This is a genomic window from Allochromatium humboldtianum (assembly GCF_013385175.1).
GTDB classification, from domain to species: Bacteria; Pseudomonadota; Gammaproteobacteria; order Chromatiales; family Chromatiaceae; genus Thermochromatium; species Thermochromatium humboldtianum.
On the sequence record NZ_JABZEO010000005.1, the window covers coordinates 56326 to 112638 of the forward strand.

At 65.6% G+C, this 56313-nt stretch carries 52 protein-coding genes and 1 pseudogene (1 of these 53 only partly in view); 22 read left to right on the top strand and 31 right to left on the bottom strand.

What is annotated here, in order from left to right; translation table 11 throughout:
- On the top strand, nt 1–637 hold the 3' portion of the coding sequence (locus HW932_RS08815; RefSeq protein WP_176976125.1) for a TusE/DsrC/DsvC family sulfur relay protein. The gene continues 5 nt to the left of window position 1, outside the view; 637 of the gene's 642 nt are visible here — the last part of the coding sequence; the start codon falls outside the window, past its left edge; it ends in the stop codon at nt 635–637.
- A gap of 17 nt (nt 638–654) precedes the next feature.
- Here HW932_RS08815 and HW932_RS08820 read toward each other — a convergent pair whose 3' ends face one another.
- From HW932_RS08820 to HW932_RS08850, 7 genes are all read right to left on the bottom strand, one after another.
- Nucleotides 655–2100, bottom strand: a complete 1446-nt coding sequence (locus HW932_RS08820) for a potassium transporter TrkG (protein WP_176976126.1) — start codon at nt 2098–2100, stop codon at nt 655–657.
- Between the two features lie 40 nt (nt 2101–2140).
- On the bottom strand, nt 2141–4006 hold the full coding sequence (locus tag HW932_RS08825) for a diguanylate cyclase (RefSeq protein WP_176976127.1): 1866 nt from the start codon (nt 4004–4006) through the stop codon (nt 2141–2143).
- Nucleotides 4007–4212: 206 nt separating this feature from the next.
- Nucleotides 4213–5589, bottom strand: coding sequence for a sensor histidine kinase (locus HW932_RS08830; protein ID WP_176976128.1), 1377 nt, complete (start codon nt 5587–5589; stop codon nt 4213–4215).
- Nucleotides 5590–5614: 25 nt separating this feature from the next.
- On the bottom strand, nt 5615–6292 hold the full coding sequence (locus HW932_RS08835; protein ID WP_176976129.1) for a response regulator transcription factor: 678 nt from the start codon (nt 6290–6292) through the stop codon (nt 5615–5617).
- The gene (locus HW932_RS08840; RefSeq protein ID WP_246296740.1) at nt 6292–6618 is read right to left on the bottom strand and encodes a PepSY domain-containing protein; all 327 of its coding nucleotides are present in this window, start codon (nt 6616–6618) and stop codon (nt 6292–6294) included. Before HW932_RS08840 ends, HW932_RS08835 begins: the two co-directional genes overlap by 1 nt.
- 23 nt (nt 6619–6641) lie before the next feature.
- Nucleotides 6642–7238, bottom strand: a complete 597-nt coding sequence (locus HW932_RS08845) for a diheme cytochrome c (protein WP_176976130.1) — start codon at nt 7236–7238, stop codon at nt 6642–6644.
- A gap of 16 nt (nt 7239–7254) precedes the next feature.
- Nucleotides 7255–7611 carry a DUF1924 domain-containing protein gene (locus HW932_RS08850; protein ID WP_176976131.1) on the bottom strand — a complete coding sequence of 119 codons (357 nt, stop codon included), beginning with the start codon at nt 7609–7611 and terminating at the stop codon, nt 7255–7257.
- Between the two features lie 217 nt (nt 7612–7828).
- Here HW932_RS08850 and HW932_RS08855 point away from each other — a divergent pair, with 217 nt between their 5' ends.
- The 3 genes from HW932_RS08855 to HW932_RS08865 are packed head-to-tail and all read left to right on the top strand — an operon-like array spanning nt 7829 to nt 9991.
- The gene (locus tag HW932_RS08855; RefSeq protein ID WP_176976132.1) at nt 7829–8455 is read left to right on the top strand and encodes a cytochrome b/b6 domain-containing protein; all 627 of its coding nucleotides are present in this window, start codon (nt 7829–7831) and stop codon (nt 8453–8455) included.
- Between the two features lie 37 nt (nt 8456–8492).
- Nucleotides 8493–9071, top strand: coding sequence for a diheme cytochrome c (locus tag HW932_RS08860; protein ID WP_176976133.1), 579 nt, complete (start codon nt 8493–8495; stop codon nt 9069–9071).
- A 2-nt stretch (nt 9072–9073) separates the two neighbouring features.
- Nucleotides 9074–9991 (top strand): cation diffusion facilitator family transporter, encoded by a 918-nt coding sequence (locus tag HW932_RS08865; RefSeq protein WP_176976134.1) that lies wholly within the window; start codon nt 9074–9076, stop codon nt 9989–9991.
- Nucleotides 9992–10009: 18 nt separating this feature from the next.
- Here HW932_RS08865 and HW932_RS08870 read toward each other — a convergent pair whose 3' ends face one another.
- The 10 genes from HW932_RS08870 to HW932_RS08915 form a co-directional block, all read right to left on the bottom strand.
- Complete coding sequence (locus tag HW932_RS08870) at nt 10010–11239, bottom strand: cytochrome-c peroxidase (protein ID WP_176976135.1); 1230 nt, start codon at nt 11237–11239, stop codon at nt 10010–10012.
- A 67-nt stretch (nt 11240–11306) separates the two neighbouring features.
- Nucleotides 11307–11708 (bottom strand): hypothetical protein, encoded by a 402-nt coding sequence (locus tag HW932_RS08875; protein WP_176976136.1) that lies wholly within the window; start codon nt 11706–11708, stop codon nt 11307–11309.
- 64 nt (nt 11709–11772) lie between these two features.
- Nucleotides 11773–12078: a DUF3240 family protein gene (locus HW932_RS08880; protein ID WP_176976137.1), complete on the bottom strand. Its 306-nt coding sequence runs from the start codon at nt 12076–12078 to the stop codon at nt 11773–11775.
- Nucleotides 12071–15217, bottom strand: coding sequence for an efflux RND transporter permease subunit (locus tag HW932_RS08885; protein WP_176976138.1), 3147 nt, complete (start codon nt 15215–15217; stop codon nt 12071–12073). The genes HW932_RS08880 and HW932_RS08885 overlap by 8 nt, the downstream gene beginning before the upstream one ends.
- On the bottom strand, nt 15217–16332 hold the full coding sequence (locus HW932_RS08890; protein WP_176976139.1) for an efflux RND transporter periplasmic adaptor subunit: 1116 nt from the start codon (nt 16330–16332) through the stop codon (nt 15217–15219). The genes HW932_RS08885 and HW932_RS08890 overlap by 1 nt, the downstream gene beginning before the upstream one ends.
- Nucleotides 16332–17576 (bottom strand): TolC family protein, encoded by a 1245-nt coding sequence (locus tag HW932_RS08895; protein WP_176976140.1) that lies wholly within the window; start codon nt 17574–17576, stop codon nt 16332–16334. The genes HW932_RS08890 and HW932_RS08895 overlap by 1 nt, the downstream gene beginning before the upstream one ends.
- 103 nt (nt 17577–17679) lie before the next feature.
- Complete coding sequence (locus HW932_RS08900) at nt 17680–19032, bottom strand: sensor histidine kinase (protein WP_176976141.1); 1353 nt, start codon at nt 19030–19032, stop codon at nt 17680–17682.
- Nucleotides 19029–19688 (bottom strand): response regulator transcription factor, encoded by a 660-nt coding sequence (locus HW932_RS08905; protein WP_176976142.1) that lies wholly within the window; start codon nt 19686–19688, stop codon nt 19029–19031. The genes HW932_RS08900 and HW932_RS08905 overlap by 4 nt, the downstream gene beginning before the upstream one ends.
- A gap of 16 nt (nt 19689–19704) precedes the next feature.
- The gene (locus HW932_RS08910) at nt 19705–20016 is read right to left on the bottom strand and encodes a PepSY domain-containing protein (protein ID WP_176976143.1); all 312 of its coding nucleotides are present in this window, start codon (nt 20014–20016) and stop codon (nt 19705–19707) included.
- Nucleotides 20017–20048: 32 nt separating this feature from the next.
- Nucleotides 20049–20357, bottom strand: a complete 309-nt coding sequence (locus tag HW932_RS08915; protein WP_176976144.1) for a PepSY domain-containing protein — start codon at nt 20355–20357, stop codon at nt 20049–20051.
- A gap of 168 nt (nt 20358–20525) precedes the next feature.
- On the opposite strand from HW932_RS08915, the gene HW932_RS08920 reads away from it, so the two are divergent.
- The gene (locus HW932_RS08920) at nt 20526–22061 is read left to right on the top strand and encodes a serine hydrolase domain-containing protein (protein WP_176976145.1); all 1536 of its coding nucleotides are present in this window, start codon (nt 20526–20528) and stop codon (nt 22059–22061) included.
- A 60-nt stretch (nt 22062–22121) separates the two neighbouring features.
- Here HW932_RS08920 and HW932_RS08925 read toward each other — a convergent pair whose 3' ends face one another.
- Nucleotides 22122–22709: an N-acetylmuramoyl-L-alanine amidase gene (locus HW932_RS08925; RefSeq protein WP_246296741.1), complete on the bottom strand. Its 588-nt coding sequence runs from the start codon at nt 22707–22709 to the stop codon at nt 22122–22124.
- 287 nt (nt 22710–22996) lie between these two features.
- Between HW932_RS08925 and HW932_RS08930 the strand changes: the two genes are divergently transcribed.
- Genes HW932_RS08930 through HW932_RS08940 form a run of 3 tightly spaced genes read left to right on the top strand, consistent with a single transcriptional unit; the run spans nt 22997 to nt 27275 of the window.
- Nucleotides 22997–23650, top strand: a complete 654-nt coding sequence (locus HW932_RS08930; RefSeq protein WP_176976146.1) for an ABC transporter ATP-binding protein — start codon at nt 22997–22999, stop codon at nt 23648–23650.
- On the top strand, nt 23647–26160 hold the full coding sequence (locus HW932_RS08935; RefSeq protein WP_176976147.1) for an FtsX-like permease family protein: 2514 nt from the start codon (nt 23647–23649) through the stop codon (nt 26158–26160). The genes HW932_RS08930 and HW932_RS08935 overlap by 4 nt, the downstream gene beginning before the upstream one ends.
- The gene (locus tag HW932_RS08940; protein WP_176976148.1) at nt 26160–27275 is read left to right on the top strand and encodes a lipocalin-like domain-containing protein; all 1116 of its coding nucleotides are present in this window, start codon (nt 26160–26162) and stop codon (nt 27273–27275) included. Before HW932_RS08935 ends, HW932_RS08940 begins: the two co-directional genes overlap by 1 nt.
- A 159-nt stretch (nt 27276–27434) precedes the next feature.
- Here the strand turns inward: HW932_RS08940 and recF are convergent, their stop codons facing one another.
- From recF to dnaA, 3 genes are all read right to left on the bottom strand, one after another.
- Nucleotides 27435–28526 (bottom strand): DNA replication/repair protein RecF, encoded by a 1092-nt coding sequence (gene recF / locus HW932_RS08945; protein WP_176976149.1) that lies wholly within the window; start codon nt 28524–28526, stop codon nt 27435–27437.
- A 128-nt stretch (nt 28527–28654) separates the two neighbouring features.
- Entirely contained in the window at nt 28655–29755 is a 1101-nt protein-coding gene (dnaN, locus tag HW932_RS08950) for a DNA polymerase III subunit beta (RefSeq protein ID WP_176976150.1), read from the bottom strand.
- 98 nt (nt 29756–29853) lie between these two features.
- Entirely contained in the window at nt 29854–31215 is a 1362-nt protein-coding gene (gene dnaA, locus HW932_RS08955) for a chromosomal replication initiator protein DnaA (RefSeq protein WP_176976151.1), read from the bottom strand.
- A 282-nt stretch (nt 31216–31497) separates the two neighbouring features.
- Between dnaA and rpmH the strand changes: the two genes are divergently transcribed.
- Genes rpmH through mnmE form a run of 5 tightly spaced genes read left to right on the top strand, consistent with a single transcriptional unit; the run spans nt 31498 to nt 35256 of the window.
- Nucleotides 31498–31632 carry a 50S ribosomal protein L34 gene (gene rpmH, locus HW932_RS08960; RefSeq protein ID WP_176976152.1) on the top strand — a complete coding sequence of 45 codons (135 nt, stop codon included), beginning with the start codon at nt 31498–31500 and terminating at the stop codon, nt 31630–31632.
- A 5-nt stretch (nt 31633–31637) separates the two neighbouring features.
- The gene (gene rnpA, locus HW932_RS08965) at nt 31638–32015 is read left to right on the top strand and encodes a ribonuclease P protein component (RefSeq protein ID WP_281358202.1); all 378 of its coding nucleotides are present in this window, start codon (nt 31638–31640) and stop codon (nt 32013–32015) included.
- On the top strand, nt 32000–32236 hold the full coding sequence (yidD, locus tag HW932_RS08970) for a membrane protein insertion efficiency factor YidD (RefSeq protein WP_012972287.1): 237 nt from the start codon (nt 32000–32002) through the stop codon (nt 32234–32236). The genes rnpA and yidD overlap by 16 nt, the downstream gene beginning before the upstream one ends.
- Entirely contained in the window at nt 32229–33893 is a 1665-nt protein-coding gene (gene yidC / locus HW932_RS08975) for a membrane protein insertase YidC (RefSeq protein ID WP_176976153.1), read from the top strand. The genes yidD and yidC overlap by 8 nt, the downstream gene beginning before the upstream one ends.
- Nucleotides 33894–33912: 19 nt before the next feature.
- Nucleotides 33913–35256, top strand: coding sequence for a tRNA uridine-5-carboxymethylaminomethyl(34) synthesis GTPase MnmE (gene mnmE, locus HW932_RS08980; protein ID WP_176976154.1), 1344 nt, complete (start codon nt 33913–33915; stop codon nt 35254–35256).
- Here mnmE and HW932_RS08985 read toward each other — a convergent pair.
- Entirely contained in the window at nt 35215–35922 is a 708-nt protein-coding gene (locus tag HW932_RS08985; protein ID WP_176976155.1) for a DUF2499 domain-containing protein, read from the bottom strand. The two genes, mnmE and HW932_RS08985, sit on opposite strands and share 42 nt — an antisense overlap.
- 159 nt (nt 35923–36081) lie before the next feature.
- Between HW932_RS08985 and HW932_RS08990 the strand changes: the two genes are divergently transcribed.
- Together HW932_RS08990 and HW932_RS08995 are read left to right on the top strand one after the other, a co-directional pair.
- Nucleotides 36082–38016 carry a GspE/PulE family protein gene (locus tag HW932_RS08990; protein ID WP_176976156.1) on the top strand — a complete coding sequence of 645 codons (1935 nt, stop codon included), beginning with the start codon at nt 36082–36084 and terminating at the stop codon, nt 38014–38016.
- A 61-nt stretch (nt 38017–38077) separates the two neighbouring features.
- On the top strand, nt 38078–38968 hold the full coding sequence (locus tag HW932_RS08995; RefSeq protein ID WP_176976157.1) for an HDOD domain-containing protein: 891 nt from the start codon (nt 38078–38080) through the stop codon (nt 38966–38968).
- 3 nt (nt 38969–38971) lie between these two features.
- Here the strand turns inward: HW932_RS08995 and feoB are convergent, their stop codons facing one another.
- Together feoB and HW932_RS09005 are read right to left on the bottom strand one after the other, a co-directional pair.
- On the bottom strand, nt 38972–41317 hold the full coding sequence (gene feoB, locus HW932_RS09000; RefSeq protein WP_176976158.1) for a Fe(2+) transporter permease subunit FeoB: 2346 nt from the start codon (nt 41315–41317) through the stop codon (nt 38972–38974).
- On the bottom strand, nt 41314–41604 hold the full coding sequence (locus HW932_RS09005; RefSeq protein ID WP_176976159.1) for a FeoA family protein: 291 nt from the start codon (nt 41602–41604) through the stop codon (nt 41314–41316). The genes feoB and HW932_RS09005 overlap by 4 nt, the downstream gene beginning before the upstream one ends.
- 188 nt (nt 41605–41792) lie before the next feature.
- Here HW932_RS09005 and HW932_RS09010 point away from each other — a divergent pair, with 188 nt between their 5' ends.
- Complete coding sequence (locus HW932_RS09010; RefSeq protein WP_176976160.1) at nt 41793–43106, top strand: APC family permease; 1314 nt, start codon at nt 41793–41795, stop codon at nt 43104–43106.
- On the opposite strand, the gene HW932_RS09015 is transcribed toward HW932_RS09010, so the two are convergent.
- The 3 genes from HW932_RS09015 to HW932_RS09025 all read right to left on the bottom strand — a co-directional run bounded on the left by HW932_RS09015 (nt 43099) and on the right by HW932_RS09025 (nt 47995).
- Nucleotides 43099–43737: an SPOR domain-containing protein gene (locus tag HW932_RS09015; RefSeq protein ID WP_176976161.1), complete on the bottom strand. Its 639-nt coding sequence runs from the start codon at nt 43735–43737 to the stop codon at nt 43099–43101. The genes HW932_RS09010 and HW932_RS09015 overlap by 8 nt on opposite strands.
- Before the next feature lies 1 nt (nt 43738).
- A complete protein-coding gene (gene argS, locus HW932_RS09020) occupies nt 43739–45520 on the bottom strand; it encodes an arginine--tRNA ligase (protein ID WP_176976162.1) in 1782 nt (593 codons plus the stop codon).
- A gap of 234 nt (nt 45521–45754) precedes the next feature.
- Entirely contained in the window at nt 45755–47995 is a 2241-nt protein-coding gene (locus HW932_RS09025; RefSeq protein WP_343047101.1) for a primosomal protein N', read from the bottom strand.
- Nucleotides 47996–48164: 169 nt separating this feature from the next.
- On the opposite strand from HW932_RS09025, the gene HW932_RS09030 reads away from it, so the two are divergent.
- The 6 genes from HW932_RS09030 to moaE all read left to right on the top strand — a co-directional run bounded on the left by HW932_RS09030 (nt 48165) and on the right by moaE (nt 54660).
- Complete coding sequence (locus HW932_RS09030; RefSeq protein ID WP_176976163.1) at nt 48165–48770, top strand: HNH endonuclease; 606 nt, start codon at nt 48165–48167, stop codon at nt 48768–48770.
- Nucleotides 48767–49642, top strand: coding sequence for a fructosamine kinase family protein (locus HW932_RS09035; protein ID WP_176976164.1), 876 nt, complete (start codon nt 48767–48769; stop codon nt 49640–49642). The genes HW932_RS09030 and HW932_RS09035 overlap by 4 nt, the downstream gene beginning before the upstream one ends.
- Nucleotides 49643–49773: 131 nt before the next feature.
- Nucleotides 49774–50277: a SixA phosphatase family protein gene (locus HW932_RS09040; protein ID WP_176976165.1), complete on the top strand. Its 504-nt coding sequence runs from the start codon at nt 49774–49776 to the stop codon at nt 50275–50277.
- 60 nt (nt 50278–50337) lie between these two features.
- The gene (locus tag HW932_RS09045) at nt 50338–50910 is read left to right on the top strand and encodes an NnrU family protein (RefSeq protein WP_176976166.1); all 573 of its coding nucleotides are present in this window, start codon (nt 50338–50340) and stop codon (nt 50908–50910) included.
- Nucleotides 50911–51078: 168 nt separating this feature from the next.
- Nucleotides 51079–54171: an ammonium transporter gene (amt, locus tag HW932_RS09050; protein WP_176976167.1), complete on the top strand. Its 3093-nt coding sequence runs from the start codon at nt 51079–51081 to the stop codon at nt 54169–54171.
- Between the two features lie 39 nt (nt 54172–54210).
- Nucleotides 54211–54660, top strand: a complete 450-nt coding sequence (gene moaE / locus HW932_RS09055) for a molybdopterin synthase catalytic subunit MoaE (protein ID WP_176976168.1) — start codon at nt 54211–54213, stop codon at nt 54658–54660.
- Nucleotides 54661–54688: 28 nt separating this feature from the next.
- Here the strand turns inward: moaE and HW932_RS09060 are convergent, their stop codons facing one another.
- The 4 genes and pseudogenes from HW932_RS09060 to HW932_RS09075 form a co-directional block, all read right to left on the bottom strand.
- Nucleotides 54689–54973: an ATP dependent RNA helicase gene (locus HW932_RS09060; RefSeq protein WP_176976169.1), complete on the bottom strand. Its 285-nt coding sequence runs from the start codon at nt 54971–54973 to the stop codon at nt 54689–54691.
- Nucleotides 54974–55046: 73 nt separating this feature from the next.
- Nucleotides 55047–55451 carry a hypothetical protein gene (locus HW932_RS09065; RefSeq protein ID WP_176976170.1) on the bottom strand — a complete coding sequence of 135 codons (405 nt, stop codon included), beginning with the start codon at nt 55449–55451 and terminating at the stop codon, nt 55047–55049.
- A gap of 19 nt (nt 55452–55470) precedes the next feature.
- Nucleotides 55471–55527 (bottom strand): annotated as a pseudogene (locus HW932_RS22175) (Na+/H+ antiporter subunit G); the annotation flags it as partial.
- Between the two features lie 126 nt (nt 55528–55653).
- Nucleotides 55654–56223, bottom strand: a complete 570-nt coding sequence (locus tag HW932_RS09075) for an SEL1-like repeat protein (RefSeq protein WP_176976171.1) — start codon at nt 56221–56223, stop codon at nt 55654–55656.
- Nucleotides 56224–56313: the final 90 nt, after the last annotated feature.

The window sequence follows — 56313 nt, forward strand, 5'->3', positions numbered from 1 at the left end:
CGAAATCACCGTCATCATGAAAGCCACCAACGAGCCGCTCAAGCGGACCCCGGTCACGCTCTGGCTCGATGCCGAGGACAGCCAGACCGCGCCGGTCCTGACCGATCGCGACGGCGTGGCGCGCTTCGATCTCCCGCCGGCCAGCGGCAAGGTGCTGGTCTCGGGCGTTGAGCGCTACCACGGGCGTCTGGATGGCCGGATTCCGATCGCGCTCTGGTCGATCACCCAATCCGAACATAGCTCACTGGGCATGCCCGGCGAGTTTCCGAGCGGCAGCAACGCCTATCCCAGCATGACCACCCAAACGATCGCGGTCGATGGGCGTGAGGTGCTGACCGACAGCGAGGGCTATCTGGTCGATCCCGCCGACTGGTCGGAGGATTTCGCGCGCGCCCTGGCCAGACACGAGGGGTTGACCCTGACCGAGCGGCACTGGGAGGTGATCCGTTTTCTGCGCGAACACTTCGCCCGGCACGGCGCCCAGGCGACGGTGCGCGACATGATCGCGCACTTCCGGCGTCTCTGGGGTGCCGAGGACGGCGGCAACCGGGGGCTGCACCGGCTGTTTCCGCGCGGCGGTCCGCAGAAGCAGGGCAACCGGCTGGCGGGGCTGCTGCGCACCAAAGGCGAGCATTGACCGCTACCAGCCTGAACTCACTGCCGCCAGAAGGCCGGCATGAACAGGATCAGCAGGGTGAAGATCTCCAGCCGCCCCGCCAGCATCCCGAAGACCCCCAGCCACTTGACCGCCGGGTCGACCGTGGCGAAGGTGACGGCCACCTCGCCCAATCCAGGCCCGCAGAGATTGACCGTGGTGAAGACCGCGCCGAACGCCGATTCCAGATCCAGCCCGGCGGCCATCATGGCCACAGTCAGCAGCAGACAGGTCGCGATATAGAGCACATAGAAGCCCCAGACCGACAGCAGCACGTCCTCCTTGATGACGCGACGGCCGATCTTGACCTCCAGCACCGCATGCGGATGGGCGAACTGGAACAACTGACGAACCCCCAGCTTGACCAGCAGCATCACGCGCAGCACCTTGAGTCCGCCCGCCGTCGAGCCGCCGCAGCCGCCGGTGAAGGACAGGATGACCAGCACCAGGGGAATGTGCAGTGGCCAGTCGCCGAAGGTCGCGGTGCCGAATCCGGTACTGGTCATGATGGAGACGACCTGGAAGACGCCATGCCGTAGTGCTGAACCGACATCGGCATAGGCCTGCGCCCAGTACAGACTGGCAGCGATGAAGAGCGAGCCGCCGAGGACGATCAGCCCGAAGGTGCGCGTCTCCGAATCATGCAGATAGGCTCGGACGTCCAGATCGCGCCAGGCGACGAAATGGATGGCGAAGTTCACGGCGCCGGCCAGCATGAAGACGATGGCGACCGCCTCGATCAGCGGGCTGTCGTAATGCCCCAGGCTGGCGTCATGGGTCGAGAAGCCGCCGGTGGCCACGGTCGCGAAGGCATGGCCGACGGCATCGAACACCGTCATCCCGGACAGCCAGAACGCCAGCGCACAGGCCGCCGTCAGACCGAAGTACAGCGACCAGAGCACGCGTGCCGTCTCGCCGATACGCGGTGTCGGTTTTTCGTGCTTGGCCACACCCGAGGCCTCGGCCCGGTAGAGCTGCATCCCGCCCACGCCCAGCAGCGGCAGGATGGCCACCGCCAGCACGATCACGCCCATGCCGCCGAGCCACTGGATCTGCTGACGGTGGTAGAGGATCGACTTGGGCAAGCGGTCGAGTCCGTCGATGACGGTCGCGCCCGTGGTGGTGAAGCCCGAGATCGACTCGAAGACCGCATCGGTCAGGCTCAGATGAAGCCCGAGAATGAAGGGCAGTGCGCCGAATACACCGAGCAGCGCCCAGAACAGCGCCACGATCAGAAAACCGTCGCGCACCGAGAGTTCGCTCTCACGATGGTAGTTCGGCAGCCACAGCAGCAGACCCGCACTCAGGGTTGTCAGGAGTGACTCCAGGAACACCAGACCCTGCCCATCCTGATAGATCAGCGCCACGACCAGCGACGGCAGAAAGCTCAGGCTGTAGAGCATCAACAGCAGACCGAACAGCCGGATGATGGCGCGCCAGTGCATGGTTCTACCGTGTTATCGAGTCGGCACCAAGGGAGCGTTTTTAGTAGCCGCCGTTCTCGTCCTGCCACATCGCTGGCGCGAAGCGCAACACGCGGTTTCGTCCCTCGTCCTTGGCCCGATACAGGGCCACATCGGCATATTTGAGCGTCTGCCAGAAGGTTTCACTATCCTCGGGAAACAGCGCTACGCCGACTGAGATCGTTTTCTTCAGCTCGCCGCCGGCGATGCGGAATTTGTATTGTTCGACGGCCGAGCGAATCTTTTCCGCCACCTTCAAGGCCGCTGCCCCATCGGTGTCGGGCAATAGGATCAGAAATTCCTCGCCGCCGAAGCGAATGACCAGATCGGACGCGCGGACATTTTGTTTCAACAGTTCGGCGATCGACTTGAGCACCGCATCCCCGGCATCATGACCGTGGGTATCGTTGACCATCTTGAAATAATCCAGGTCCAGCAACAGGATCGCCAGCCCGGTTTGATGACGCTTGGCCGTCGCGACCAGAGTCTCGACATATTCTTCCAGGAAGCGTCGATTGTGCAGCCCGGTCATGGCATCCTGCAGCGAGGATTCGCGCAGGGTCTCGGTCAGCCGCTTGGCCTCCAGGACCGGCGCCATTTCGCGGATGAACATCAGGATATAGGGCACTTGCAGCGCCAGACAGGCGGCTGTGGTCGCGGGTGTGACCAGTTGCACCACGGCTCCCACGACACCGGATTGAATGATCGGCACACAATAATGCCGCCGCACCTCTCCGCCCTTCGCATCCGGAACGAACGCGGTGCAGATGTGCTCCTGAGTCAGTCCATCGACCATATGCCCGGCGCGGCGGGCGCGGCAGCGTTCACCGCGCACCAGGATCTGCGGATCGCACCACAGACAGCCGTGGCCGTTCTCGCCATCGACGGCGATCACCTGCAAGTGACCATTGTCCAGGGTTTCGTAGAACGAGTATTCGAGCAAACCGAATCGCTCGGTCAACAGACGACCGAACCGGTCGTAGATCTCGGCCTTGGTTTCGTCTTCCTCGATGGTGATCTTGAAGGTCGCCGCGTCCGCCAGACTGTTGACCATGTCGATGGTGGCTTCGAGCTGATTGTCGATGCCGCTGGGCATGCGTCCCGTCAGTTGGGCGACGCGCTCGACGATGCTCGCCAGCCCCTGTTCCAGATAGCCCAGCAGCCGATTGACGTGGGCGGCGATGAGGCCGATGTCGTCCGTGGTGCGCTGCGTGACCCGCGCCTTGAACTGACCTTTGAGCGCCCGTTGCACCACCTCGCCAATCTCGGTGGCCGTGTCGCCGACCGGCAGCATCAACCGCCGTGCCCCGACGATCGCCAGCAGCGAAAACACCGCGACCGTGATGATGATGCTCACCACGCTGGTCATCGCATGTTTGCGCAACCCGGACAACAGCAGCTCGATGGTGACGGCGCCCAGGACGTCGCCCTCGTTCACCTGATGGCATTGCAGACAATTCGGGGTGCCGCGCGAGCTGGCGATATAGGGGATGGTTCCGCGAAACACCGGCTCGCCGATCTCATCGATGATGCTGAACCTCGGTTGGCCGTCGCGCAGAACCTGTGCCTCGATGCGGTCGGCGACCATCTCGCGTTGCAGTCCTTCGCCGAACTGTTTGCTCACCAGAGGCGAACGGATCACCCGCGCCATGCTCAGTCCCTGCACTTCCATCAGGCGTTCGAGAAACTGCTCGCGTTTACCGATGGTGCCGTTGATCATCGACTCGGTGAGATGCACGCGGACGATCTCGGCGGCGGTTTTGACATGGGCCGTCGATGATGTCAGCGCAAACGAGCGGAAGGCATAGAGTGAGATGATCACCAGCGCCACCAGGATGCTCGTCGCCAGGGCAACGAAGAGGAGCGTGACCTTACGATTGAGCGTCATCTGTTTCCGTACCTGGACGGCGGGGCGCTGCTTGCAGCGATTGACGGGTAGGACATTCAGGCGATCCGGAAGGGTCTGAGACAGGATGCCGGGCTTTTGAGGGTAGCGACTGTTGGATCGGCGGTCAACGCACGGGGCAATCGCGCGTCGACCGGCGCCCGTCACTCGGGCCGATTGATGGCGATGGGGGGAGCGACAGACCGGGTTCAGGCGATTTCCGTCCCCGGCAATCTGACCCATACCAGCAGACCGCCCGCCTCGGCGCAACCGAAGCCGAGCGTGCCGCCATAGGCTTCGACCACGTCGCGCACGATGGCCAGTCCCAATCCCGTGCCGGCCTGACGCTCGTCGAGTCGCAGGCCACGCTCGCCGAGCCTTGGCCAGTGTTCCGGGAGCACTCCGGGGCCATCGTCGGCGATGCGGATCTCGACCTGTCCCTCGACTTCCGGTGAGGTCGACACCTGGATCTCGACCCGGTCACGCGCCCACTTGGCCGCGTTCTCCAGCAGATTGCCGAGCAGTTCGAGCAGATCGTCCGCCATCAGCGCCACGGCGACCGGCTCGGGAGCCGTGATCCGCCAGTCGATCCGTTCGCCGGCGGGAGTGCGCTCCAGGGTGCGTAGCAGACGCTTGAGATTCTCGACGACCTCGGCACGCGCGGCATGCGGCGGATGGCCGGAACGCACGCGCGCGCGGATCAGCTCGCGCTCGACACGCCGACGCATGGTCAGGGCCAGTTGGTCCAAGTCCTCGGCCAGATCCGGATGACCGGCACGGCGCAGCCGCTCGGCGTCAGTCGCCAGCACGCTGAGCGGGGTCTTGAGTCCGTGGGCGAGATCGGCGGTCCAGGCACGCGCCCGCTCGACCGAGCGTTCACGGGCTTCAAGCAGGGCGTTGAGCTCGGCGACCAGCGGCCGGACCTCTTCGGCGCCCTGCGCGACCAGACGTGCAGCACGACCGGCGCGGATGGCGCCGACCTCGCGGCGCAACGCTTCCAGAGGCGCCAGTCCGGTCTGGATCTGGACCAGGGTGGCCAGGGTGAGCAGAAGCGCGATCAGCCCCAGATAAGGGCGCATGTCGGCGGTGAAGTTGGCGCGTGCGGCGAGCAGTTCGGCCCGATCCTGGGCCAGGATCAGGCGCAGTTCGACCGGCTCGGGGTCCGCCGAGACCCGGATGCGCCGCTCGCGCACCAGGAGCGATTGTCCGGCCGGTCCCGGCAGACGATGGGCATGGATCACGCCTGGAGCCAGATTGTCATCCGGCAGGATCAGCACCTCGTCCCAGAGCGAACGCGAACGCAGGGCGCCAGACTGACCGGGACGGTCGATCTGCCAATAGTGACCGCTCAGGGGTTGAGCGAACGCGGGAGACTGGGGTTCCTGGGTCAGACGGATCGAGCCGTCGGGCGAGATCTCGACGGCGGCAGCGAGCTGATTGAGCCGCACCTCCAGTTCGACGCCGAGATGACGCTCGACATGGCGCTCGAAGAGATTCGCTAGCCCGAGCCAGGCGATCAGCAGGGCCAGCGTGATCGAGATCAGCGCGCTGAGCCAGAGTCGCGCCCGGAGTGATCGGCGCCTCATGCGAGCTTGAATTCCGGGTTCGCGATCATGGGGTATGCGAGGCGTCATCCACCTCGATCAGATAGCCGAAACCACGCCGGGTCTGGATCAGTTCGGCCCCCAGCTTGCGCCGCACCCGCCCGACCAGCACTTCGACCGAGTTGGAGTCGCGCTCGAAGTCCTGGGCATAGAGCTGCTCGGTCAGCTCCTGTTGCGAGACGACGCGCCCGGCCTGCTGCATCAGATAGCTGACCAGACGGTATTCCTGGGGCGAGAGATGGATGGGCAGACCGTCGCGGCTCAGGGTCTGGCGTCGGGTGTCGAGCCGGAAGGGGCCATGGACGAGCACGGGCGCCGGTTGTCCGGCAGCGCGGCGGACCAGCGCCCGCACGCGCGCGAGCAGTTCCTCGAACCGGAAGGGCTTGGGCAGATAGTCGTCGGCGCCGGCCTCGATGCCCTCGACGCGCTCGGTCCAGTCGCCGCGCGCGCTCAGGATCAGCACCGGCAGCCGCTGACCGGCGGCGCGCCACTGGCGCAGCACCGACAGCCCATCGAGTCCCGGCAGACCGAGATCCAGGATGGCGGCGGCATAGGGTTCGGTGTCGCCCATGAACCAGGCCTCACGCCCCTCGCGCGCGCGTTCGACCAGGAAACCGGCAGCCGTCAGGCCGGCCGTCACCGTCTCGGCGACCTGGTCGTCGTCTTCTACCAACAGCAGGCGCATCAGTCGTCGTCCTCCAGTTCCAGGATGTGTCCATCACGGGCATCGACCTCGATTTCCAACCGGCGCCCGTCCGGAGTCAGGATCTTGATTTCGTAGATCCAGACCGGCTGGCCGGTGCGCTTCTCGCGTTCGAGTTCGAGCCCGATCACCTGCCCCGGTATCTGCTCGCCGATATGATGCAGGATCTCGGCGATCGGTCGGATCTCGTCACGCAGACGCGCCTCGCGCGCGCGCTCGTGATCCGCCTGAGGATCGGCATTCACCTGCCCGAACAGGCTCAGGAGGCCCATGAGGATGACGAAGCGCATCGCGGAGGTTGGCGTCATGGTTCTGTGCTTGGCGTCCGGACTCAGTCCTTCCAGGGACCATGACCCGGAATGTCGATCCAGCGTTCGTCGTAATTGCCTTCGGCGGCCTTGCGATGACAGGCGTTGCACTGGCTGAAACTGCCGACCTCCGGGTTGCCCGTCACCAGACGGGCCGGGATCTCGTCGTGCTCGCGCTTGAAGTCGACGCTTTCGGTGATGCGCGGCAGACTAGAGGCCGCGCCCGCGTTGCTAGCACCGCTTGGGACCATCTGCAACATCACATTGGCGGCGTTGGCTCCCAGGAAGGTGCTGATCTCGGTACGCAGTTCCTCCGACAGACTGGCATCGTCACCGTAATGATTGGCTAGCGCCTCCGGCGTCATGATCTGCGCCCAGGCCTGCGGCGGGAGCAGACCGGGCGGGTAGGCCATGTGGCAGGAGCCGCACTCCTGACTGTAGGTGGCGTTGACGGCTGGTGCCAGCGCCTGGCGCGACTCGAACAAGCTGCTTTTCTCGCGGCCGCGCTCGTCGTCGTCATCATCGTCGTCATCGTCGGCGAACGCCAGATGGGCCGTGCCCATGGCCAGAGCCCCAGTGAGCAGGAGTGTCAGGACGGATTTCAATGGAAACGGGTTCATGTGTCGATTCTCCGGCTCATTGAGTCTTGATGTAGGCGATGAAATCCGCCTTTTCATTGGCGGTGCACTCGCGTCCCAGGGTCCAGCGGCAGTTGCGGGTCAGCCATTTCTCGATCTTGGCGGAATCGGTGAGGCGCTGTGGATTCACCGAGGGCGCCATGGGTTCGATGACCTTGCCGGTGTTGGCCTGACGTCCCGGTTGGGTCAGGTCTCTGCCATGACAGGTCACGCAACTGCGTGGTGCGGATCCGTCCGCCTGCGGATATTCCTTGGTCCAACCCGCCGCACCGGCGGCTGGATCGGCCGCCCAGAGCGTGGCCGGCAGGATCAGGGTGCTTGCACTGAGCAGGACGGTGGCGAGGTGTCGTTTCATGGTCGGTTCTCCGTTCGTGATCGGTCAGCCTGGCGCCGGTCGGGGTTCCCGCCAGCTGGGTCAGGCTGTGCCGACAGCTTACGGAGGACTGCCTGACAAAAGGCTGACAGCAGTTGCCAGTCTTCAGTCAGGCGCCTTTGGTTAATCTGCCGGTCCAGGGCGGAGACACGCCCGAACCGACGAACCGATCATGACATCCTGTACGGAGAACCCAGCCATGCCGAACGACTATCCGACTGACACGACCACCCTGCCCCATCATTCCGAACCGAAGACATCCGAGCGGATTCGCGTCTGGGATCCTCTGGTGCGCGTGTTCCATTGGTCACTGGTGGCCGGATTCGCCACCGCCTTCATCGTCGAGGACGACCTGCTCGGCGTCCATGTCTGGGCCGGCTATCTGGTGCTCGCCCTCGTCGCCGTGCGTCTGGTGTGGGGTCTGATCGGCACGCGCCATGCGCGCTTCAGCGACTTCGTGCGCGGTCCGGGCGCGGTGCTGGCCTATCTGCGCGATGTCGTGAGTCTGCGCGCACCGCGTTATCTGGGGCACAATCCGGCCGGCGGAGCCATGATCCTGCTGCTCCTGATCAGTGTCGCCGCCACCGGGATCAGTGGTCTGGCGCTCTATGGCGCCGAGGAATTCGCCGGTCCGCTGGCTGATGTGATGCGTGGTCTGCCGGCGTTCTGGGGCGATGCCCTGGAAGAGACCCATGAGGTGTTCGCCAATCTCACGCTCGGTCTGATCCTGATCCATGTGGCCGGGGTGCTCGTCTCCAGCCTGCTGCATCACGAGAACCTGATCGGCGCCATGATCAGCGGCTACAAGCGGAAAGAGATCGAGTGAGCGTTTCGCGACACATTAGACCTGGAGAGCCGATACCATGCCTACCCGTCCTTTCATCGCCCGGTTTGTGCTGATGGGTCTGTTGCTCGTCGCGACCGGCGCTGCCCTGGCGGCCACGGACGACGAGCCTCGGGACTGGCGCCGTTGGCTGCGGATGTTTCCGAACATCGCTCCGGCCACTCAGCCGGCCTATCTCCAGGAGTGCGGTTCCTGCCATCTGGCCTATCCGCCCGGCGTCCTGCCGGCGGCGTCCTGGAGCCGGCTCCTGGCGCCCGAGTCACTCGCCGATCACTATGGGGATGACGCCTCGCTGCCGGATGCGCTGGTCGCCGAGTTGCGGGGTTATCTGATGGCCAACGCCGCCGACGGATCGGCGCGCATCCGCGAGCGGGCCTTCGCCGTGCCCGGTGCGGCGCGATCCGACACCGGCCTGCCGCGCATCACCGAGACACCCTATTTCATCCGCAAGCATCATCGGATTCCGGCACGTCTGGTCACGGATAACCCCGAGGTCGGCAGCTTCAGTCAGTGCAACCGTTGTCACATCGGCGCCGACCGTGGGATCTTCGATGAGCGTCAGATCGAGATCCCCGGCCTGGGACGCTGGAAGGATTGAGCATGTCCATCGAGTCACGCACACCGACAACGTCGGCTGAAACCGCCCGGCTGCTGCGACTGGCGACCTGGGCGTCGGTGAGCACCGCCGGCCTGCTGATCCTGGTCAAGGTCATTGCCTGGGGGATGACCGGGTCCATCACGGTCCTGGCCTCCCTGATGGACTCGGCGATGGATGCCATGGCCTCCCTGCTGACGCTGCTTGCCGTGCGCTGGTCGTTGCGGCCACCGGATGCCGAGCATCGTTTCGGGCATGGCAAGGCGCAGGCCCTGGCCGCGCTCGGGCAGTCGGCCTTCATCGCCGGCTCGGCGCTGTTTCTCGGCTTGCAGGCCGTCGACCGCTTCCTGCATCCACGCCCGCTGACCGAGATCGGTGTCGGTCTGGGCGTGATCACCTTCGCTATACTGGTCACGCTGGCGCTGCTCGCGCTCCAGCGCCATGTCATCCGGCGTACCGGATCGCCCGCGATCCGCGCCGATGCCCTGCACTATGCCACCGACCTGGCCACCAACTCGGCCACCCTGGTCGCGCTCGGGCTGGCCGGTCTCGGCTGGTCGTGGATCGATCCGCTCCTGGGGCTGGCCATCGGCCTCTATATCCTGTGGAGCGCCGCGCGGATCGGACGCGACGCCGTTGAGATGTTGATGGATCGCGAACTGCCCGATGAAGCACGCTGGCAGATCCTGGAACTGGCGCGCGCCATACCTGAGGTCTGCGGTGCACATGGACTGCGCACGCGCCAGTCCGGACAGTCGCTGATCATCCAGTTGCATCTCGAACTCGACGACGCGCTGCCACTGAGTCAGGCCCATCAGATCACGCGCGCGGTCGAGGAGCGGATCCGGGAGCGTTACCCGGACTCCGACATCCTCATCCATCAGGATCCGGTCAGTCTCGGCCGCGAGGCGATGGACTCCTGAGATTCCGCGCTGAGCGACTCAATCGACGGGCGGAATCCAGCCATCGTTGAGCGTGCGCATGAAGGCGACGATGGCCGCTTCCTCCTCGGCGCTCAGTCCCAGCTTACCGAGTTCATCGGTGTTGACGTTGGCCGCGATCTCAGGCTCGGGCCAGCAGTTTTGGCCCGGCTCGGGCGCATCGATCCGCTCGCACACCGGCTTGGTATCGCGGGTGTTGTAGAAGTGGACCACCTCTTCCAGACTCTTGTGGGCGCCGTTGTGCATGTAGCTCTTGGCGAAGCCTTCAGAGGGTCGAAGATCGGCATTGCGCAGACTGGGCACCTTGAACTTGCCCAGGTTCTCTTCGGCGCGATCGGCGAAGCGCGGCACCGTCTTGAGGAAACCGCCGAGTCCGGGATCGCGCCAGGCTGCGCCTTCGGGATTGCGCTCGCTCTGCCGGTACCACGGGTTGTCCGGGTTGCGCCCGACACCGAGATTGTCATAGGTGAAGTCGGTGAAGAGCGGCGGCTCGCCGTTGGGTCCGGGGGTGTGCGGATGACAGGCGGCACAGTTGCCCTTGTCCTCGCGTTCGAAAAGTTCCAGACCGAGCCGCTCCTGTTCGGTGAGCGGATAGCGTTGCGGATCCTTGAGGTAGTGGTCGTACTTGGAACTGAAGGCGTTCATCTCCGGCGATGATTCGAAGGCCAGCAACGCTTGGGCGATGGCATTGAAGCCATCGGTCGGATTGGCGCACACCGACTCGCCGAACCAGGCACGCAGCGCGCCGCCCGAGGGTCCGGCACAGACACGCCGCACGAGTTCGGCATCATCCGTCAGATTCTGCTCGACCGGATTGAGAAACGGCCCCTGTGCCTGCTCGGCCGTCGGATGACCGAGCAACCAGCCGGTGGCGCGGCCATCCCAGAAGTTACCGCCGACGAAGTGGTCTTCCTCGTCATCGAGATGCAGCGGCGGACTGAAGCTGGCGTAAGCCGCCATCAGTGGACGGCGGTTGCCGAAGCGTCCGGCGACCGCGCCCTCATGCACACCGCCGGCGGCATTGAGCGCGCTGTCCGGGCTGGTCCAGCCGGCGATCGGCGCATGACAGCTCGCGCAGGACTGTCCGGGCGGCTCGGAGAGCGTGGCATCGAAGAAGAGCGCCTTGCCGAGCGACACCAGATCCGCGTCGGCCTGGACGATCGGCGCGGCGGCCAGGAGTCCGGCCAGTGTCAATGAGTGAATCGGCTTCGTCCGGTTAGTCGTCGGCATACCATCCTCGTCGATCATCCGTTCACCAGTACCCCTGGCGTCAAAATGGCTTGCCGACCCGACTGACTCAAGGCCGGTCGAGCCGATGCTCGACGCGCACCCGGCTGCCGGGCGGCGGATCGATGGCGAGCTGTGCATGGAAATGCGCCGATTGAGCCTGACGATTGCGACGCATCAGGCTGGCGTCGGTTTCGGCCAGCGCGCGCCCGTCGGCGTCCAGAACCGTGATATGCACCTGCCCCGGGATGGCGCCGCGCGCCGGAATCCGTGGCCGGACCGTTCCGCGCACGGTCAGGGTGGATGCCGTTGCGTCCGGGTCGACCTGGACGAATCCGACCGTGAAGCGGTTCGACGATGAGCGCTCGACACTGAGCGACGCGCTCGGACTCGCCGCCTCCGGAGTCGTGCTCGTGAGCAGTAGGGCCAGGGCCAGCGGCCCGGACATGATCGCGTGGGGATTCAGACGCATGCTGTCTTACCTCGGTTCGTCGTCAGCGTGAGATCAGGGGCGAATCCGTGTCGAACGCGCCCCATCAGGTGTTGAGCCGCCCGGACTTCAAGGCCGGAACCAGCCAGTAATGCACATCGCCGCCCCGGAACTCCTCGGCCAGTTCCGCCAGCAGCGTCTCGGCGACCGACAGCGGCAGATGGAGCATGAACAGCACCCGCCGACTGCGCCCCGCGACCTGTTCGGCGAGACTCATTGAGGACTCCGAGGAACCGTGACCGGACACCGGCAGGCTGGTGAATCCGGGCACGTCCTCGCGTTCGAGCAGCCATTCGGTCAGCAGATCCTCGGCGCGTGGCGGGATGACCAGATAAAGCACGGTGTCAGACATGATCGATGGCTCCGGGCTGAGTGGCGGCCGCCCCTGGCTCTGCGGCGGGCGGCACGGCGGCGCGCTTCACGCGCCGCCGATCACCGAAGCGCCGATAGAGGATGGGCAACAGGATCAGGGTCAGCAGGGTGGCGCTGAGCAGGCCGCCGATGACCACGATGGCCAGCGGGCGCTGGATCTCGGAACCTGGGCCGGTGGCAAACAGCAGCGGTACGAGACCGAAGGCGGCGATGTTGGCCGTCATCAGCACCGGACGCAGACGCCGCTGTGCGCCCTCGACCACGACCACCTCCATCGGCCGCCCGAGCGCGCGCAGCTGATTGAAATAGGTCAGCATCACCACGCCGTTGAGCACGGCGATACCGAGCAGGGCGATGAAGCCGACCGAGGCCGGCACCGAGAGATATTCCCCGGTGAGCGCCAGCGCGAACACCCCGCCGATGAGCGCGAAGGGTACGTTCGAGAGCACCAGCAGCGCTTGACTGACCGAGCCGAAGGTCGAGAACAGCACCAGGAAGATCAGCCCCAGCGCGATCGGCACCACCAGCGCCAGACGCGCGGCGGCGCGCTGCTGGTTCTCGAACTCGCCGCCCCATTCGAGCCAGTAGCCGGACGGCAGCTCGACCTGCTCGCTCACGGCGCGCCGCGCCTCCTCGACGAAGCCGACCAGATCGCGCCCCCCGACGTTGGCGATGGCCACCGCCAGGTTGTTGCCGCGTTCGCGGGTCAGGGCGACCGGCCCCTCGATGCGCTCGAGTCGCGCGAGATTGGTCAGCGGAACCGAGCCGCCCTCGGGCGCGGCCATGCGCAGACCGGCGAAGCGCGCCGGTGACTGGCGCAGATCCTCGGGGCCGCGGATCACCACGGGTCGCCGCTTGCCTTCCAGATAGACGGTGCCGACCGTGATGCCCTCGACCTGGGCGCGCAGCGTCCCGGCGAGCGCGTCGGCATCGATGCCGAGCCGTCCGGTCTCCAGACGATCGACGACCAGATTCAGATATTGCGCACCCGCGTTGCGTGGGGTGTAGACGTCCTGGGCGCCGTCGATGCCCTGGAGCACGCCGACCACGGACTCGGCGAGCTGGTCGAGCCGCGCCGGGTCCGGGCCGAAGATCTTGACCGCCAGATCACCGCGCACGCCGGTGAGCATCTCCGAGACGCGCATCTCGATCGGCTGGGTGAAGGCGTATCCGACGCCGGGGAAACGTTCGAGCACCTGACGGATCGACTCGACCAGCGCCTCCTTGTCCGGCACGCGCCATTCGTCCATCGGCTTGAGGACGAGGAAGCTGTCGGTCTGATTGAGTCCCATGGGATCGAGGCCCAGCTCGTCCGAACCGGCGCGGGCGACGATGGACTCGACCTCCGGGACCTCTTCGAGGATGGCGCGCTGGACCCGTTGATCGATGGCGATCGACTCGGCCAGAGTGATCGAGGGCAGCTTTTCGAGCTGCACGATCAGGTTGCCCTCGTCGAGCGTCGGCATGAAGGCCTTGCCGATCAGGGTGTAGACATAGCCGGCGACTACCAGCATCAGGATGGCGGCGGCGATCACCCAGCGCGAATGACGCAGGGCCGCCGTCAGCACCGGGGCATAGAGACGCCCGAGCATCCGCGGCAGCCAGGGCTCGTGTTCGCCATGCCCGGCCTTGAGCAGATAGGAGGACAGCACCGGGATGACGGTGAGCGAGAGCAGCAACGCGCTGGCGAGCGCAAAGACGATGGTCAGGGCCACCGGCACGAACAGCTTGCCCTCCAGTCCCTGGAGCGTCAGCAGCGGCAGGAAGACGATGATGATGATCAGGATGCCCGAGGACACAGGCACCGCGACCTCGCGCGTGGCGCGATAGATCAGGTGCAGGCGCGGCAGACGCCGACCCGACCCGCCCCGGGCGAGCTGGGTGACGACGTTCTCGACCACCACCACGGCGGCATCGACCAGCATACCGATGGCGATCGCCAGTCCGCCGAGCGACATCAGATTGGCCGAGAGTCCGAACTGCTGCATCAGGATGAAGGTCGCCAGTGCCGCCAGCGGCAGGATCAGGGCCACGGTCAGGGCCGCGCGCGCATCGCCGAGAAAGAGCACCAGCAGCACGATGACCAGGACCGTGGCCTCGATCAGCGCCTTGGAGACGGTATGGACCGCGCGCTCGACCAGCATGCCGCGGTTGTAGAAGACATCGAGCCTGACGCCCTCGGGCAAACTGGGCGCCAGTTCATCGAGCTTGGCCTGGATGCCGTCGACCAGGGCGCGCGCATTGGCGCCGCGCAACGCCAGCACCAGCGCCTGGACCGTCTCGCCCTGACCATTGCGGGTCACGGCGCCATAGCGGGTCAGGGCCGAGAGCCGGACCTCGGCGACATCGGCCACGCGCACCGGCTGGCGGGTGTCGCCGCCGACCACGATCGCGCCCAGATCGTCGAGCGTCTGGATGGCGCCGGCACTGCGCACCAGCAAGACTTCTTCGCCTTCATCGAGCCGGCCGGCGCCGTCGTTACGGTTGTTGGCTGCGATAGCCTCGCGCAGCTGGTCCAGACTGAGGCCGCGCGCTGCGAGCCGCGCATTGTCCGGCACCACCTCGAAGGTGGTCACGAAACCGCCGAGCGCGTTGACGTCGGCCACGCCGGGCACCGAACGCAGGGCGGGACGGATGGTCCAGTCGAGCAGGTCGCGCCGCTCGGCGAGACTGAGCGAACCGCCCTCGATGCTGAACATGAACATCTCGCCCAGGGGCGTGGTCATGGGCGCGATCCCGCCTTCGACGCCCTCGGGCAGATTGCCCCAGACGCTGTTGAGCCGCTCGGCGACCTGCTGACGCGCCCAGACGATGTCGGTCCCCTCAGCGAAATCGATGGTGATGTCGGTGAGCGCGTACTTGGCGATCGAGCGCAGCATGGTCTGACGCGGCAGACCCAGCATCTCGACCTCGATCAGACTGGTGATGCGCGCGGCCACTTCCTCGGGCGTCATGCCCGGCGCCTTGACGATGATCTTGACCTGAGTGGTCGAGACGTCGGGAAAGGCGTCGATGGGCGTGAGCTGAACGGCGCGCCAGCCGCCGCCGATGAGCAGCGCCACGACCAGCAGCATCAGTAGCCGCTGGGTGAGCGCGAACTGGATCAGACGCGCGAGCATCACTCGCCTCCCAGCCAGGCGGCCTTGAGCGCCACCACGCCGGTGATGGCCACGCGATCCTCGGCGCTCAACGCGGCCGCACTCACCACAGCGTCCTGTTCCTCGCGGGCGAGCAGGGTCACGGGCAGCGCCTCGAAGCCGCCGGGACGGGCGACGAACACGTAGACCTCCGCACCCTGACGCACCAGGGCCGCCGCCGGCAGCCGCCAGCCTGCCGTCTCGGTCGCCGTTGCGGTCGCCAACTGCACCTCCACGAACTGCCCCGGACGCAGTTGGCCGGTCGGATCGTGGATCTCGGCGCGCACCACCACGCCCTGATCGCGCTCGTCGACCCACTGACCGATGGTGATGAGCCGTCCGGCGAGATCCGGCTGGGCGGTCGGCCACACCCGCGCACCGACCTGGAGACCGGTGACCTGGTCGGCGGGGACATGGATCTCCAGCCACAGCGGATCGAGATCGCCGAGACGATAGAGCGCGGTGGCGCTGTCGACCGACTGGCCGGTGCTCACCAACTGCTCCAGGACCACGCCGCCGATCGGAGCACGCACCGGCAGCACGCTGGTCAGACGCCGAGTCCGGGTCAGGGTCGCGATGTCATCGGCCGAGAGGCCGGCGAGTTCGAGCAACTGGCGTTTGTGATCGACCAGAGTGGCCTGTTCGCGGTATTTGGATTCGCTTTCGACCAATCGCCGCTCGGCGATGAGACCCTCACGCTGGAGCGAGCGGTCGCGGTTGCGTTCGCGCTCGGCGAGTTCGAGCCGGATCAGCGACTCCAGATAGGCGCTCTGAGCTTCGATCAAGGCGGGGCTGCGCAGCTCGGCCAGGATCTGACCGGCGCTGACCACCTCGCCCTCGGCGACCCGCAGACGTTCGAGCACACCGCTCCAGGGCGCGGCCACCACCCGCAGTTGCGGATTGGGGACGACCACGGCGGCGGGATACCGGCGCGAATGCTGTTCGGTGGCGGCCTGGGGCGCGGCCCAGTCGATCTTGAACGCGTGTTGCTGTTCGGCGCTCATGGGGATGGTGTCGCCCGCCCGGCCGCCGAGCGGAGCGAGCAGGAGCAAAAACGCCAGACCGGGCAACGCCCGTTTGGATCGAGTCGTCGGCATCACTGTGGAATGACTCCCAGGGCTTGATTGAGTCGGGCGCGGGCGCGGCCCTGTTCGAGACGTCGCAATTCCAGCGCGACATTGGCTTCGCGGGCACTGTCCTCGGCGCGCAGCAGGGTCGTGAGATCGGCCTCGCCGAGTTCGAAGGCGCGGCGCACCAGGGCGAATGCCTCGCGCGCGGCCTCCTGGCGCCGTTCGGCGATCGCGAGCGATTCGGCGGCGCCGCGCCGACCGAGATGCGCGGCGATGAGTTCGGCCTCGGCCTGACGCAGTAGACTCTGGCGTTCGCTGGCCTGCTCGGTATAAACCCGTTCGGCGGCGGCGATGCTTGGCGCGGACTGGCTGGCGAGTCCAAAGGGAATGGAGAGTTCGAGCTGGAGCGCGGTGTTTTGATCGGCGCCGCGTGCGTCCCGTGTGACTGTGGTACCCAGGCTCAGGACGGGATGGCCGGTGCGTTCGCTGCGCGCCTGGTCGCGCTGACGGCGCGCGACCCCGACGGCACTGTCGGCCTCGCGCATGAGCGGATGATCGGGCGGGAGCTGGTCGCTCAGGTCCGGTGGCACGGCCTCATCGCTGTCGTCGGGCAGAGTCGTCTGTCCCGTCAGATGGCGATAGCGCGCGAGCGCCTCGTCGGCCTCCATCCGCGCTGACTGGTGTTCGGCCTCGCGATCGAGCACGGCCTGATGGGCCACCAGGGCATCGACGCGCGCCAGATCGCCGGCCGCCAGACGCTTGTCGACCGTCGTCGCCAGGGCGCGTGCATTCGCCAGCGCCTGAGCCGCTTGATCGGCTCGCCCCTGGGTCAGACGCGCGTTCCAGACCGCCTCGCGCACCCGCCCGGCCATCTCCCAGCGCAGGAGTCCGGTGAGCGTTTCGGCTTGCTCGCCGAGCGCGGCGGCGACGGCCTGACGCGCTGTGCGCTGCCCCGGCATCCAGAGCGGCAGCTCGACCATCGCCTCCCACTCGTAGGCGCCATTGTTGGCGGTCGCCTGATCGCTCAGATGTTTCACGCGGAGTCCCGGATCGCTGGCCACCAGGCTTTCGGCCTGACGGCGCGTGGCCTCGCCTTCGTCGCGAAGCGCACCGACCCGCGCGCGCTGGCCTTCCAGATCGAGCGCCGAGTCGATCGCCTCGCCCAGCGTGCCGGCGTCCGCCGTGGTCGAGCCCAGGAGCAGGCAGAACAGGATCAGCCGCGCTCGGCGGCGATGATCGGTCTTTGGCGTGTGAGGGAGATGTGAGTCCATGGCGCCATGCTAGAGCGCCAAACTGAAACCAACCTGAATCCGAGCATCCCGCCTCGAGGCGGCGGACTCGCTCACCCGAGCCGGATCGCTCCAACCCGATCGATCAGCGTCCGTCGAGTCCGCGATCCTGGAGCGGCAGCCGGACATCCACGCGCAGCCCGCCGAGTTCACCCTCACGGTCGAAACCCAGGACACCCTGATAACCGGCGACGATCTCCTTGACGATCGCCAGTCCCAGACCATGCCCGCCGACTTGTTCATCGAGTCGCACCCCGCGCTCGGTGATGTCGGCGATGGCGTCCTCCGAGCAGCCCGGACCATCGTCCTCGACCAGCAGGACCAGTGTCCCGGCCTCGACATGGAGCCGGGCGCGCACGCGCTCGCGCGCCCATTTGCAGGCGTTGTCGAGCAGATTGCCGAGCAGCTCCAGCATATCCTCGCGATCGAGGGCGAGGGGCGCATCGATCACGCACTCCAGATCGATCCGCAGCGACCGCCCGGAATGGATGCGTTCGAGCAGGCGCTTGAGCACCGGCAGCTCGGCGGCCGGCTCGAAGAACTCACCCACGCCGCCCGCCCCGGCCAGACGCGCGCGCTTGAGCTGACGCTCGGCGATCCGGCGCAGATGCTCGACCTGATCGAGCAGCCCGGCGCGTGTCTCGGGCGTCAGATGTAACTTCGGATCACTCAGGTACTGGCGCAGAAGGACCAATGGTCCCTTGAGCGCATGAGACAGATTGCCCGCCGCTGTCCGCGAGCGTTCCAGACGCTGACCGAGCAGGATCAGCAGACGGTTGAGTTTGCGCACCAACGGCTGCATCTCGCGCGGCACGTCCTCGCTCAGGGTAACGATGCGCCCGCGTTCGAGCTGCTCGATGTCGCGGTAGATGGGCCGCAGGCCGGCGAAGGCGCGGCGCACGATGAGGCGCTGGATCAGCAGGATCACCATCAACCCCAGCACCGCCATGACGGCGAACAGACGCTCGAAGTGGCGCAGTTCGGCCGTCAGCAGTGTGATGTCCTCGGCGAAGGCCACGACCAGATCGTGCTCGCCGAAGCGGTAGCCTTCCGCCCAGGCCAGGAGCGGCTGTCCGGCCGGCCCCGGCAAGGTCCAGTGTCGTGTCTCGCCGGGATGCAGGGTCGGAACCTCGAGATCCGTATCCCATAGCGAGCGCGAACGCAGAGACTCGCCCGTCGCCGAAGCAATGACGAAGTAATGCCCCGAGTAGGGTTGCTCGTAGACGGGTGTGAGGCGCGGTGATTCCAGGCGCGGTCTTCCCTGTGCGTCGAATCGGAGCGCGCCGACCAGAGCCTCCGTGTCGTGCTCCAGACGCGCGAGCACGAAGGCGTTGGCGGTGTGATGCAGAGCGATGTGTCCGAGCCACCAGGCGCCGCCGATCAGCAGCGCCAGACTGAGCGCCAGTCCCAGGTGGAGTCGGCCTTCCAGCGACGTCATCGTTTCAGCAGATAGCCCTGGCCGCGCAGGGTCTGGATGTGGTCGCGGCCGATCTTCTCGCGCAGGCGCCGCACATAGACTTCGATCAGATTGTCGCCACGCTCGGCCTCCAGCTCGTAGACGTGCTCCAGGAGCTGCGTCTTCGACAGGATGCGCCCTGGGTTGAGCATCAGATAGCGCAACAGCCGGAACTCGGTTCCGGTCAGTTCGCGAATCTCGCCGTCGGGACGAGTGACCTGCTGTCGATCCTCGTCGAGCGACAGACCGCCGACGGCGAGCGCCGGGCGCAGATTGCCCGCCGCGCGGCGCGTCAGGGCGTTGAGACGCGCGATCAGCTCCTCGACATGGAAGGGCTTGCCCAGATAGTCGTCGGCGCCGGCTTTGAGTCCGTCGACACGCTCATGCCAGGCATCGCGCGCAGTCAGGATCAGGACCGGCACGGCCAGACCACGGGCGCGCCAGTGCCGCAGAATCTCCAGGCCAGGGCGCTTGGGCAAGCCGAGATCGAGCACGATGACGTCATAGGGTTCCATCTCGCCCAAGCGCTCGCCGATCACGCCGTCCTGGGCCTGATCGACCGCGAAGCCGGCGGCGTTCAGGGCCGGCAACAGGGCCGCGATCTGTGCGGGATCGTCTTCGACCAGTAACAAGCGCATCACCGATGTCTCCGGCTCAGTCGTCGTGTGAGGATTCGATCAGGGCGCCGCCGGCGGCATCGAGTTCGAGTTCATGGATTCGACCGGCCGGGTCGAGGATGCGAATCTCGTAGACATAGCGCCCGTCCTCCCGATCCAGTTCTGCTTCCAGCAACTGCCCCGGCTGAATCAGTGCGGCCCGTCGCATCACCTCGGACATGGACAGGATATGGCCCTCGTCGCACAGGCGTTTGACGCTGTCGTGATCCAGGTGATCGCCCAAGGCTCCGGTGTTGAAGACCATCGAGCCGATGAGAAAGAGGCGCGATAGATGAGCAACAGGCGTCATGGTGATGGTCCGGGCCTCGCTGACGAGCGGGTTTACTTTGCCTTCCGCTTGATCAGGCCGCCGGTTGCCGCGTCGAGATAGAGTTTGTGGACGGCTCCGTCGGCGGCCAGAATCTTGATCTCATACCGATAGGCGCCGTCTTCCCGTTCGAGTTCGATCTCCACGATCTCACCCGGCTGCTCGGCGCGGGCGCCGGCCATCACCTGTTCCATCGACAGGATGGCGCCGCTCTCGCGCCCTTGGCTGATCTCGTCGTGGTCGAGTCGCTCACTGGCCAGCGGACTCCCCATGGCCAACAGCAGTCCAAGCCCAGTGGCCGTCATCAGGTGTTGTCGTTTCATCGGTTGGCTCCTCCTTCGGCTGCCTCGCTCGGCATTGATGGTTCATGCCGATCAAGCCCGGTTCGCCCGCGGACGCATCCGCTCGGCGGCTCGACCAGCGCGGCCAGTTTGAGGGCGCAAACTGAACTCTGGCTGAACGCGGGACGTCCTCGCTCCCAGTCCGATAAGATGATCGAGGCCATTGCCCCCGAGCGCGGGTTCGGCATCGCGATCCGCATACTCGCGCCGGCCGCGCAACGCGAGGGTATTATGATTGCCAACGGCCGCTCGATCCCAGCGTCCCATCGGATTCGCCAAACAGTGCCGATCGAAGCCACGGAGTCCGGCGGCCCAAGTGCTCTCATCGGCTTGCCCTTGGTCCGCGACCATCGCCCGTCCTTTTGCCGTGAATCCCGCGGATCGATCATCCAGGGTGGCCGGCACCATGAACATCAAGGAGTATCCTCGATGCGAATCGCCATCCTGATTTTGGTTACAGCCGCGTCCGCGCTCTCGATCACAGGTTTTGCGCGGGCCGAATCCGCCTGTCACGCGACCCTGGATCCTCAGGACGACTCCGCTTCGGTCGAGCGGCAGCGCATCGACGCCGCCATGCCGAGCTTGTTGACGCGCTATCAGGTACCGGGTGCCGCTGTGGCCCTGGTTCGCGACGGCGCGCCCGACTTCAGCCGCGGCTATGGCTGGGCGATTCCGCCGCAGGAAAACGGAACGCCCGGAGTGGCGGTCGATGCCGCGAGCACCCTGCTCCAGGCCGCTTCGATTTCCAAGCCCGTCGCCGCCCTGACCGTGCTCAGTCTGGTGCACCAGGGGCGCGTCGCGCTCGATCGACCCATCATGCCCCAAGTGCGGGAAAGCGCCGGTGCCTGGCAGCTCCCCGCCTCCGACTTCGACAGCAACGCCGTGACCGTGGCGCGGGTATTGAGCCATACCGCCGGGCTGTCCGTGCCCGGCTACGGCGGCTTCCCGCCGGGAACCCCGGCGCAGTCGCTGCTCGACTCGCTCAAGGCCGCGGCGGACGCCGACGACACGCCCCTTGAGGTCGTGATGCCGCCCGGTCAGGCGTTTCGCTACTCAGGCGGCGGCTACAGTCTGCTGGAATTGCTGATCCACGACCAGGCCGGCGAGCCCTTCGCCGACGCCGCGGCCCACCGCATCTTCAATCCGCTCGGCATGACCCGGAGCCATTTTCCCGCCGCCCCCGCCTCATCCCCCCCCTTGGCCGCCAGCTTCGACGACCAGGGTCGCCCCGCCCCGGCGCGGCATTTCACCGCGCTGGCCGCCGCCGGGCTGCAAACCACAGCGGACGATCTCGCCCGACTGCTCGCGGTGCTGATGCCCGGTCCCTGCGGCGAAGAACCCGGTCGCGGCCTGCTGCCGCCGGAGCTGATTCAACGCCTGCTGACCCCGATGCCGCAATCGGACAATGATCTGGGCCTCGAGGGCTCGCGCTACGGTCTGGGAATGGCGCTGACCCTGCTCGACAGCGGTCGACAACTCGCCTATCACCCCGGCGACAACCTGCCCAACTGGCACAACCTCATCGCGGCCATCCCGGAACGCCGCGCCGGGCTCGTGGTGATGACAAATGCCGCCGGCGGACAGGCGCTACGCGACCATCTGCTGTGCATCTGGCTGGATGCGCTTGGCGAATCCCACCCGGCGCTGAATGCCAGCGACGATTGCGCAACGACAGAAGTCGAATGATGACAGGCGCTGTGAATGGGGTGAGTTCGATCCGCCGGTCGTACATCACAAGGGTACGGTCTATTCCTTCAGCGCCGCGCGGATGCGCTCCCAGGGAAAGGTCGCGCCGGGGTCGACCTTGCGTTTGAGACGTCGGCCGCCGCACACCAGTTCACTGTCATCCAGTTCGGCATGAGACTTCAGGGCGGCGCCGTCCAACTGATGACGCGCCAGCAGATCCCGCAAGAGCATGACCAATGCTTCGATCTGCGGTTCAGTGAACGGATCACGGCCGTCGCCGTCATTGACGAGTTCGATGCCGATGGAGTCGGCGTTGTGGCCTCGGACATGAAAGGCGACCCTGGTTTCCGGCACCATACGCACGACCTCCCCCGTCCGACCGATGATGTAGTGGATGCTGATCCGCTTCCGGTTGCGTTGGAAATGCCCCACGATCCCTTCCAGGCTGCCTCCGCGAAAACTCCGGGACGGATCGCAATCCGGACCGCCCGTGGCATGAATGACGATCTGGCGAACAGGTACCTGCCTGGGGTTCCCATGAATCGGCACGTCGCGCACGACCGGCTCAGCCAGGGGCAGTCCGGTCGAGAGCATGAGAATCAGCATGCCGGCCCAGTGCGCCGGCTTTGAGCAGCGATCAGCGATCATTGTGTCTCCGCAGCAGTTCAGCCGTCTCACAAAGAGCCTCCTGAAAGGGCGCTTCACTCAGTCTTGCATCCGTTTCTCAACCTTATTCGAACCAGGTTCCGAGTGCGGACGTTGGGGGTGGAACCGAACCGTCGGTCGAGGCGATGTTCCACGTGGAACATCGTTTACATCCGAGTGGGCGCCGTTCTCAAAGCGGGTAGGCTTGTGCTCGTCCTATCCCGGCACCACCCTGTAGCTTTCATGGCCCAGCGCCTTCCTCGCCAATCCACCCCGGTTCTCCAGTCTCCATGCTCGAAATCTCCGATCTTTACCGCCGGTTCAATGGCCGCTCAGTCCTCGAGGCCATCTCACTGCGTCTGGAGCCGAGCGAGTATGTCGCCATCACCGGCGAGTCCGGCGTCGGCAAGTCCACGCTGCTGAATCTGATCGCCGGTCTGGATCGGCCCGATCGCGGTCGTCTTGCGCTCGACGGCGAGGACTATGCGACGCTCGGCGAGGACGCCTTGACGCGACTGAGGCGCGACAAGCTCGGCTTCGTCTTCCAGGCGTTCCATATCCTGCCACATCTCACGCTGCGTCAGAACGTCACCTTGCCGCTCTGGCTCAAGGGTCAGGGCGGCCGGCGGGCGGAGCGTCAGGCCGAGAGCCTGCTTGATGCCGTGGGTTTGGGCGACCGTGCCGAGAGCTGGCCGCGCGAGCTGTCCGGGGGCGAGATGCAGCGCGTCGCCATCGCCCGGGCTCTGGTGCACCAGCCGCGCCTGGTCCTGGCCGACGAGCCAACGGGCAACCTGGATCCGACCAATGCGGCTCGCGTGCTGAAGTTGCTGGGCGAGCGTATTCGGGACTCAGGGGCGATGGGCATCCTGGTCACGCACTCGCCGGAGGCGGCCAAGAGCGCCGATCGCGTGTTGCAGCTCACGCCAGAGGGACTGCACGGATGAGGCTGGCTTGGGTTTTTCTCGGCTCACTGGGGCGGCGTCGCGCGGCGACACTCCTGTCCTTTGCCGCCATCGTGCTGGGGGTCGCGCTGGGGATGGCGGTGCAGGCGGTCAATCAGGCCGCACTCGCCGAGTTCGGTCGCGGTCTGCGCACCCTGGCCGGCGCCGCGGACCTCCAGGTCGTCGGTCCTCGTACCGGCTTCGACGAGGCGCTCTATGCACGGCTGGCTGCACGCCCCGAGGTCGCGCAGGCCAGTCCCGTGCTGGAGGTCCGGACCGAGCGCATCGGCACTACGGATACGCTCAACATCCTGGGTCTGGATCTGTTCGCGGTCGGTGCCGTCACGCCCGCGCTCCTGGCACGTCCGGTGGAGATCGACGATCGAGCCGAGCGCGAATCACGCCTCACATCGCTCGCCGAAGACAGCGTCTTTCTCAGTGCCGCTGCTCAGACCGCCCTGGCTGTCCAACCCGGCGACCGGCTGAGCGTCTATGCCGGCTCTCAGCCGCTGGAGTTACGGGTGGCCGGTGATCTGCCTGGAGCCGCCGAGGATCGCCGGCTCGCCGTCATGGACATCGCGGCGGTTCAGAATCATTTCGACCGGATCGGGCGATTGACGCGCATCGACTTGAAGTTGGTCGAGGGACTCGACGTCCAGGCGGCCCGCGCCGCGCTGGAGCCGCTACTGCCGGCGGGTGTGTGGCTGGAGGTTCCACAAGCGGCCGAGGGTCAGGCGTCGAATCTCTCGCGCGCCTACCGGGTCAATCTCACATTGCTGGCCGCCATGGCGTTGATCACCGGCGCCTTCCTGGTCTTCTCGGCGCAGGCGCTGTCGGTCGTGCGACGGCATACCGAGCTGGCGTTCCTGCGTGCGATCGGACTGGCGCGCCGCCAGCTCTTTGTCTGGTTGCTGGCGGAAGGGGCGCTCGTGGGACTTCTGGGCGCCGTGGTCGGTGTGGCGCTGGGGCATGGTCTCGCTTTCGGTCTGCTCGAACTCCTCGGCGGTGATCTGGGTGCCGGATTCTTCTCCGGCTTGTCTCCGAGCCTGAGGTTCGATCCCTGGGCCAGTGGGTTGTACGTGCTGCTCGGTGTCGGGGCCGGTGTGGCCGGGGCCTGGCTCCCGGCGCGCGACGCGGCCGACATTGCACCGGCTCAGGCGCTCAAGGCGAGCGACGATTCGGCCCTGTCGCAGCGGCGCGGGCACCCCAGACTCGGACTCGCCCTGATGCTCATGAGTCTGCCGCTCTGCGCCCTGCCGCCAATCATGGAGCTGCCGCTCGGCGGCTATCTGGCCATCTTCGGCCTGCTGGCTGGAAGCATCCTGTGGCTGCCGATGCTCGCCTCCGGATTCGCTCGGATCCTGCCGCTGTGGGGGCCGGTCCCTGTGCGGCTGGCGGCCGCCCGGCTACGCGCAGCTCCGGGGATGGGCGCGGTCGCCGCCACCGGCGTCCTTGCCAGCGTAGCCCTGGTGGTGGCCATGGCGATCATGGTCAACTCACTGCGCGACTCGGTCGATGTCTGGCTCGGCCAGATCCTGCCCGCCGATCTCTATCTGCGCGCCGGACGGGTTCAGAGCGGCGGTGTCCTGGACGAGGCGTTACAGGCGCGACTCGCGGACGTGCCCGGTGTGGCCCACGTCGAGTTCACCCGCCATGACAGCCTGCGACTGGTCCCCGGACAACCGCCGGTCGCCCTGCTGGCCCGGCCCGTGTCGTCTGATGGACGCGAACTCCCTCTGGTCGGCTCGGCCCACGCGGTGGCCGAGGGCGAGACGGCGATCTGGATCTCCGAGGCGCTGCACGACCTCCAGGGCTGGCGTCCGGGTGATCGTGTTCAGCTGCCGCTGGCCGGATCCGAGGTGTCCGTTCGGGTCACCGGGATCTGGCGTGACTATGCGCGCCAGACCGGCAGTCTCATGCTGGACCTCGCCGACTACCGGCGTCTGACAGGTGATCGCTCGGTGCAGGACGCCGCCATCTGGCTGACGCCCGGAGCCGATGCGTTCAGCGTGGCCGAAGCGCTCAAGTCGGCGGGCGGTTCGGGTGCATTGGAGGTCACGGCTCCAGGTGAGATTCGCGCCATCAGTCTGCGGATCTTCGACCGCACCTTCGCCGTGACCTATGTGCTGGAGGCCGCGGCCGTCATCATCGGTCTGGCGGGTGTGGCGGCCAGCTTCGCCGCGCTCGCGGCCGCGCGACGCCGGGAGTTCGGTCTGCTGCGCCACCTGGGACTGACACGCGGCCAGATCGGCGGCCTGCTCGCCCTCGAAGGCAGTCTGGCGGCCGGTATCGGGATACTCGGCGGATTGACGGTCGGCGGCGCCATCGCCTGGATTCTGATTGAGGTCGTGAATCGTCAGAGTTTTCACTGGAGCATGGACCTGAGCGTCCCCTGGCTGTCGCTCCTGGTGTTTGCCGGCACGCTCGCTGGTCTGGCCAGTCTGGCCGCCGTGCTCGCGGGCCGACAGGCGATGCGCCAGGATGCTGTGCTGGCCGTGCGTGAGGATTGGTGATGCATCGACGTACCTGTCTGCTGGCCCTCGCCGGCTTGCCTCTGCCCCGCATCCTGGCGGCGGTCGAACCGTCCGCAGGATCTAACGGCGCGGAGACCGATTCAAAGGTCGCCTTCGACGCCGTGCTCCCCGGTCGCGTCCTCCGCTTCCCGGACGACGAGGGTGCTCACCCGGGATTCCGTACCGAATGGTGGTATGTGACCGGTTGGCTCAAGGGGACGGAGGGCGATCCGTTCGGCTTTCAGATCACCTTCTTTCGCGTGCGCACCGGAATCGGTGAGGACAACCCGAGCGCCTTCGCTCCACGCCAGTTGCTGCTGGCCCATGCGGCCATCGCCGACCCTCGGTTGGGTCGCTTGCGTCACGATCAACGCGCCGCCCGCACGGGCTTCGAGCGTGCCGGATATGCCACGGATCGGGCTCATGTCCGGCTCGATGACTGGTCGTTCGAGCAGATGGATGACCACTATGTCACCCGCGTGAACGCGGAGGACTTCGCCTATGACCTCCGACTCGCCTTCACTGGGCCGCCCATGTTCAATGGCGACCAGGGCTTCAGCCGCAAGGCGCCCGACCCGTATCACGCCAGCTACTATTACAGCCGACCACAGTTGCAGGTCGACGGCCAGGTGACGCTCGACGGTCGCCGCCAAGCGGTGAGCGGGCGTGCCTGGATGGATCACGAATGGTCGAGCGCCTACAGTCCCGAAGGCGCCGATGGTTGGGATTGGGTCGGCCTGAACTTGGACGATGGCGGCGCTCTCATGGCTTTTCGGATGCGCCGTCCCGACGGTACGGCGCTTTGGGCCAGTGCCACCCGGCGCTTCTCCGATGGTCGTACCCAGTCGCTCGGCCCCGAGCAGGTCGAGTGGTTCCCGATTCGGCGCTGGCAATCGCCACGCACCGGGATCGAATACCCAATCGAATGGGATCTGCGTATCGGTGAGCGTCGCTACCGCCTCCAGCCGCTGATGGACGACCAGGAACTCGACAGCCGTCGCTCGACGGGAACCATCTATTGGGAAGGTGCGATGCGTCTGTTCGAGGACGAGCGCGAGATCGGGCGCGGCTATCTGGAAATGACTGGGTATGGAAACCGCATCCAGGTTGGTTGAGCGTTCTTGAGCCGATGTTTCACTCGGAATGTTCCACGTGGAACATCGTCAGTTCGCAAAGCTGGGCGTGTTTCCGTAGCCATGTCGTCTCAGCCGGATGTTCCACGTGGAACATCATCAGCTCGCCAAGCTGGGCGTGGAGCCCTAGCCATGGCCGTCTCAGCCTGAATGTTCCACGTGAAACATCGTCAGCGACTTCGTATCACCAAAGATCCCCGGATCGCCATCGGTCGCCACGCGCGTCGCGATGACCTGATTCCCCGTGGAACCAAAGGCGTTCCACAGCCGCTCGGCCATGGTGCGATCCAGTTCGGCTTCGAGATCATCGAGCAGCCAGATGACCGGCTCACGTCCATGAGCACGATGGACGCGCTCGGCGGCCAGTTGCAGCAACGCGACTACGATCTTGGCCTGTCCGCGCGAAAAGCCGCGTCTCCCCTCCCCCGGCTCGACACGAAAGTCGGCGCGTGACGGACCGGCCAGGGTATAGCCGCGCGCCGACTCCTGATCGGCCAGTGACGCCAGGGTCTCGCCTAGCTCCCGGCCATCCGGCCAGCCGCGTCGATAGCGCAGATCGGCACCATGCAAAAACGGATAGTCGTCACGCAGATCCAGAAAGCACGCACGCCATTCAGCGTGGAACGCGGCACGCCGGCGATCCATGGATTCGGCCAGTGCGATGAAACTGCGATCCCATAGCCCATGCTGACCGCCACCCGACCGAATGGCCGCATTGCGCTGCATCAGAACGCGCGTGAAATCTTTGTGGATCTGGGCGAAACGATGTTCCACGTGGAACACATTCCAGTCCAGGAAACGACGTCGCAGACTCGGCTCGCCGTCGAGCAGGATTTGGGGGTTCTCGCCGACTAGCTTGACCTGCAAAGGTGAGCGCCAATCCGCCCCGCTGGTCTCCAGCCACAGCGGCGGATGGATGTCACGTGAAGCCGTGGCGCCCTCCTTGACATAACGCAGGCGCACCACGTCATGGTCGGATGATTGATAGACACCCTCGATGCGGGTGTATGACTCGCCCTGGGTGGTGAGCGGCCCGGCCTTGGTTCCGCGAAAGGTTCGGCCACGCGCCAGCAGATAGATGGCTTCCAGAACACTGGTCTTGCCGGCGCCATTGGCCCCCGTCAGGAGCAGGGGCTGAGTATCGAAGGCGAGATCGAGTCGCCGGATGTTGCGCAGCGACTCGAGGCGAAGTGAACGCAGTCCCGGTCCCGGAACCACGTCCGAATGTTCCACGTGGAACATCGAGCGTGATCCGTGAAACGCCGGACCGGGAGACTCTGAAACGACGTCCGAGTGTTCCACGTGGAACATTCCTCCAGATCACGTGGATCAGGGCGTTCGAGTCAGCACACGAAGACGCCTCACAGTCGCATCGGCATGACGACGAAGGTCTCGCTCTCGCTCCCCACGCCACGCCAGATCGAGCTACCGTTGGCATCCTGGAAATGGATGATCACCGAACTTTCATCGACCACGCCGAGCACGTCCATCAGATAGGCGACGTTGAAACCGATGGAGATCGACTCGCCGTCATACTCCATCTCGATCTCTTCCTCGGCCTCCTCCTGCTCGGGGTTGTGCGCCAGCAGCTTGAGTGTGCCCGGATCGAAGCTCAAACGCACACCGCGATACTTTTCGTTCGACAGGATCGAGGTGCGCGAGAGCGCGCGCTTCAATGCGTCCTTCTCAACCGTGGCCGTGCGCCCGCTATGGCCCGGAATCACACGCTCGTACTCGGGATAGCGACCATCGACGAGCTTGGAGGTCAGGGTCATGGCCCCGACCACCACGCGCAGACTGCGCTCGCCCAGACGGATCGAGATCGGATCGTCCGAGCTGCCCAGCTGACGTTTCAGTTCCATGACCGTCTTGTTGGGCACGATCACCTGACGCTCGTTATCCAGGGTCAGATCGAGCGGGGTGACGAACTTGGCCAGTCGATGTCCATCCGTAGCCACAGCGATCAGGACGGTGGCGTGCAGTTCCAGCAGCAGACCATTCAGATAGTAACGAACGTCCTGTTGCGCCATGGCAAAGGCCGTCTTGTCGAGCAGCCGCTTGAGCTGGCTCTCCTGGATCTGGAAGTCGAAACCGCCCTCCTCCAGGTCCATGGTCGGAAAGTCCGCCGCCGGCAGCAGTCCGAGCGTGAAACGTCCGCGCCCCGAGGTGACGACACAGCGCTCATCCTTGACGCGCAGACGGATCTCGGCGCCTTCACTCAGATTGCGGCAGATGTCGACCAACTTGCGGGCTGGAATCGTGGTCTCGCCCTCCTGCTGGATCTCGGCCTCAAAGCTGGTCTTGACCTCGACTTCCAGGTCGGTGCCGGTGAGGGTGACGCGCCCTTCGCGGGCGACGACGAGCAGATTACCCAGAATCGGCAGGGTCTGACGGCGCTCGACGACGCCGACCACCTTATTGAGCGCGGGCAGGACGATTTCTCGGTTGGCAACGAATTCCATCGGTGGCTCCATGATCTTGCGGAAATGGATAGCGCTAGCTTGGCGTGCTGGCTATTGAGTATAGGGATAGTGTGTCGATTCAGTTGAATGGAGTCACTCTACAGCGTCAGCATTCTCAGTAGATTCCGGTAGTCTTCCTCGATCGTCGCATCGCTCTCACGCAGACTCTTGATCTTGCGCGTGGCGTGCAGGACCGTAGTGTGATCCCGTCCACCGAAGGCCTGGCCGATCTCAGGCAGACTGTGCTTGGTCAGTTCCTTGGCGAGCGCCATCGCCAGTTGGCGCGGGCGCGCCAGCGAGCGACTGCGCTTGGCCGAGAGCAGATCCGATGTCCGCAACTTGTAATAGTCGGCAACCGTGCGCTGGATGTTCTCCAGACTGACCTGTCTGTCCTGGGCCACGAGTACATCACGCAGCGCCTGCTTGGCGAACTCCAGCGTGATCGGTTTGCCGGTGAAGTGCGCATTGGCCACCAGTCGTCTGAGCGCCCCTTCGAGTTCGCGAATGTTCGAGCGAATACGCCGTCCGACGAAGAAGGCCACGTCCTCCGGCAGCTCCACCCCGAGTTGGGTCGCCTTGCAGTGCAGGATGGCCACGCTGGTCTCCAGATCCGGCGGATCGATGGCCACCGTCAGCCCCCAGCCGAAGCGCGAACGCAGACGCTCCTCCAGCCCAGTCACCTCCTTGGGAAAGCGGTCGCTGGAGAGCACGATCTGCTGGCGGGATTCAAGCAGCGCGTTGAAGGTATGGAAGAACTCTTCCTGCGAGCGCTCCTTGCCGGCGAAGAACTGCACATCGTCGATCAGAAGCGCGTTGACCGAGCGATAGGTCTTCTTGAACTCCTCGATGCGGTTGTGTTGCAGGGCCTTGATCATCTCGGCGACGAAGCGCTCGGAGTGCAGATAGACGACCCGGGCGCTCGGATTGGAGGCCAGGATGACGTTGCCGACCGCGTGCATCAGATGGGTCTTGCCCAGCCCGACGCCGCCATAGATGAACAGCGGGTTGTAGGTGCTGCCCGGATTGCGGGCGATCTGGATCGAGGCCGCGCGCGCGAGCTGGTTGGACTTGCCCTCGACAAAGGTATCGAAATTGAAGTCAGCGTTCAGGTTGGCCGCCGCGCGCCGCGTGGCGAGATCCGAGTCGATCGCGGTCGCCTTCGAGCCGGTACGGGCCCCCTTCCCTTTCGCCGGCCCGGACTCACGCGCGAACTCACCGACCTCGAAATGGATCTCCGAGACCTCGCCCTGACTGTGGCGCGCACAGAGTTCGAGCAGACGGTCGGCATAGTGCTTGCGCGTCCAGTCGAGCACGAATCGGTTCGGCGCCAGCAGCCTGAGCAAGGGACCATCCACGCGCGCTTGCAGGGGCAGGATCCAGGTATTGAACTCGGCGGACGTCAGTTCGGCCTTCAATTGATTGATACAGTGCTCCCACAGGGCCACGGCGTTTCCCGACATGCGTCGTCTCGGTTCGGATACGGCGGCGCGCGCGACGGCGCCACCCGGATGATTGCGAAGGACTGGAACTGGATGATGGAGCCGGCGAACAGAGCCGCCGGACGCGGCACGTTTCCTGAGCCAGCGTGCAAGTCTAGCGTCCTTGCGCGGACTTATCCACAGCCTGAACCGATCGGACGCGCGTTTCGATTGACTTTGGATGAAAAATTGCCTAAATTTCCAGCCCTTTTATAGCTGGGTCATCAGGCCCTGCCCCACCACCGAATTCCCGGAGTACCGTTCATGAAGCGCACCTTTCAGCCCAGCCGCCTGAAGCGGGCTCGTACCCATGGTTTCCGTGCCCGTAACGCCACGCGCAATGGCCGCAAGGTTCTGAGCGCGCGTCGTGCCAAGGGCCGTGCCCGCCTGATCCCCTGAGCACCCTGGAACGAACCGGCGACTCCGGAGAGGGATTCGGACGCGAACGACGCCTGACCCAGTCGAGTCAGTTCAAGCGCGTCTTCGCCGACGCGAATCGAGCCAGTCGTCAGAGTTTCGTCGTACTCTATCGTCCCAATGGCCTCGATCAGCCGCGTCTCGGTCTGGCCATCGCCAAAAAATGCGCCCGCCGTGCGGTCGATCGCAATCGACTCAAACGGATCGCGCGAGAGAGCTTTCGGCGATCCGGTCGGCGGCTTCCGGGAGTCGATATCGTGGTGCTCTGTGCCCAGGGTGCGCCCCGTGAGTCGAACCAGCGGCTGTTCGACGTCCTGGAGCGAGCCTGGGCGCACATCGAGAAATCATCATGCGTCGAATCCTGATCGGGCTGATTCGGGTCTACCAATACCTGATCAGTCCGCTGCTCGGTCCGCGTTGCCGCTTCTACCCCACCTGCTCCCACTATGCCGTGGAGGCCATCGAGGTCCACGGCGTCGCGCGCGGGAGCTATCTGGCCCTGCGCCGCGTGTTGCGTTGTCACCCCTGGCATCCAGGCGGTATCGATCCCGTCCCTGAAAAAAGGCAGACCACGATTCATGGATAACCAGCGCTTGTTCCTCTTCCTTGCACTGGCTGCGGTGCTGTTTCTGATCTACGAGTCTTGGATGCAGGACTATGGCCGTCCCGCCCAGCTCCCGGTCGCACAGGAGCAGATCCAGGGCGCTCCCGGCATTCCTGTGCCCTCCGCCAATGAGATCCCGACCGTTTCGACCACGCCCGGCGCGGTGCCGGACGGTGCGTCCCTGTCGGCGGCGCTCGACGAGACGCCGATCCGGGTCGAGACCGACGTGCTGCGTCTCGAGATCTCGCCGCGCGGCGCGACCATCGCCAGCGCCTGGCTGCTCGACTATGCCGTCGTCCCCGAGCGTCCGGACGACAAGTTCCAGCTCCTCAAGCCCGTGCCGCCGAACATGTTCGTCGTCCAGTCGGGACTGCTGGGCGAGAAACCGGATCTGCTGCCGACCCACGAGGCGATCTTCACCAGCGCGCAGAGCCAATATGAGCTGCAACCCGGCGCCGACCGGCTCGAAGTGGCGCTCGAATGGACCAATGACGCCGGCGTCCGGGTCAAGAAGATCTATACCTTCACGCGCGGAAGCTATCTGATCGAGTCGCGTCAGGTGGTCGAAAATCAGACCGACGCCCCCCTGATCGCGCGCGCCTACAACCAGCTCCAGCGCACCGAGCTGTACGATCCCAACGAGACCCGCTTCATCAGCACCTTCACGGGCGGTGTCTATTACAGCCCGGAGGAGAAGTACAAGAAGGTCTCGCTGGAGGACATCGCCAAGGGCAAGCTCGACCGCACCGTGACCGATGGCTGGATCGCCATGATGCAGCATTATTTCCTCGCGGCCTGGGTTCCGCCGCGCGCCGTGGCCGAGACCTTCTACACCAACGCGCTGAACAACTCGCGCTACATCATCGGCAAGTATTCGCAGCCGGTCAGCATCTCGCCCGGCACCGCGCATGTGTTCGAGAATCAGCTCTTCGTCGGTCCCAAGCTCCTGAGCACGCTGGAGGACATCGCCCCTGGTCTGGAACTGGCGGTCGACTATGGCTGGCTGACCGTCATCGCAAAGCCGATCTACTGGCTGTTGAGCTGGATCTATGCCGTGGTCGGCAACTGGGGCTGGTCGATCATCGTGCTGACCATTTTGATCAAGCTGGCCTTCTACAAGCTCTCGGAGACCAGCTATCGTTCGATGGCGCACATGCGCCAGATCACGCCCCGGCTCCAGGCGCTCAAGGATCGCTACGGCGACGACAAGCAGCGCCTGAATCAGGCGATGATGGAGCTGTACAAAACCGAGAAGATCAATCCGCTCGGCGGCTGTCTGCCGATCCTGGTGCAGATTCCGGTGTTCATCGCGCTCTACTGGGTGCTGCTGGAGAGCGTCGAGATGCGTCAGGCGCCCTTCGTGCTCTGGCTCGACAACCTCTCGGCGCCTGATCCCTACTTCATCCTGCCGCTGATCATGGGCGTGTCCATGTTCGTGCAGCAGAAGCTCAATCCCGCGCCGCCGGACCCGCTCCAGGCCAAGATCATGATGAGCCTGCCGTTCGTGTTCACCGTGTTCTTCGCCTTCTTCCCGTCGGGTCTGGTGCTCTACTGGACGGTCAACAACCTGCTCTCGATCGCGCAGCAGTGGAAGATCACGCGCGACCTGGAGGTGGAGACCGCCAAGCGTCGGCGCTGAGACGCGGCGCGTCGCTGAGATGACGACGACCGGCGAGACCATCGCCGCCATCGCCACGCCGCCCGGTATGGGCGGTGTGGGCATCGTGCGGGTCAGCGGGCCGCGCGCGCGTTCCATCGCTGAAGCCATCCTCGGGCGTGTTCCTGAACCTCGTCGCGCAGCCTTCGGCGTCTTTCGCGAGGTCGACGGCGCCTTCATCGACGAGGGGCTGGCGCTCTATTTCCAGGCGCCACGCTCTTTCACCGGCGAAGACGTGCTTGAACTCCAGGGGCACGGCGGACCCATCGTCATGGATCTGCTGCTGCGCCGCTGTCTGGAACTGGGCGCACGGCTGGCGCGTCCGGGCGAGTTCAGCGAACGCGCCTTCCTGAACGGCAAGCTTGATCTGATCCAGGCCGAGGCGGTCGCCGATCTGATCGAAAGCTCGACCGCGCTCGCCGTGCGGCTGGCCGGGCGCAGTCTGCAAGGGGTCTTTTCGCAACGGATCAACGAGTTGGTCGAGCGTCTGATCCAGGTGCGGCTGCATGTCGAGGCCACGCTCGACTTTCCGGACGAAGAGATCGATCTGGCCGACGAGCCGACCGTCGCGGCTGATCTAAGCGCGGTTCTGGAAGCCGTCGACCGGCTTCTGGCCGACGCCCATCAGGGCCAGATCATTCGCGAAGGCTTGGCAGTCGTCATCGCCGGCGCGCCCAATGTCGGCAAGTCGAGCCTGCTCAACGCGCTCTGCGGCTCGGACGCCGCCATCGTCACCGACATCCCCGGCACCACGCGCGATCTGCTCAAATTCGACATTCAGGTCGATGGACTGCCGATCCGGATCGTCGATACGGCCGGACTACGCCACACCCATGACCCGGTCGAACAGGAAGGGGTGCGTCGCGCCCAAGCGGCTCTGAAAGATGCCGATCTGGTGCTATGGGTGCAGGCCGTCGATCACGAGCCGGACAAGTCGATCCGAACCACCTTCCCCGCCGGCTGTCCAGTCACCCGGATCCGCAACAAGATCGATCTGCTCGGCGAACCGGCGCATCTCATCGAGCGGGGTGGCGAGGTCGAGATCGCGCTTTCGGTCGCGACCGGCGAAGGTCTTGATCTGCTCAAGGAGCACCTCAAATCGCGCGCCGGGCTGAGCGCGCATCCTGAAGGCGCCTTCATCGCGCGGCGTCGTCATCTCGATGCGTTGGAACGCGCGCGCGGTGCCTTGCAAACGGCTGCGACCAACCTGGAGCAGAGACTCGGCGCCGAACTGGTCGCCGAGGAACTGCATCTGGCCCAACACGCACTTGGCGAGATCACCGGCGAGTTCACGTCCGATGATCTACTGGGACGGATCTTTTCCAGTTTTTGTATCGGAAAATAACCCCGGTTTTCGCTGGGCTTCGATCCGACGATAGACGCCCAGCGCCACGAGCAGATTGGCGACCGATAGCAGGCTTTCGCTCAGCCCATGCAGGACATCGGCGTGCGACAGACTCGGCAGGCCCAGCCCGACCGTGGCGATCCGCGTCGTGAAAATGGTGACGGCGACGAAGACCAGCAGGAACCAGAAGCCGCCGATCGTCAGCGGTGAGAACGGCACGCGATCGGTGCGATAGACCCAGATCAGACTCAACAGGAACGCCAGATAGGCCACATTGGCCGTACCCAATACCGCCGTGCTGTGCTCGCCGAGCAGCGGCCAGTACGCCGACGCGACCCAGACCAACCCCACCGGCACGATCCCCCACACCCAGCGCCGCCAACGTCTCAGCGCCGGCGCCATCGCCAGGGTCGCCGTCAGCAACAGCAGACTCCCGCCCAGGTTCGTCAGCCGCGAGACCTCCAGCAGCCCGCGCATCGTGTCGCCGCTGAGGTGAAAACCCAGGATCAGCAGTCCCGACATCAGATGCGGCCCCATGCAGACGGCGAACACCTGAAGCCCAGGGCGCCGGATCAACCGCCCATACCGCCAGAACAGCCCCATCGCCACGGCCCATTCGGTGACGGTGAACAGATGGATCGCCCAGGTCGGCCAGGAGAGCAGCATGATGATGGGTCCGGAGGAGAGTGTCGCGCCCCTTTATAGCGCATGCGCAACGGATAGGCGATGCGGTCGTGACAGCCTGAGCGCTCCCGACGACATCCGTTCGCGGTATCATCGGCCATCTTGCCAAGGCCAGGTCCGGGAGGCCAGCCCGCACACCCGATGAACACCTCGACCGTCGCAGAGACGTCACCCGACGAGCTATCCCGCCAGCCCCGGGATGTCCGTCACCATATCGCCGACATTCTGCTCGACAGTGGAATCATCACCGCCGAGCAGCTGTCCTATGCGCGCCGCGTGCATGGCAAGCTCCGCAACGCCCACTCGCTGACCAAGGTGCTGCAGGAACTGGACTATCTGGACACCCGGCAGCTCAGTCAGGCACTGCGCGAACATCGTCAGGTCGTGCCGCTGGGCCATCTGCTGGTCGAACTGGGGTATATCCGGCCCCAGGAACTGCGCGCCGCCCTCTCGGCCCAGAAGGAAGCTGAATTCCAGGGCAAGCGGCTCGGCGAGATCCTGCTCGAAAAACGTCTGATCCAGGAATATCAGCTCATCGAGGTACTGGCCGATCAACTCGGGTTCCTCCACGAGGAACCCAGTTTTGCCAAGATCGAGCGTGATCTCCTGTTCCAGGTCAACCCCAGCTGGTGCAAACGCTTTCAAGCGGTGCCCATGCGTCGCGACGACGAAGGCGTCGTCGTCGCCTTTCGCAATCCGCTCGATGCCGCCGCCCGACAGGCCGCCGAAGGGGCCTTCGGCACGGTGGTCGCCGCGATCAGTACCAGGCGTGCCATCGAAGACGCCATCAGGAACTACGAGGAAGGCCGCCAGAATGCCCCCCAAGGCGCGGTGGAGGTCGACGAGGCCAGTGCGGCGAGCGTCATCGATGGCCTGATCGTCGATGCCCTGACGCTCGGCGCCAGCGACATCCATATCGAGCCGATGCGCCAGCAGATCCGTGTGCGCATGCGCCAGGACGGCATCCTCATGCTGCGCAAGGAATTCGACCTCGCCATGGCGCCGGCCGTCAGCAGCCGGCTCAAGGTGCTGTGCCAGGCCGACATCACCGAGAAGCGCCGCCACCAGGGTGGCGGCTTCCGCTTCGAGGATGTACAAAAGGGTCTGAAGACCGATGTCCGCGCCTCCTTCTATTCCACCATCTTCGGCGAGAAGATCGTGCTGCGCCTGCTCAGTCGCAAGGCCGAGCTACTCGACATCAAGGAGGTCGGACTCTCGCCGCGCGTGCTCGAACGCTTCGTCGAGGATGCCCTGGAACTGCCGAGCGGGGTCATCCTGATCACAGGCCCCACGGGGTCCGGCAAGACCACGACGCTCTACGGCTGCGTCAACTATCTCAACGACATGGAGCGCAGCATCATCACGGCCGAGGATCCGGTCGAGTACGTCATCGACGGCATCGCCCAGTGCAATCTCAACCCCAGGATCAACCTCACCTTCGAGGAGACGCTGCGCCACATGGTCCGCCAGGATCCGGACGTCATCGTCCTCGGCGAGATCCGCGACCAGCACTCGGCCGAATCGGCCATCCAGGCGGCCCTGACCGGTCACAAGGTTCTGACGACCTTCCATACGGAAGACAGCATCGGCGGTCTGCTGCGGCTGATGAACATGCAGATCGAGACCTTCCTGATCTCCTCGACCGTGGTGTCCGTGCTGGCCCAGCGTCTGTTGCGTCACGTCTGCGCGCAGTGCGCCGAACCCTATCGGCCGACCGCCCATGATCTGCACCGGCTCGGCTGCACCCAGGCCGATCTGGTCGGCGCCGCATTTCGCCAGGGACGTGGCTGCCCGGCCTGTCACTATACGGGGTATTCGGGACGGGTCGGCGTCTTCGAACTGCTGGTGTTGAACGAGATGGTCAAGGATGCGATCTTGAACAAGCGGACCTCCGCCGAGATCCGGCGGGTGAGCATCGAGAGTTCGGGCCTGATCACGCTCCTGGAGGACGGCCTGAGCAAGGCGGCCCTGGGGCAGACCAGTCTGCACGAGGTGCTGCGTCACCTGCCGCGCCTGAGCCGTCCGCGTCCGCTGCGCGACATCTGGCGTCTGGCCGGCGAGACACCGAAATCCTGAATCCGGCCCCGCGAGCGGTTCGCCCGGCCGGCCATCACCCACGACTTGCGAGACATCCGGCGTGCCTGCCCCATCCACCGACACCCCCAAGCCCAGCCAATCCAAGTCGATCAAGGAATTGATCGAAGAGCAGTTCGTCTCCGGCGGTCTCAAGTTGCCGGTCTTCAATCCGGTCGCGCTCGAATTGCGCCAGGCGTTGCAGGCCGAGAGCACGATGTCCATGAAGGACATCGCCGATCTGATCATGAAGGACCAGTCGCTCGCGAGCCACCTGCTGCGGCTGGCCAATTCCTCGTTCTACGGCGGCCTGAAACGGGTCGACACCGTCAGCGCGGCGCTCGTGCGCCTGGGGATGGAGCGCGTGGTCAATCTGGCGATGGTGACATCGCAACTGCTGGCCCATACCAGCAAGGTCGACTCGATCGCCCCCTACATGACGGCGCTCTGGAGTCGCTCCTTCGTCTGCGCCAACGGCGGACGCTGGCTGGCCCAGGAGACCGGTTACGACGATCGTGCCGAAGAGGCGTTCCTGGCCGGCCTGCTGCACGATATCGGCGAACTCTCGCTGCTCAAGATGCTCGAGAAGCTGAGCAAGGATCAGAGCCTCTCCCTGGCGCTCACCGACTCCCTGTTGAACGAGATCCTGGACAGCCTGCACACCGACATCGGCTATCGGCTGATGACCAAGTGGCAACTGCCGGAGGTCTATGCCCGGATCGCCCGTGATCACCATGCCGAACGCTTCGACGAGGGCGACCCGCTCCTGATCATCATCCGCCTGATGGATGTCCTCTGTCGCAAGCTCGGCGTGGGTCAGGCGGCCGATCCCGAGATCGAACTCGCGGCCATGCCCGAGGCCCAGATCCTGGGCCTCAAGGACATCAAGCTGGCCGAACTGGAGGTCTTGATGGAGGACGTGATGGCCGAGAGCAACGCGCTGCTGTCGGCCTAGACGTCAGGGCGCGCGCGCCGCCCACAGCCGCAGACCGATCAGCACCGCAGCGAAGAGTCCCAGCCCGCCGCCGATCCAGAGTCCGGCCGTGAGCGGGTCGCGCTCGAAGGTGGCGGTCTGATAGAAGACGGTCGCGGTCAGGAAGGCGATGCCCGTGGTCCAGAATCCGACGAAGGTCGCCCAGGCCGCGCCCGACTCGCGCACGATGGCCCCGATGGTGGCCACACAGGGGAAATAGAGCAGCACGAACAGCAGATAGGCAAACGCCCCGGCCTGACCGTCGAAGCGCTCGGCCATGGCGCCGAAGGTGCCGGTCTGGACACCCTGCTCGACGGCGGCCGTCTCGCGGTCGCTCGCCTCGCCGATGTCGAGCCCGAGCGGATCGAGCAGACGCTCGCCGAGATGTCCGAGATTATCGCCGATCGAGCTGGCCGCCGCGCCCAGCGCACTCCATAGATCGAAGGGTTCGGGTTCCTCGATCGGATGCGACTCGGCGGCCAGCCGACCATAGAGCGAATCGAGCGTGCCGACGATCACTTCCTTGGCCAGCACGCCCGAGAAGATACCGAGCACCGCCGGCCAGTTGTCCTCGCGAATCCCCATGGGCGCAAACAGCGGCGTGGCGGTACGGCTGACCTCGGCCAGGATCGAGTGCTCGCTGTCCTGGTTGCCCAGACTCCAGTCACTGCCGATGGTCGCCAGCAGATTGAGCGCCAGCACCATGAGCACGATGATCTTGCCCGCTTCGCGCAGAAAGAGTTTCACCCGGTCCCAGGTGCGCAGCATCACGCCCTTGACGGTCGGCAGATGATAGGGCGGCAGTTCCATCAGCAGCCCCGAGCTGTCGCCCTTGAGCAGCGTATGCTTCATCGCCAGACCCGAGAGAATGGCCACCGCGATCCCGGTCAGATAGAGCACGAACACCAGATTCTGTCCCGAGTGCGGAAAGAAAGCGGCAGCGAACAGCGCATAGACCGGCAGCCGCGCCCCGCAGGACATGAAGGGATTCATCAGAATCGTCAGCTTACGCTCGCGTTCACTCTCCAGGGTGCGCGTGGCCATCACCGCCGGCACATTGCAGCCGAAGCCGACGATCAGCGGCACGAACGCCTTGCCCGGCAGCCCGATCGAGCGCATGAAGCGGTCCATGACGAAGGCCGCGCGCGCCATGTAGCCCGAATCCTCCAGGATCGAGAGCACGATATAGAGACTGGCGATGACGGGGATGAAGGTGCCGACCACCTGGAGACCGCCGCCGATGCCCGTGGCCAGCACCAGGGTCAGCCAGTCGGGCGCGCCGACCCGGCCCAGCAACTCGCCGAGCCCGTCGACGAACAGCGCCTGCCCGACCTGATCGAAGAAGTCGATGAAGGCCCCGCCGATGTTCATGGTGAACATGAACATCAGATAGATCATCAGCAGAAACAGCGGGATGCCGAACACCCGGCTGAGCACCACCTGATCGATGCGATCCGAGACCGTGCGCTCGACACGCCGCTCCTCGCGCACCACACGCCGGGCGAGTGCATGGGCATGGCCGAAGCGGGTGTCGGCGATGTGCAGGTCGGCATCCTCGCCCGTGCGCTCGGCGATCTGCTGGCGCAGTGACTCGGCGAGCTTCAGCGTCTCGAGACCGACGGCGTGCTCGGCGATGGGGTCGGACTCCAGCAGCTTGAGCGCCAGCCAGCGGGCGTTGGCGTGTCCGGCGTCGGTGTCGCCGTCCCCCGCGCCTTCGAGCCGGGGCAGCAGCTCCAGCACCGCAGCCTCGACGCATTCACCATGCGTGAGCGCCATGCCGGCCGGCTCGCGTCCCTCGGCCACGGCCAGCAGCCGTGCCTGCAACTCGGTCAGACCCTCCTTGCTGACCGCCACCAGCGGCACCACCGGACAGCCGAGCGCCTCGGCCAGCGCCTCGGTATCGATCCGGATGCCGCGTTTGCGTGCGATGTCCATCATGTTGAGCGCGATCAGGACGGGCACGCCCATCTCCAGCAACTGCACGGTCAGATAGAGATGACGCTCCAGGTTGCCGGCGTCGAGCACGTTGACGATGAGATCGGCCTCGCGCCCGAGCAGATAGTCGCGCGTGACCATCTCGTCGAGCGAGCTGGCGTCGAGCGAATAGATGCCGGGCAGGTCGATCACACGCACCCGGCGTCCGTCCAGCTCCAGCGAGCCTTCCTTGCGCTCCACCGTCACGCCCGGCCAGTTGCCCGTGGTCTGACGGATGCCGGTCAGCGCATTGAAGAGCGCCGACTTGCCGCAGTTGGGATTGCCGGCCAGGGCGAGCGTCAGTGGCGGGCGCAGCTTGACGACGTTGGCGGCGGTGTCGCGATCGGTTCCGTTCATGCCGCCTCGTCTCCAGATTCGGCTTGCATCGCGAGTGCGGCCTGATCGCTCTCCGGCCTCACCCAGAGTTTCTCGGCGATCCCGGTGCCGATGGCGATCCGCAGCTCGCCGCTGGCCAGCACCAGCCCCTTGCCGCGCCGCTGGACGATGCACAGCGGACTGCCCTGGCGTAGCCCCAGCGCCAGCAGACGGCGCGTGAGCTGGCGTCCACCCCGGATCTCGGCGAGTCGCGCGGGGATAGCGTCTGGAAGATCGGTGAGACGAAGCGGATCTGAGTTCTGGGACATGGGTCGGTACGGCTCGGAGCGATCGGTCACGGCGTTGAATGAGAAACTGAAGCATAACCCGAAGCCAATGGATTGCGCAGACTTGGTGAACCGAGCACCGAGCGCGTTGGTGAAATCCTTTGCATCGTGCGTACCTTTACGGTTCAAATCGTCGCCCCCTGAATCCATCCATCGTCGACGCGCCTCCCATGTCAAACGATCCCAGCCAGCATGTCGGACTGCAAACCGCGATCCTGCTCGTGATCGCCACCATGATCGGCACCGGGGTGTTCACGACCACGGGCTTTCTGCTGCGTGATCTGGGGTCGCAGCCGGCGGTGCTGATGGCCTGGCTGCTCGGCGGGCTGGCGGCGGCCTGCGGCTCGCTGGCCTATGCCGAGCTGGTCGCGGCCCTGCCGCACAATGGCGGGGAATATCGGCTGCTCGGGCGCATCTATCATCCGGCGCTGGGCTTCATCGCCGGATTCGTGTCGCTGGTGGTGGGCTTTGCCGCGCCGATCGCCGCGAGCGCGATCGCGTTCGGCGAATATCTCAATCTGGCGCTCGGCTCCGATCGCCTTCCGCCGCTCGCCTCCGGACTGGTACTGGTGGTCGGCGCCTCGATCCTGCACTCGGTCCGGCTCTCGGCCGGCAGTCGCGTCCAGGATCTGTTCACATGGCTCAAGCTGCTGCTGATCCTGCTGTTCATCCTGGGCGGCCTGTTCGCCATCCTGCCCGAACGGCTCGCCGGGCAGGATGGCCCGCCCATGCTGGAGGCCGTGCTGTCGCCGGCCTTCGCCGTCGGCCTGATCTATATCTCCTATGCCTACACCGGCTGGAACGCGGCCGCCTATGTCGCCGGCGAGGTGCGCGATCCGGGGCGCCGGCTGCCGATCGCGCTGGTGGTGGGGGCGCTGACGGTCACGCTGCTCTATCTGGGCGTGAACGCGGTCTTCCTGGGCGCCGCACCGCCCGAGGAACTGGCGGCGGCCAACGAGCGGGTCGGCCATGTGGCCGCCAGCCATGTCTTCGGCGAGTCGGGTGGGCGTCTGCTGAGCGGGCTGATCGCCCTGGGTCTGGTCTCGACCGTGGGAGCCCTGGTCATGACCGGACCGCGTATCTATGAAGCCATGGGGCGCGACTATCGGGCCATGGCCTGGCTCGCGCGCCGTGTCGATGGGGGCGGACCGCTGCTCGCGATCTGGCTCCAGTCCGCGCTGGCGATCCTGATGCTGGTAACAGCGAGTTTCGAGGCCCTGATCAGCTATGCCGGCTTCACGCTCTCGGTGTTCGCGGGACTCACGGTCGCGGGCGTCTTCGTGCTGCGGGCGCGCGAGCCGGATCTGATCCGACCCTATCGGACCTGGGGCCATCCCTTCACGACCCTGGGTTTTCTGACGCTCATGGGCTGGATGGTGCTGCACGCCATCCAGGAGCGCCCGCTGGTGGTCGCCGTCGGCGCCGCGACCGTCGGAGTCGGCTGGCTGGCCTATCGTCTGGCGCGGCGCTCGAACCTCACTTGATCGGGATCGTCATGCCGTCCTGACCATGGCGCTTGAGCAGGGCACGCACCTGCTCGGCCTCCGAGCGGTTGGCATAGCCGCCGGTTCGCACCCGATAGGCCGTCTTGCCGTTCGGCAGGGTGGCGGTCTGGATGCTGGTCGACAGACCGAGTTGAGCGAGTCGCTCACTGAGCCGCTCGGCGTCCGCCGGACGGCTGAAGGAGGCGACCTGCACCACATAGGTTCCACTGGTCGGCTCAGCCGGCGGCGGGAGCTGGGACGGCGCCGATGGCTCGGGCGCCGGAGCCGGTTCGGACACGGCCTCGATGTCGACCTGCGGCGGTTGCGCCTGTGGCTGTGGTCGCGGCGCCGGTGGAGGTAAAGGTGGTCCCTTGCCGATTTCGACCTCGGTCTCGCTCAGGATCTTCTCGTAGGTGAAGGTCGGCTTGGGCACGGATTGACCGGCCAGCGTCGCACCAAGCGTGTCCTCAGGCGATTCACCCCTGGGCGCTAGGACGTTGGAGCCGACCACACCCAGCGCCACGCCGCCGACCATCCAGCCGATACAGGAACGGCTGGGCTTGCGCCGGATGGGTGGCGTCGAGGGCGGGGAGGGCGGCGCGGGCTTGCCGCGATAATAGTCCTTGGCCATCTCACATGGTCTCCGGCGCCGAAACGCCGATCAGCCCCAGCCCGTTGCGCAGCACCTGGCGCGTGGCCAGGATCAGCTTGATCCGGGCGTCGCGCAGATCGGCGTCATCGACCAGGAAGGGATGGGCGTTGTAGTAGGTGTGCAGATCATTGGCCAGCTCGCGCAGATAGTGCGTGATCTGGTGCGGCTCGGCCTTGAGCGCGGCCTGCTCGACGGTCTCTGGATAGCGGCCGAGGGTGCGCAGCAGCGCCTGCTCGTGGGCCTCGGTGAGGCGTTCCAGGTTGTGCGTGCCCGCGCTCGGCTCGACCGTCAGTCCGCGTTCGGCCGCCTGACGCAGCACGGCACAGATGCGCGCATGGGCGTACTGCACATAGTAGACCGGGTTGTCGGAGGACTCGGACTTGGCCAGATCCAGGTCGAAGTCCATGTGCTGCTCACAGCGGCGCATGACATAGAAGAAGCGCGCCGCGTCGCGTCCGACTTCCTGGCGCAGCTCGCGCAGGGTGACGAACTCGCCGGAGCGGGTCGACATCTGCGCCTTCTCGCCGCCGCGATAGAGGATGGCGAACTGCACCAGCAGCACGTCGAGCTTGTCGGCGTCGTCCCCGAGCGCCTGGAGCGCGGCCTTGACGCGCGGGATGTAGCCGTGATGGTCGGCGCCCCAGATGTCGATCACCCGGTCGAAGCCGCGTTCGAGCTTGTCCATGTGATAGGCGATGTCGGAGGCGAAATAGGTGCTCTGGCCGTTCTCGCGCACCACCACCCGATCCTTCTCGTCGCCGAAGGCGGTCGAGCGGAACCAGAGTGCGCCGTTCTGCTCGTAGACGTGACCGGACTCGCGCAACCGCTCGATGGCGCGATTGACCGCGCCGCTCTCGGTCAGTGAGCGCTCCGAGTACCACTCCTGATAGGTCACGCCGAACTGGGCCAGATCCTCGCGGATGTCGTCTAGGATGGTGTTCAGACCCAGCTCGAAGACATAGCGATAGCGGTTGTCGCCCAAGAGCCGCTTGGCCGCCGCGATCAGACCGTCGATGTGGGCCTCCTTGTCGCCCGGCTGATCCTGCGGCTCGCCCTCGACCGGGGCGTCGGCGGGAAGCCCCGCGAACACCTGCTCGGCCTCGACCCGGTAGGCATCGCCGTGCTCGCGGTGCAGTGTCGCGGCGATGTCCCACACATAGTCGCCCTTGTAGCCGTTGCTCGGGAACCGCAGTTGCTCGCCGCACAGCTCCAGATAGCGCAGCCAGACCGAGGTGCCCAGGATGTCCATCTGGCGTCCGGCGTCGTTGACGTAGTACTCGCGGTGCACGTCGAAGCCGACCGCTTCGAGCAGATCGGCGACCACGGCGCCATAGGCGGCTCCGCGGCCGTGTCCGACATGCAGGGGGCCGGTCGGATTGGCTGAGACGAACTCGACCTGCACCCGCTGACCGGCGCCGATATGGCTACGGCCATAGTCGGGACCGGCGTTGAGGATGCGCGGCACCAGGGTGCGATAGGCATCCTCGGCGAGGAAGAAGTTGATGAATCCGGGACCGGCGATCTCCACCCGCGCCACCAGCGGCGAGGCCGGCAGGGCGTCGACCAGTTGCTGGGCCAGATCACGCGGCTTGGCACGCGCGGGCTTGGCCAGCAGCATGGCCAGGTTGGAGGCGAAATCGCCGTGTGTGCTGTCCTTGGTGCGTTCGACCTGAATCTCGGGACGCTCGGTGAGTGTGAGCCGGCCCGCGGCGGTCAGGGTGTCGAGTGCGGCGGACAGGATGGCTTTGATGTCTGGCTTCATTGCGAATAAAGGCTCGACCGCTTCGCGCCGGGACGGGGACGCCTGAGGCCGGTTGTCGGCCACGAGCCGGTGCGTCGGGCAAAGCGATCTGCTGGAGTGAATGACATGATCGGCGGCTGGACCGGGGAAGCAACGGATGGGCTGATGCGAAGCGTCGCGGCGACGTCCAGCAACGATTCTCCCTTGGGTCCGATCCGAAGCGCTAAGCATACCTGAATCGGCGTCGCAAATGGTTTACAGCAGATCGCGCGGATCGACGTCGAGCGACCAGCGCAACCCCTTGCGTCTGGGCAGGGTGCGGACGTCGTTCACCCAGCGGGTGAGGAAGCGTTGCAGACGCGGACGCTCGGCACACTGGATCAGGAGTTGCGCGCGATGGCGTCCGGCGCGGCGTTCCATCGGCGCCGGGATCGGCCCCAGCAGCAGGATCGCGCCCGAGTCGTCATCGAGCCGTTCGCCGAGTTCGCGCACCTGACGCAGAAAGGCCAGCGCGTCCTCGGGATCGGGCGCTTCGGCCCGTGCGAGCGCCAGATGACTGTAGGGCGGCAGCTCGGCCTCGGCGCGCTCGCGCAGCGCCGCCTCCGCGAAGCCTGAATAGCCCTCGCGCAGCAGCGATTGCAGCAACGGATGCTCGGGATGACGAGTCTGGAGCACTACCCGTCCCGGACGCTCGGCGCGTCCGGCGCGTCCGGCCACCTGCACGATGAGCTGGGCGGTGCGCTCGGCGGCACGGAAATCACTGGCATAGAGCGACTGGTCGAGTTCCAGGATGCCGACCAGGGTCACGCCCGGAAAATCGTGTCCCTTGGCCAGCATCTGGGTGCCGAGCAGGATCTGGGTCTCGCCGCTGTGAACGGCGTCCAGCACGCGCCCGAGTTCGCCCCGGCGGCGCGTGCTGTCGCGATCGAGCCGGGCGATCCGCGTCTCGGGGAAGAGTTCGACCAGTTCCTCTTCCAGCCGCTCGGTGCCGCGTCCGAGCATCCGCAGCTCCAGGCTCCGGCACTTGGGACACTGGCCCGGCTGGAGACAGGACCAGCCGCAGTGATGGCACCACAGCCGCCGCTCGCTCAGATGCAGTGTCAGACGCGCGTCGCAGTGCGGACACTCGCCGACCCAGCCGCAGGCGTGACAGGTGAGCACGGGCGCATAGCCGCGCCGGTTGAGAAAGAGCAGGATTTGATTGCCCGCCGTCAGTTCGGCCTGCATGTGCTCGCGCAGCACGGGTGAAAGTCCGGCGCGCAATGGCTGATTGCGGATGTCGAGGATCGAGATCGTCGGCGGTCGCGCCCCGCCGGCGCGCTCGGTCAGACGCAGCCAGCGGTAGCGTCCGAGTTGGGCGTTGCGCAGGGTCTCCAGCGAGGGCGTGGCTGAACCCAGCACCACCGGACAGCCGGCGAGCTGGGCGCGGCGCACCGCCAGATCGCGTCCCGAGTAGCGCAGTCCGTCCTGCTGCTTGAGCGAGTCGTCGTGCTCCTCGTCGACCACGATCAGTCCCAGACGCGGAATCGGCGCCAGTACGGCCGAGCGCGTGCCGAGGATGAGATTGGCTTCGCCGCGCGCCGCGCGCAGCCAGTTGCGCTCGCGCTCGCTGGCCTTGAGCGCCGAATGCAGCACGGCGATGGGGCCGGGCAGCCGGGTGCGGAAGCGTTCGCGCAACTGGGGCGTCAGGCCGATCTCGGGAACCACCACCAGAGCCTGCCGACCCTGGGCGATGACGGACTCGATCAGGCGAATGTACACCTCGGTCTTGCCGCTGCCGGTCACGCCGTCGAGCAGAAAGGCGCCAAAGGCGCCGAAAACAGCTCGAACGGCCTCGACAGCCACCTCCTGCTCGGCATGGAGTTCAGGGCCGGTGAGCGGCGGTTTCTCCGCAGCCTGATCAGTGGTGCGTGCGAGTTGGATGTCGGCGACCCATCCTTTGGAGCGGAGCGCGCAGATCGCGCCCTTGCTGTCGCCGAGTCGTGCCGCCAGTTCACCGAGCGTCAGTCCTTCAGGTTCGGAACGCAGAGCGTCGAGGAGCGCGCGTTGCTTGGGTGCACGGCTGAGCATCTCCAGATCCAGCGTCCGGCCGGATTCGGTCGCCTGGAGTCCGGGCGTCGTCTCCAGCGGCAGCGGCTCGGGATCACGCAGACGCGCCGGGATCGCCGCAAACAGCGCCTCGCCGATCGGTTGCTGATAGTAGGCTGCCGCCCAGGCCAGCAGTTTCAGATCCGGCTCGTCGAGCAGCGGCTCGGGGTCCAGCACGCGCTCGACCCGCCTGAGCTTGTCGACCGGATGCGTGCTCCGATCGACGACCGCCATCAGGATTCCGACCCGGGAGCCGCGCCCGAACGGAACCAGCAGGCGCATCCCCGGACGCAGCCGAGCGAGCGGCGGATCGATCGGCGGCAGATAGTCGAAGGTGTCGGCCAGCGGCGCCTCGACTGCGATACGCAAGACGGCTTCAGCGGCGGTGTCTGGCTGTGGAGCGTTCACGATGGGCGTGGAACCGTCTGTTTCGGGGTTGTCGTGGCCAGGGTGTCATGGGAGCGACCGGACAGGCGTCGGCCACCCAACAGGATGAAAACCATGCAGTGAAACACGGTTGCGCGACCGAAGCGAGCGTGTATGATGACTCGAACATTCCGAGCCGTATCCAGCCACTATGTCTTCACTGACTCAACAGGTACTGCGAACGGATCTGGCGGGCATGCCGCTGGAGTGGGTCGACTATCGCGACGCCGCACGACTCCATGTCCTTGGCTTGGTCGCCTATTCCTGCGGCGATCCGCTCTTCCTGCTGCATGGCGGCATCAACGCCGGCACGGGCCGCCAGAGCCAGCTTCGGATCCACTCGATCATCGCCACCCATGGTCTGCATCACGCACTCGACCAGCCGCGCGACGGTTATTCACCCCCGCTCTCCAACCGCACGCTCTTCCAGCGCGACGACCATATGTGTCTCTACTGCGGTCAGCGCTTCCCGGCACGCCAGCTCTCGCGCGACCATGTGCGCCCCACCAGCCGGGGCGGGCAGGACGTCTGGAGCAACGTCGTCACCGCCTGCGTGCGCTGCAACAACCACAAGGCCGGGCGCACGCCCGAGGATGCGGGGATGGAACTGCTCGCCGTCCCCTTCACCCCGACCCATGCCGAATATGTCTATCTGATGGGACGCCACGTCCTGGCCGACCAGATGCATTTTCTGCGCGCACACTTCCCGCGTTCCAGTCCCCTGCATCGGCGTCTCGGGCGCGGAAGCGCCGCATGACGCGCTGGGATCTGATTGCCGAGCACATCGGCGCGGCCACGGGCGAGTCCTTCCAGGTCCGACGCCAGCGTCCGGTCGGCGGCGGCTGTATCAACCGCGCCGCCGTCGTCGAAGACGGGGGACGCGCCTTCTTCGTCAAGCTCAACGCACCCGAACGGCTCGACATGTTCGAGGCCGAGTCCGAGGGACTGGCGGCACTCGCCGCCGCGCGGGCCATCCGGGTGCCAGAGCCGGTCTGTGTCGGCCTTGCCGGCGACGAGAGCTTTCTGGTGATGGAGCGGCTGGATCTGGGCGGACAGCTCGACGGCGAGCGCGCCGGACACCAGCTGGCCGCGCTGCACCGCGTCACCGCCGAGCGCTTCGGCTGGCATCGCGACAACACCATCGGCTCCACCCCACAGCTCAACGCGCCCCACCCTGACTGGGTCGCCTTCTGGCGTGAACGTCGACTCGGCCCGCAGCTCGCGCTCGCCGCCGCCAACGGTCATCGCGGTCGCATTCAGTCCGACGGCGAGCGACTGCTGTCCAGACTCGACGCCCTCATCGGCCATGCGCCGCCCCCATCGCTCCTGCATGGCGATCTCTGGGGCGGCAACATCGGCGCCACACCCGAAGGCGAGCCGGTCATCTTCGATCCGGCCGTCTATCATGGCGACCGCGAGGCCGATCTGGCCATGACCGAACTCTTCGGCGGCTTCGACGCGCGCTTCCAGGCCGCCTATCGCGAAGCCTGGCCGCTCGATCCCGCTTATGCCGTGCGACGGGTTCTCTACAACCTCTATCACGTGCTCAATCATCTCAACCTCTTCGGCGGCGGCTATCTCCAGCAGTCCCAATCCATGATCGAACGCCTGCTCGCCGAGACCGCTTGAGGTGACGCCAAAATTACGGATGTGTTAAAACCGTGTTCCAATCGAGTGATTTCCAATCTCGCGTTCTGACGATGATGCGAGACCCGGCGGTTTTCATACATCCCTTGAGTTACACCGATCCCTTTTTTCACATGCCACGTGAGTTGTTGTTACTGCGTCACGCCAAATCGGACTGGGACTCGGGCGCGGCGAGCGATTTCGAGCGCCCACTGGCCAAGCGCGGCAAGAACGACGCGCCCAAGGTCGGCTCCTGGCTCTATCGCGAAGGGCTGGTGCCGGACCACGTGGTCAGCTCGCCGGCCGAGCGCGCGCGCCAGACCGCGACCAAGGTCTGCAAGCGTCTGGATTTCAAGAAGAAGCGCATCGTCTGGGACGCCAAAATCTATGAGGCTGCTGTCCCCACGCTACTCGATGTGCTCGCCCGCTGTCCCGGCGAGGCTGCGACCGTGCTGCTGGTCGGGCACAATCCGGGACTGGAAGAACTGGTGCTGCATCTGGTCGGCGAAGAGGTCGAGCGGCCCGCCGACGGCAAGCTCCTGCCCACGGCCACGGTCGCGCGTCTGGAGATGCCGGACGACTGGAGCCGGCTGGCCGCCGGCAGCGCGCATCTGGTCTCGATCACCCGTCCACGTTGAAACGGCCGTCCGGGCACCTACAATCCAATCCAGGTCTTCGTTTCCACAGGGAACCATCCAATGGCTGTACTCATCCTCGGGCTCGTGCTCTTTCTCGGGATGCACTCCATCTCGATCGTCAAACCCAACCTGCGCGCCACGGTCGTCGAACGCTTCGGACTAGTGCCCTGGCAGGCCGTCTATGGTCTGATCTCGCTGATCGGCTTCGTGCTGATCCTCCAGGGCTATGGTCAGGCCCGACTGTCGCCGGTCGTGCTCTACGAGCCGCCGACCTGGCTCAGGCACATCAATCTGCTGCTGATGTTGCCGGTGTTTCCGCTGCTGTTCGCCGCCTATCTGCCGGGGCGCATCCAGAGCACCGTCAAGCATCCGATGCTGCTGGCGGTCAAGATCTGGGCCTTCGCCCATCTGCTCGCCAACGGGATGCTGGCGGATGTGCTGCTGTTCGGTTCCTTCCTCGCCTGGGCGATCGCGGACCGGATCTCGCTCAAGCACCGCACGGCGCCGCCGGTTCAGGGCGCGCCTCCCGGTCCGATCAATGACGCCATCGCCATCGTCGGCGGGCTGGGGCTCTATCTGCTGTTCATGTTCTGGCTGCATCGCGCCATGATGGGTGTGGCGCCGATCGGTTGACGGCCATGCCATGGACGGCATTGGAAGAATGAATCCCGTCCTGCCGGATAGATGCCTGAGACGCCCGGTCGAACGGATCGCATCCGTGGCGTGTCGATTTTGCATGAAGGGATGGGGCCGGAATCTGTATCCTTTCGGACAGATCATCGGCCCTGTACGCGCCCCTCCATGACTGCCACCCTCGACATCCTCTGGCTCCTCGTCTGCGCCTGCCTGGTGTTCCTGATGCAGGCCGGGTTTCTCTGTCTGGAAACCGGGCTGGTCCGCGCCAAGAACAGCATCAATGTCGCGATCAAGAACATCCTGGATCTCTGTCTCGCCGGTTTCGCCTTCTGGATGCTCGGCTATGCGCTCATGTTCGGCGAGACCTGGGGCGGTTGGATCGGCACCGACGGCTTCTTCTTCGGAACCGGACAATCGCCCTGGATGCTGAGCTTCTTCGTCTTCCAGGCGATGTTCTGCAGCACCTCGGCCACCATCGTCTCGGGGGCGGTGGCCGAGCGGATGCGTTTCCTGGCCTATGCGATCATGGCTCTGGTCATGGTGATCCTCATCTATCCCGTGACCGGTCATTGGGCCTGGGGCGGTCTGCCGCACGAGGCGCGGGACGGCTGGCTGGCGCACCTGGGATTCATCGACTTCGCCGGCTCCACCGTGGTCCATTCGGTGGGCGGCTGGGTGTCGCTGGCCGCCGTGCTGCGGCTCGGTCCGCGCCATGGCCGCTTCGACAGTGCAGGCAGGGCCATGCGGGGCGGCAACCTGCCGCTGACGACGCTCGGCGTCATGCTGCTCTGGCTGGGCTGGTTCGGCTTCAACGGCGGCAGTACCCTGGCCTTCGATGCCCAGGTGCCCATGATCCTGCTCAATACCTTTCTCGCAGGCTGCGCCGGCGGGCTCACGGCCATGGGTTACAGTTACGCGGTTCGCCGCCAGTTGATCGTGACCGAGCCACTCAACGGCATCATCGGCGGACTGGTCGGCATCACGGCCTCCTGTCACCTGCAGGAGCCGGCCTTTGCCGCTCTGATCGGAGCCGTGGCCGGACTGGTAGTCTCGCTCGGCACGGCGGCCCTGGAACGCCTGCGCATCGACGATGCCGTGGGCGCCATTCCGGCCCATCTCTTCGCCGGCATCTGGGGCACCCTGGCGGTGGCCCTCTTCGCCCCCGTGACCGACTTCGAGCTGACCGGCGGGCGTCTGGCGCAGCTCGAGATCCAGACCCTGGGCATCCTGGCCGTGGGCGCCTATGCCTTCGGGATCAGCCTGGCGGCGCTCTGGATCCTGGACCGCGTCTATCGGCTGCGGGTCGACTCGGAGTCCGAGCGGCTCGGTCTCAACGTGGCCGAGCATGGGGCCAGCACCGAGATCCTGGATCTGCTGACGGAAATGGACACCCAGCGGCGGCATGGCGACTTCTCGCAGCGCGTCTTCGCCGAACCGCATACGGAAGTCGGGCAGATCGCCCGCCAATACAATCATGTCCTGCAGCGGGTCAGCGAGGAGATCCGCAAGCGCGAGGCCATCCTGCGCGATCTGACGGCGAGCGAGACCCGCAAGAGCGCCATCCTCGACGCTGTGCTCGACTGCATCCTCACCATCGATCACGAAGGCCGCCTGATCGAGATCAACCCGGCGGCGGCCCGGACCCTGGGCTGTTCGCGTCGCTCCGTGCTGGGGCGTCCCCTCGCCGACATCCTCATCCCGGACGAAGCACGTCCGGCCTACGACGAGGCGCTCGCCCAGGGGTTCGTCACCGAAGGCCGCTTCGTGGTCAATCAGCGCTCCCATACCATTCTCAAGCGCATCAGCGGCGAGACCTTTCCGGCCGAGCTGACGATCGCGCGGGTCAAGAGCGGGGCGCATCCCGAGTTCAACTTCCATGCGCGCGATGTCACCCGCCAGCGCGAGGTGCAGCGCCGTCTGCATCAACTGGCGCACTATGACGGCTTGACTGGTCTGTCGAACCGGCAGTTCTTCCGCCAGAACCTGAGCGTTCATCTGATGGGCCCGGAGCCGGCCCGGATCGCCGTGCTGTTCCTGGATCTGGATCGCTTCAAGAGCATCAACGACACCCTGGGACACGCGGCCGGAGACCAGCTCCTGCGTACCGTGGCCGAGCGCTTGCGCTCCGTGTTGCGCGAGGAGGATCTGGTGGCGCGCTGGGGCGGCGACGAGTTCGTCGTCGCGCTGTTGGGTGTCCAGGATCGCGACGCGGTCATGCACAAGGCCGCCGACATCATCGCGCGACTGGCCGAGCCGCACCAGCTCGCGGGACGCTCGGTCCGCGCAGCGACCAGCATCGGCGCCGCGCTCTATCCGGAGGGTGGAACCAGTGCCGACCTGTTGATCCGCAATGCCGATCTGGCGCTCTACCGCGCCAAGAGCAACGGCCGCGGACAGTGTCAGCTCTTCGATCCCGTGCTGGCCTCGGAGATCTCCGAGCGACTGGAGTTCGAGAACGATCTGCGCGATGCGCTCGAGCGCGGCGAGCTGGAGCTGTTCTATCAGCCGCAGGTGGAAGTGGATTCCGACCGGCTCGTCGGACTCGAAGCGCTGTTGCGATGGCGGCATCCGGGCAAGGGGATGGTTTCGCCGGCGGTCTTCGTACCCATTTTGGAAGAGCTGGGCCTGATCGACCTCGTCGGCGAATGGGTGCTGCGAACGGCGTGCCGGCAGCATCGCGTCTGGTGCGAACACGGACTCCGGCCGCCACGGATCGCCGTCAACGTCTCCGGACGCCAGTTTCTGCGCCTGGGCTTCGCCGAGACGGTCGAGCGCATACTGAGTGAAGAACGGACGGCGGTGAACGCGGTGGAACTGGAAATCACCGAGACCGTACTGGCACATGATACGGATGTCTGTATCGCGACACTGCGCCGGCTCAAACGACTCGGCCTGGAGATCGCCCTCGACGATTTCGGCACCGGCTATTCTTCGATGAGCTATCTGAAGCGTTTCCCGGTCGATACGCTGAAGATCGATCGAGCCTTCGTCGCCGAGTGCGATGTCAATGCCGAGGACGCGGCCATCTGTACCGCGATCCTGTCACTGGCGCGCGGACTCGGACTCAAGACGCTGGCCGAAGGTGTGGAAACGCCGGGCCAGCTCGCCTTCCTGCGCCGGGAGGGGTGTCAGTTCTACCAGGGCTTTCTCTTCCACCGGCCCATGCCGGTCCAGGAGGTCGAGCGGTTGCTCGCGGCGGATGTCTCTGTGATCCCGCCTCGCCATTTCGATCCGACCGTTCCCGAAGAGACGGTCTGAAATTTCGTTCCTTCAAGCAAGCATCGACCCTGACCTCGTATGAACGCCATCCGGATCCAGACCGAACCCTTCGACATCCGCGCTGAGCAGGAGGCGCTGTGTCGGAACAATCCGAGCATCGGTGCGCTCGTCACCTTCGTCGGACTGATGCGCGATCTCAACGACGGAATGGGTGTCTCGCGAATGACCCTGGAGCACTATCCGGGCATGACGGAGAAGGCGCTCGGTGCGCTCGTCGCAGAGGCCGGTGAACGTTGGGCGCTGGAGGGCATCCGCCTCGTACATCGCGTCGGGACACTGGAACCGCTCGATCCCATCGTCTTCGTCGGCGTCGTCAGCCGGCATCGGGGCGAGGCCTTCCGCGCCTGTGAATTCCTCATCGACGCGCTCAAGACGCGCGCGCCCTTCTGGAAGAAGGAACTCACCGCGACCGGCGAGCGCTGGGTCAAGGCGCGTGAGACGGACGCGGAGGCAGCGCGGCGCTGGTGAGCGGGTCGCGTTAAACTGATCCATCCGCTCAAGGCCGCCAACCCTGATCTCCCTGTTGCTCGCGCAGACGCTGCACCTCGGCGAGGCAACGCCAGTGACAGGCCAGCCGACGGTAGGCGCACAGATGCTCTGCATCCCGACAATCGCTGGGATGCAGACATAACGCCTCGATATGGCACAGGATCGTCTCGGCCAGCGCGACCGAGCGCTCGCGCACATACTGATGGATGAGATCGGCGAGGCGTTGGCGCAGGTGCGCGGCCTCCAGGTGCGTGAGGTCGTCGAGTTCCAGGTGGTGCGTCAGAGCGGACATGGCGTGTTTCTCCCGAGATGAGCGGTTGAGGAAACACCCGGCGTGGCGATCCGGTCTGGAATGGCTGGCGGGTCTATTTGATAACAATTCTCATTTTATACGGTATTGCCCCCCTGTCAACCGCCTTTTCGGTTTCCGATGCTCGACGGCTCGCGTTCGCCGACTCGACGCGCCCACCCTTCAGTCCCGCCGGATCCGGGAACACGGCATAGAAGTGCTCACGCCAAAGGTCATAGTGACGCGAACGGGAGCGAACCCGTTCCAGGGCCGATCGCCTGGTCAGATGACAGCGTGTCTCGCCCGCCGTCAGATAGACCCGTCGCCAGCGCACCACCACGTATCCGACCAGACTCCTGAGTGCCTGCACGAAGGCTTGTGCGTCCTCCCAGGAGACCTGCTCGACCGGACGGTCGTGATCCTGAAAGTGTGCCGGATTGGCGCCCATCTCGTGGCGGCGGCTTTGAGAGCGACTCGACACGCAGATGCAGCGCCGCCTTGGACAGCAGATGCGCGCTCACCGGCGCGGTGATGAAGAGAAACAGCGTCACCAGCATTTCATGGAAGATCAAGCCGGCGCTTGGGGGGGCGGGCCGGTGTGCCGATCAGGCGAATAAGGCGCGCGAAGTCACACCGAACGCGCGCGAGCGGCAGGTGGCGGTTGCGGCGAGCAATGCGGGTGCTCACGGAGTGTCGGCTGTGGCGTTCAAGGTGTTCAGGAGTATTTGGCGTTCGACGTCGTCGAGTGCTTTATTGAGGGCGGTGTGGTTCTGGGCGTGCAGGAGTTCCTGTCCGGCAAAGCTGTGCAGGAATTGGTGCATGGCTTGTCCGAGTGGGTGGCCTTTGCGGGCGGCGGTGTCGATCCACTGGACGCCGGTTTCCAGGTTGATTTCGATGCCTTCGCCGCTGAGGTAGGCGCGTGCGAGCCAGCACATGGCGTCGGGGTAGAAGGCGTTGGCGGCGCGTTGGAACCAGGGGATGGCGTCGGCGGGGCGTTGATTCATGAGGAGGAGGATGCCGAGGTCGCATTGGGCGATGGGGTCGCCGCGGTCGGCGTCGACGATGGTGGGGTGGTATTCGGGGTCGATGGTGAGTCCTGACAGGGCTAGGATCTCATCCAGGTGGACGTGGGCTTTTTCGCCCGGCTCGTTGGGGTTGGCGACGGTGAGGCGTCCGCTGTCGATGTAGCGCCAGAGGGTGCGCTTGGTCAGTCCGGTGAGGGCAGCGGCGGTGTTGAGGCTGATCAGGTGCATGGGTGGGCTGCAATGTAAGGTGATGGGATGGCAAGGTCACAGGGGGGTGTCAATGACTCCAGCCTGAAGGGCTGGAGCTTGTCCCTGTAC

What these genes read in the sequence shown, in the direction of transcription:
- HW932_RS08820 (WP_176976126.1), bottom strand. Translation starts at nt 2,100, where the DNA reads ATGCACTGGCGCGCCATCATCCGGCTGTTCGGTCTGCTGTTGATGCTC.
- HW932_RS08825 (WP_176976127.1), bottom strand. Translation starts at nt 4,006, where the DNA reads ATGACGCTCAATCGTAAGGTCACGCTCCTCTTCGTTGCCCTGGCGACG.
- HW932_RS08830 (WP_176976128.1), bottom strand. Translation starts at nt 5,589, where the DNA reads ATGAGGCGCCGATCACTCCGGGCGCGACTCTGGCTCAGCGCGCTGATC.
- HW932_RS08835 (WP_176976129.1), bottom strand. Translation starts at nt 6,292, where the DNA reads ATGCGCCTGCTGTTGGTAGAAGACGACGACCAGGTCGCCGAGACGGTG.
- HW932_RS08840 (WP_246296740.1), bottom strand. Translation starts at nt 6,618, where the DNA reads ATGACGCCAACCTCCGCGATGCGCTTCGTCATCCTCATGGGCCTCCTG.
- HW932_RS08845 (WP_176976130.1), bottom strand. Translation starts at nt 7,238, where the DNA reads ATGAACCCGTTTCCATTGAAATCCGTCCTGACACTCCTGCTCACTGGG.
- HW932_RS08850 (WP_176976131.1), bottom strand. Translation starts at nt 7,611, where the DNA reads ATGAAACGACACCTCGCCACCGTCCTGCTCAGTGCAAGCACCCTGATC.
- HW932_RS08855 (WP_176976132.1), top strand. Translation starts at nt 7,829, where the DNA reads ATGCCGAACGACTATCCGACTGACACGACCACCCTGCCCCATCATTCC.
- HW932_RS08860 (WP_176976133.1), top strand. Translation starts at nt 8,493, where the DNA reads ATGCCTACCCGTCCTTTCATCGCCCGGTTTGTGCTGATGGGTCTGTTG.
- HW932_RS08865 (WP_176976134.1), top strand. Translation starts at nt 9,074, where the DNA reads ATGTCCATCGAGTCACGCACACCGACAACGTCGGCTGAAACCGCCCGG.
- HW932_RS08870 (WP_176976135.1), bottom strand. Translation starts at nt 11,239, where the DNA reads ATGCCGACGACTAACCGGACGAAGCCGATTCACTCATTGACACTGGCC.
- HW932_RS08875 (WP_176976136.1), bottom strand. Translation starts at nt 11,708, where the DNA reads ATGCGTCTGAATCCCCACGCGATCATGTCCGGGCCGCTGGCCCTGGCC.
- HW932_RS08880 (WP_176976137.1), bottom strand. Translation starts at nt 12,078, where the DNA reads ATGTCTGACACCGTGCTTTATCTGGTCATCCCGCCACGCGCCGAGGAT.
- HW932_RS08885 (WP_176976138.1), bottom strand. Translation starts at nt 15,217, where the DNA reads ATGCTCGCGCGTCTGATCCAGTTCGCGCTCACCCAGCGGCTACTGATG.
- HW932_RS08890 (WP_176976139.1), bottom strand. Translation starts at nt 16,332, where the DNA reads ATGCCGACGACTCGATCCAAACGGGCGTTGCCCGGTCTGGCGTTTTTG.
- HW932_RS08895 (WP_176976140.1), bottom strand. Translation starts at nt 17,576, where the DNA reads ATGGACTCACATCTCCCTCACACGCCAAAGACCGATCATCGCCGCCGA.
- HW932_RS08900 (WP_176976141.1), bottom strand. Translation starts at nt 19,032, where the DNA reads ATGACGTCGCTGGAAGGCCGACTCCACCTGGGACTGGCGCTCAGTCTG.
- HW932_RS08905 (WP_176976142.1), bottom strand. Translation starts at nt 19,688, where the DNA reads ATGCGCTTGTTACTGGTCGAAGACGATCCCGCACAGATCGCGGCCCTG.
- HW932_RS08910 (WP_176976143.1), bottom strand. Translation starts at nt 20,016, where the DNA reads ATGACGCCTGTTGCTCATCTATCGCGCCTCTTTCTCATCGGCTCGATG.
- HW932_RS08915 (WP_176976144.1), bottom strand. Translation starts at nt 20,357, where the DNA reads ATGAAACGACAACACCTGATGACGGCCACTGGGCTTGGACTGCTGTTG.
- HW932_RS08920 (WP_176976145.1), top strand. Translation starts at nt 20,526, where the DNA reads ATGATCGAGGCCATTGCCCCCGAGCGCGGGTTCGGCATCGCGATCCGC.
- HW932_RS08925 (WP_246296741.1), bottom strand. Translation starts at nt 22,709, where the DNA reads ATGATCGCTGATCGCTGCTCAAAGCCGGCGCACTGGGCCGGCATGCTG.
- HW932_RS08930 (WP_176976146.1), top strand. Translation starts at nt 22,997, where the DNA reads ATGCTCGAAATCTCCGATCTTTACCGCCGGTTCAATGGCCGCTCAGTC.
- HW932_RS08935 (WP_176976147.1), top strand. Translation starts at nt 23,647, where the DNA reads ATGAGGCTGGCTTGGGTTTTTCTCGGCTCACTGGGGCGGCGTCGCGCG.
- HW932_RS08940 (WP_176976148.1), top strand. Translation starts at nt 26,160, where the DNA reads ATGCATCGACGTACCTGTCTGCTGGCCCTCGCCGGCTTGCCTCTGCCC.
- dnaN (WP_176976150.1), bottom strand. Translation starts at nt 29,755, where the DNA reads ATGGAATTCGTTGCCAACCGAGAAATCGTCCTGCCCGCGCTCAATAAG.
- dnaA (WP_176976151.1), bottom strand. Translation starts at nt 31,215, where the DNA reads ATGTCGGGAAACGCCGTGGCCCTGTGGGAGCACTGTATCAATCAATTG.
- rpmH (WP_176976152.1), top strand. Translation starts at nt 31,498, where the DNA reads ATGAAGCGCACCTTTCAGCCCAGCCGCCTGAAGCGGGCTCGTACCCAT.
- yidD (WP_012972287.1), top strand. Translation starts at nt 32,000, where the DNA reads ATGCGTCGAATCCTGATCGGGCTGATTCGGGTCTACCAATACCTGATC.
- yidC (WP_176976153.1), top strand. Translation starts at nt 32,229, where the DNA reads ATGGATAACCAGCGCTTGTTCCTCTTCCTTGCACTGGCTGCGGTGCTG.
- mnmE (WP_176976154.1), top strand. Translation starts at nt 33,913, where the DNA reads ATGACGACGACCGGCGAGACCATCGCCGCCATCGCCACGCCGCCCGGT.
- HW932_RS08985 (WP_176976155.1), bottom strand. Translation starts at nt 35,922, where the DNA reads ATGCTGCTCTCCTGGCCGACCTGGGCGATCCATCTGTTCACCGTCACC.
- HW932_RS08990 (WP_176976156.1), top strand. Translation starts at nt 36,082, where the DNA reads ATGAACACCTCGACCGTCGCAGAGACGTCACCCGACGAGCTATCCCGC.
- feoB (WP_176976158.1), bottom strand. Translation starts at nt 41,317, where the DNA reads ATGAACGGAACCGATCGCGACACCGCCGCCAACGTCGTCAAGCTGCGC.
- HW932_RS09005 (WP_176976159.1), bottom strand. Translation starts at nt 41,604, where the DNA reads ATGTCCCAGAACTCAGATCCGCTTCGTCTCACCGATCTTCCAGACGCT.
- HW932_RS09010 (WP_176976160.1), top strand. Translation starts at nt 41,793, where the DNA reads ATGTCAAACGATCCCAGCCAGCATGTCGGACTGCAAACCGCGATCCTG.
- HW932_RS09015 (WP_176976161.1), bottom strand. Translation starts at nt 43,737, where the DNA reads ATGGCCAAGGACTATTATCGCGGCAAGCCCGCGCCGCCCTCCCCGCCC.
- argS (WP_176976162.1), bottom strand. Translation starts at nt 45,520, where the DNA reads ATGAAGCCAGACATCAAAGCCATCCTGTCCGCCGCACTCGACACCCTG.
- HW932_RS09030 (WP_176976163.1), top strand. Translation starts at nt 48,165, where the DNA reads ATGTCTTCACTGACTCAACAGGTACTGCGAACGGATCTGGCGGGCATG.
- HW932_RS09035 (WP_176976164.1), top strand. Translation starts at nt 48,767, where the DNA reads ATGACGCGCTGGGATCTGATTGCCGAGCACATCGGCGCGGCCACGGGC.
- HW932_RS09040 (WP_176976165.1), top strand. Translation starts at nt 49,774, where the DNA reads ATGCCACGTGAGTTGTTGTTACTGCGTCACGCCAAATCGGACTGGGAC.
- HW932_RS09045 (WP_176976166.1), top strand. Translation starts at nt 50,338, where the DNA reads ATGGCTGTACTCATCCTCGGGCTCGTGCTCTTTCTCGGGATGCACTCC.
- amt (WP_176976167.1), top strand. Translation starts at nt 51,079, where the DNA reads ATGACTGCCACCCTCGACATCCTCTGGCTCCTCGTCTGCGCCTGCCTG.
- moaE (WP_176976168.1), top strand. Translation starts at nt 54,211, where the DNA reads ATGAACGCCATCCGGATCCAGACCGAACCCTTCGACATCCGCGCTGAG.
- HW932_RS09060 (WP_176976169.1), bottom strand. Translation starts at nt 54,973, where the DNA reads ATGTCCGCTCTGACGCACCACCTGGAACTCGACGACCTCACGCACCTG.
- HW932_RS09075 (WP_176976171.1), bottom strand. Translation starts at nt 56,223, where the DNA reads ATGCACCTGATCAGCCTCAACACCGCCGCTGCCCTCACCGGACTGACC.